We start from the raw sequence: 57671 nt of genomic DNA, 5'->3' as shown, positions 1-57671 counted from the left end.
GGTGCAATGGTAAAATTGCAGGTAAAGGGCGGCGCTGCTAATCCATCTCCACCAATTGGCCCTGCATTGGGTGCAAAAGGTGTTAACATTATGGAGTTTTGCAAGCAGTTCAATGCACGTACTCAGGATAAACCTGGTAAAGTGCTTCCGGTGCTTATTACTGTTTATGTAGACAAATCATTTGATTTCATCATCAAAACCCCTCCGGTGGCTATCCAATTATTGGAAGCAACAGGTTTAAAAGGTGGTTCGGCTGAGTCAAACCGTAAAAAGGTAGGCAAAGTTACTTGGGAACAAGTAGAAACTATTGCTAAAGACAAAATGCCTGATCTGAATGCCTTTACAGTAGAGTCGGCCATGAAAATGGTTGCGGGTACTGCGCGCAGCATGGGAATTACCGTTAGCGGTACAGCTCCCTGGAACTAATTGAAGGCGAAACGCGAAAGTTCAAATGCGAAGTGATATCATTTCGAATTTGGCATCCCGCACTTCGAATTCAAAAATTAATTAATTAACAAACACAGATCAGTTTAAGACAGTGGCAAGATTAACAAAAAATCAAAAAGTGGCACTCTCCAAAATTGAGGCTAATAAGTCTTATTCTTTACAGGATGCAACAAGCCTTGTAAAGGATATCACTAACACCAAATTCGACTCATCGGTTGATATCGATGTTCGTTTAGGTGTAGATCCACGTAAAGCCAATCAAATGGTTCGTGGTATCGCAACATTACCTCACGGTACCGGCAAGACCGTACGTGTATTGGTGCTTTGTACTCCGGACAAGGAGCAAGAAGCTAAAGATGCAGGTGCAGATCATGTTGGTTTGGACGAATACATTGCCAAAATTGAAGGCGGATGGACTGATGTTGATATTATCATCACTATGCCAAGTGTGATGGCTAAAGTTGGACGGTTGGGCCGTATTTTGGGTCCGCGTAACTTAATGCCTAACCCTAAATCGGGTACAGTAACTACTGAGGTAGGTAAAGCTGTAACTGAGGTAAAAGCTGGTAAGATCGATTTCAAGGTTGACAAGACCGGTATCATCCACGCTTCGATCGGAAAAGTATCTTTCCCTGCTGATAAGATTTATGAGAACGCATTAGAAATTTTGCAGGTTATCTCTAAGTTAAAACCATCAGCGGCAAAAGGTACATATTTCAAAAGTATCCATATTTCATCAACTATGTCTCCGGGCATCACAGTTGAAACTAAAACAGTAGCGGGGATCTAAGTCATGAATAAAGAACAAAAACACGACCTGGTAATTGCCCTTGCTGAACAAATGAAGGAATATGGTAATTTTTATATTACCGACACTTCAAACCTTACGGTTGCAAAGATCAACAGTATCCGCCGTAAATGTTTCGAGAGTGATATCGTTATTCAGGTAGCAAAAAATAGCTTGATACAAAAAGCTATGGAAGCATCTGAAGGCGATTACACAGCGATCTATGACGTATTGAAAGGTTCTTCATCTATCCTTTTCTCTAAATCAGCAACAGCTCCGGCTAAGCTGATCAAACAACTGAGAAAAGCAGGTAGCGAGAAGCCGATCATCAAAGCAGCATATATCGACTCGGCCATTTTCATTGGTGACAACCAATTGGATACATTGATCAACCTGAAATCGAAAGAGCAGCTGATCGGCGAGGTTATCGGATTATTACAATCTCCTGCTAAAAATGTTGTTTCTGCCCTGCAATCAGGCGGTACCATTTTGGCCGGTGTTGTTAAAACATTACAAGAAAGAGGTTAATTTGTGCACCTCAGTTAAAGCACAACATTAAAATAAAAGCAATTAAAGTAAAAAAATAAAATGGCGGATTTAAAAGCGTTTGCTGATCAGTTAGTAAACTTAACAGTAAAAGAAGTTAACGAGTTAGCTCAGATCTTGAAAGACGAGTATGGTATTGAGCCTGCTGCTGCAGCTGTTGCTGTTGCTGCTGCTCCAGCTGGTGGCGATGACGCTCCTGCTGCTGCTGCTGAGCAAACTGCATTTGACGTTATCCTGAAAGAAGCAGGTGGCTCAAAATTAGCAGTAGTTAAATTGGTTAAAGACTTAACCGGTTTAGGTTTGAAAGAAGCTAAAGACTTAGTTGATGGCGCTCCTAAAGAATTGAAAACTGGCGTTTCTAAAGAAGAAGCTGCTAGCTTGAAACAACAATTAGAAGAAGCTGGCGCTGTTGTTGAGGTTAAGTAATTTAACCCCGCGCAAGCACCTAAAGCATAAAGACCCCGGCCTTAATTGGCTGGGGTCTATTGCCGTTTATAATGTTTTATAGATCTTTAGACATGAGACGTGAGATATGAGATGTGAGATATCACCTGCGAAAGGTGGATCCAATTGTCTCAAATCTCATATCTCAGATCTCATATCTCACAGCATCTACAATAATAGACTTAAAATTATAATCCCTTGGCAAACAAAATCGAACAAAGAGTAAACTTCGCGACCAGCAGGCATGTCATAGACTATCCTGACTTTTTGGACGTGCAGTTGCAATCTTTCAGAGAATTTTTTCAATTAGAGACCACTTCAGACAATCGCCACAAAGAGGGCTTGTTTAAAGTATTCGCTGAGAACTTTCCTATTTCTGACTCAAGGAATATCTTCGTTCTGGAGTTCCTTGATTACTTTATAGATCCGCCACGTTACGATATACAAGAGTGTATCGAGCGCGGATTAACTTACAGCGTTCCATTAAAAGCTAAGTTAAAGCTTTCTTGTAACGACGAGGAGCACGAAGATTTCGAAACTATCGTTCAGGACGTGTACCTGGGTACTATCCCGTACATGACCCCTAAAGGTACTTTTGTGATCAACGGCGCCGAGCGTGTAATTGTATCGCAATTGCACCGTTCGCCGGGTGTGTTCTTTGGTCAAAGCCGTCACACTAACGGTACCAAGTTGTATTCTGCCCGTGTTATCCCGTTCAAAGGATCATGGATAGAGTTCGCGACGGACGTTAACAACGTGATGTATGCTTACATAGACCGTAAAAAGAAATTCCCTGTTACCACGTTATTACGTGCCATTGGTTACGACTCGGACAAAGACATCCTTGAGTTGTTCGAACTGGCCGACGAAGTAAAAGTGAGCAAATCGGGCCTGAAGAAATTCATTGGCCGTAAGCTTGCTGCAAGGGTACTTAAAAAATGGGTAGAGGACTTTGTGGATGAGGATACCGGTGAGGTAGTTTCTATCGACCGTAACGAGATCATCCTGGAGCGCGAGACCGTTTTAGAAGACGACCATATTGACATGATCATTGATGCCGGTGTGAAAACAGTTATCCTGAATAAGGAGGACTCATCTACCAGCGGTGATTATACCATTATATATAATACTTTACAGAAGGATACTTCTAACTCTGAGAAAGAAGCGGTGGAGCACATCTACCGTCAATTACGTAACGCTGAACCACCTGATGAGGAAACCGCTCGTGGTATCATCGATCGTTTGTTCTTCTCGGATAAAAGATATGACCTGGGTGATGTGGGCCGCTACCGCATCAACCGTAAGTTGAAGATGGAAACATCTAACGAGACCAAGGTATTGACCAAGCAAGACATCATTGCAATCGTTAAGTACCTGATCAAGTTGATCAACTCTAAGGCCGAGGTGGATGATATCGATCACTTGTCTAACCGTCGTGTACGTACGGTTGGCGAGCAGTTGTATGCACAGTTCGGTGTTGGTTTGGCCCGTATGGCCCGTACCATCCGCGAGCGTATGAACATCCGTGACAACGAGGTGTTCACACCTACCGATCTGATCAACGCGCGTACGCTGTCATCGGTTATCAACTCGTTCTTCGGTACCAACCAGTTGTCTCAATTTATGGACCAGACCAATCCACTGGCAGAGATCACGCACAAGCGTCGTCTGTCAGCCTTAGGTCCCGGTGGTCTGTCAAGAGAGCGTGCAGGTTTCGAGGTTCGTGACGTTCACTACACCCACTACGGTAGGTTGTGTACTATCGAAACACCGGAAGGCCCGAACATTGGTTTGATATCATCACTTTGCGTTCACGCTAAGATCAACAACTTAGGCTTTATCGAAACTCCGTACAAACGCGTAGTTGATGGTAAGGTTAAGGTTGAAGAAAATGTTATCTACCTGTCGGCAGAGGACGAGGACGGTAAAACTATCGGCCAGGCCAATGCTTACTATGATGATAAAGGTGTATTTGAGAACCCACGTGTAAAAGCACGTTTTGAGGGTGACTTCCCGGTTATCGAGCCAGAAAAGCTGGATTACATGGACGTTGCGCCGAACCAGATCACGTCTATCGCTGCATCACTGATCCCATTCCTGGAGCATGATGACGCTAACCGTGCCTTGATGGGTTCGAACATGCAACGCCAGGCCGTTCCGCTTTTGCGCCCTGAAGCGCCAATTGTAGGTACCGGTCTGGAAGGTCGCGTAGCGAAAGACTCTCGTACCCTGATCAATGCCGAAGGCAATGGTGTGGTTGAGTATGTTGACGCTAACGAGATCAAGATCAGATATGATCGTAACGACCTTGACAGGTTGGTATCATTTGACGGCGACGTTAAATCTTACCGCTTGATCAAGTTCAAAAAGACCAACCAAAGCACTACCATGAACTTGAAACCCATCGTTAAGAAAGGTCAGCGAGTTGAAAAAGGTCAGGTGCTTTGCGAGGGCTACGCGACACAAGATGGCGAGTTAGCCTTGGGTCGTAACTTGAAAGTGGCTTTCATGCCTTGGCAAGGTTACAACTTTGAGGATGCGATCGTTATCTCTGAGCGTGTAGTATCTCAGGATATATTTACATCACTGCACATCGAGGAGTTTGAACTTGAAGTGCGTGATACAAAACGTGGTGAAGAGGAATTGACACCGGATATCCCTAACGTATCGGAAGAAGCCACTAAAGACCTTGACGAGGACGGTATCATCCGTGTTGGTGCAGAGGTTAAAGAAGGCGACATCCTGATCGGTAAGATCACTCCGAAAGGCGAATCTGACCCTTCACCGGAAGAGAAATTGTTACGTGCCATCTTTGGTGACAAAGCGGGTGATGTTAAGGATGCGTCGTTAAAAACCCCTCCTTCTATCGCCGGTGTGGTTATCGATACTAAATTGTTCTCTCGTGCTAAGAAAACTTCTAAAGCCGAAGAGAAAGCAATGATCGAGAAACTGGATGTTAAGCATGATCGTGCTACAAAAGAACTGAAGACCGGATTGGTTGAAAAACTGTTCGAGATCGTTAACGGTAAAACGTCACAAGGTGTATTTAACGTTTATAAAGAACTGCTGGTAGCTAAGGGTGTTAAGTTTACGCAAAAGATCCTTGCTGAGACCCCTTATGAAAACATCAACCCAACAAAATGGACCACTGATGATGATAAGAACGATCAGATCAAGTTGTTGCTGCATAACTACAACATCAAGCTGAACGAAGAGTTAGGCGCTTACCGTCGTGATAAATTTGCGATCAGCGTAGGTGACGAGCTTCCATCAGGTATCGTACAGATGGCTAAGGTTTACATCGCTAAAAAGCGTAAGCTTAAAGTGGGTGATAAAATGGCCGGCCGTCACGGTAACAAAGGTATCGTTGCCCGCATCGTTCGCGATGAGGACATGCCGTTCCTTGAAGATGGTACCCCTGTAGATATCGTGTTGAACCCGCTGGGTGTACCTTCACGTATGAACTTGGGCCAGATCTACGAGACCGTATTAGGTTGGGCAGGTAAAGAGCTGGGTATGAAATTCGCTACTCCTATCTTCGACGGTGCTACGCACGAAGAGGTAGAAGAATGGGTTGCTAAAGCAGGTGTCCCTGAATCGGGCCGTACGTACTTGTACAACGGTTTAACGGGCGATCGCTTTGATCAGCAAACTACTGTAGGTATTATCTACATGCTTAAACTGGGCCACATGGTTGATGATAAGATGCACGCCCGTTCTATCGGACCGTACTCTTTAATTACACAACAACCATTGGGTGGTAAGGCACAATTTGGTGGTCAGCGTTTTGGTGAGATGGAGGTTTGGGCGTTAGAGGCATTTGGTGCTGCTAACATCCTGCAAGAGATCTTGACCGTTAAGTCTGACGACGTTATTGGCCGTGCCAAAACATACGAAGCTATTGTTAAAGGCGAGAACCTGCCTACGCCATCGGTTCCTGAATCATTCAACGTATTGGTTCATGAGTTACGCGGCTTAGGTTTGGATATCACTTTAGAATAAGGTTAAAGGATAAAGGTAAAAGGCGAAAGGGTTTTCTTTCGTCTTTTGCCGATAACCAAACGGCAGGGTGAAAAGCAGGGTAAAACCTTTCACCTTTAGCCTTTCACCTTTTACCCAAAAAGCACCTTTTAGAAAAAAAGAAACATGTCTTACAAAAAGGATAACAAAATAAAGAGCAATTTCACCACCATTACGGTTAGTTTGGCCTCTCCGGAGTCTATCCTGGAGCGTTCGAGCGGTGAGGTTTTGAAACCAGAGACCATCAACTACCGGACCTACAAGCCCGAGCGTGATGGTTTGTTCTGCGAGCGTATCTTCGGTCCGGTTAAAGATTACGAGTGCCATTGCGGTAAGTACAAACGTATCCGTTACAAGGGTATCGTGTGCGATCGTTGCGGTGTAGAAGTGACCGAAAAGAAAGTACGTCGTGAGCGTATGGGCCACATCAATTTGGTGGTGCCTGTTGCGCACATCTGGTATTTCCGCTCGTTGCCTAATAAAATAGGTTACCTGTTAGGTTTGCCTACAAAAAAACTGGATCTGATCATTTATTACGAGCGTTATGTAGTGATACAGCCTGGTATTAAAGAAGCAGATGGTATCAGCAAAATGGACTTCCTTACCGAGGAGGAATACCTGGATGTATTAGATACTTTACCAAAAGAGAACCAATACCTGGACGATAAAGATCCGCAAAAATTTGTGGCCAAAATGGGTGCCGAAGCATTAGAAGAATTGCTTAAACGCCTTGACCTTGACCAACAATCATACGATCTGCGTCATCAGGCAGCTAACGAAACTTCTCAGCAACGTAAAAACGAGGCGTTAAAACGTCTTCAGGTTGTTGAAGCTTTCCGTGATGCACGTACCCGTATCGAGAATAACCCTGAGTGGATGATCGTGAAGATCGTTCCGGTTATACCTCCTGAGTTACGTCCGTTAGTACCACTGGAAGGTGGCCGTTTCGCTACTTCTGATTTAAATGACCTTTACCGTCGTGTGATCATCCGTAACAATCGTTTAAAACGTTTGATCGAGATCAAAGCGCCGGAGGTGATCTTACGTAACGAGAAACGTATGCTTCAAGAAGCTGTCGACTCGTTATTTGACAACTCACGTAAAGTTAACGCGGTTAAAACTGAAGGTAACCGTGCTTTGAAATCACTTTCGGACATCCTGAAAGGTAAACAAGGCCGTTTCCGTCAAAACTTGTTAGGTAAACGTGTGGATTACTCTGCCCGTTCGGTAATCGTTGTAGGTCCTAACTTGAAACTGCACGAGTGCGGTCTGCCAAAAGATATGGCGGCAGAGTTGTTCAAACCGTTTATCATCCGTAAGATGATCGAGCGTGGTGTTGTTAAAACAGTAAAATCAGCCAAAAAGATAGTTGATCGTAAGGACCCGTTGGTTTGGGATATTTTGGAGAACGTACTTAAAGGTCACCCTATCCTCCTTAACCGTGCACCTACGCTACACAGATTGGGTATTCAATCTTTCCAACCAAAATTGGTGGAAGGTAAAGCGATCCAACTGCACCCATTAACTTGTACCGCATTCAACGCCGACTTTGACGGTGACCAGATGGCCGTGCACGTACCACTTGGTAACGCGGCAATTTTGGAAGCCCAGGTATTGATGCTTGCATCGCACAACATCCTTAACCCTGCAAACGGTACCCCAATTACGGTACCATCTCAGGACATGGTTTTGGGTCTTTACTACATTACTAAAGGCCGTAAAACTGATGCTACCCGCGTAGTAAAAGGTGAAAACCTTACTTTCTACTCGGCAGAAGAGGTGATCATCGCATACAACGAGAAGAAACTTGACCTGCATGCCTTTATTAAAGTAAAAGCAACAGTAAAAGAAAAAGATGGCTCCTTAGTAAATAAACTGATCGACACTACTGTAGGTCGCGTACTGTTCAACCAGCACGTGCCTGAAGAGGTTGGTTACATTAACGAACTGTTGACCAAGAAATCACTGCGTGATATCATTGGCGAGGTTGTTAAGAACACCGGTATGGCCCGTGCAGCACAATTCCTTGATGATATTAAGGAGTTAGGTTTCAAGATGGCGTTCCAGGGTGGTCTGTCGTTCAACTTGAAAGACGTTAACATCCCGGCAGAAAAAGTAACGCTGATCGCACAAGCTTCGAAAGAAGTGGAAGAGGTAATGAACAACTATAACATGGGTTTCATTACCAACAACGAGCGTTACAATCAGATCATCGATATCTGGACCCGTATCAACAATAAGTTGACCGCTAACGTAATGGAGATCTTAAGTACAGATAACCAGGGCTTCAACTCTGTTTACATGATGCTTGACTCTGGTGCACGTGGTAGTAAAGAGCAGATCCGTCAGCTTGCAGGTATGCGTGGTTTGATGGCGAAACCTCAAAAATCAGGTTCGGGCGGTGAAATTATCGAGAACCCGATCTTGTCTAACTTTAAAGAAGGTCTGTCGGTATTAGAATACTTTATCTCTACCCACGGTGCCCGTAAAGGTTTGGCGGATACGGCTTTGAAAACGGCCGATGCCGGTTACCTGACCCGTCGTTTACATGACGTTGCGCAGGACATGATCGTTGGCGAAACTGATTGTGGTACATTACGTGGTATATACACAACTGCCCTTAAAGATAACGAGGACATTGTTGAGCCATTATACGATCGTATCTTAGGTCGTACTTCGTTACACGATGTGCATGATCCTTTGACCAATGAATTGTTATTGACCGCAGGTCACGACATTACTGAAGAGATCGCTAAGAGCATCGAGAATTCTCCGCTGGAGGGCATCGAGATACGTTCGGTATTAACTTGCGAGAGCAAACGTGGTGTTTGTGCGCTTTGCTACGGCCGTAACCTGGCCAGCGGTAAACGCGTTCAGGCTGGTGAGGCTGTAGGTGTTATCGCTGCACAGTCTATCGGTGAGCCGGGTACACAGTTAACACTTCGTACCTTCCACGTGGGTGGTACCGCGTCTAACATCGCGGCAGAATCTCAGATCAATGCTAAATACGAAGGTATTATCGAATTTGAGAACGTTCGTACGGTAGAGTTCGAAACTGCTGAAGATGGTAAAGTTGAAGTTGTATTAGGCCGTTCAGGCGAGTTCCGCATTGTGGAGCCTGGTACTAACAAAACTATTGTTACTAATAACATCCCCTACGGTGCATACTTGTACGTTAAGGATGGTGCTAAGATAGAGCGTGGCGACAAGATCTGTTCATGGGATCCGTACAACGCGGTGATCATATCAGAGTTTGCCGGTAAAGTTCAGTTCGACGCCGTATTAGAAGGTGTTACCTTCCGCGAAGAAAGCGACGAACAGACTGGTCACCGCGAGAAAGTGATCATCGATACTCGTGATAAAACTAAGAATCCGTCTATCCAGATCGCCGACAACAAAGGTAATCTGATCAAGGCTTATAATATCCCGGTAGGCGCCCACATTTCGGTTGACGAAGGTGAGAAACTACAAACAGGACAGGTTATTGCTAAGATCCCGCGTTCGACAGGTAAAACCCGAGATATTACAGGTGGTCTGCCACGTGTAACCGAATTGTTCGAGGCACGTAACCCAAGCAACCCTGCTGTAGTTACCGAGATCGACGGTGTGGTAACCTTAGGTGGTGTGAAACGTGGTAACCGCGAGATCACTATCGAATCGCGCGATGGTCAAGTTAAAAAATACCTGGTACCCCTTTCTAAGCACATCCTTGTACAGGATAACGACTTTGTGAAGGCTGGTATGCCATTGTCTGATGGTTCTATCTCTCCTGCCGACATCCTGGCTATTAAAGGCCCTGCTGCCGTGCAAGAGTACCTGCTGAATGGTATCCAAGAGGTTTACCGTTTACAGGGTGTGAAGATCAATGACAAGCACTTTGAGGTGATCGTACACCAGATGATGCAGAAAGTAGCTATCGAGGATCCGGGTGATACCCGTTTCTTAGAGCGCGAAGCTGTAGATAGCTGGGATTTTATGATGGAGAACGACGAGATCTACGACAAGAAAGTTGTTGTAGAGCCGGGCGACTCTAATAACCTGAAACAAGGCCAGATCGTATCGTTACGTAAACTGCGTGATGAGAACTCTATCCTTAAACGTAAGGACCTTAAATTGGTGGAAGTAAGGGATGCTATCCCGGCTACATCAAGCCCGATGTTGCAAGGTATTACCCGTGCATCGTTAGGTACCAAGTCGTTCATCTCGGCAGCATCGTTCCAGGAAACTACCAAGGTACTGAACGAGGCAGCTATAGCCGGTAAGAAAGATAAGATGCTTGGCCTGAAAGAGAACGTGATCGTAGGTCACTTGATCCCATCAGGTACCGGTCTACGTGCTTATGATAACATCCGTGTAGGTTCTCAGGAAGAATTTGACCGCTTGATGGCCTCTAAGAACGAAGAGGTAGAAGCATAATAATTAAAAATTATTGTCTATATTTACAAAACCCTCTATTTATAGAGGGTTTTGTTGTTTAAATGGTATTTGTTTCGTGCTTTAATTGAAAATGTACTAATAGTTAAACAATTCGGTGATTTTTGTGTTTAGGAGTAGCTATAAGCGCGCAGGCTTTGTGTGTTAACTGCAAAAGCTTCCTTTATATCCTGTTTGCCATAGTCCTTAACAATAAAATTATATAAGGCAGAAAACGGTAATCGAAATAAACACGTAAATTAGTCAGGACATTTTTGTTAATACATGGAAGAACAGAATAACGATCAATTGAATATCGAACTATCAGAAGAGGTTGCAGAGGGTGTATACTCAAATCTGGCGATCATAACACACTCAAGTTCAGAGTTCGTAGTAGATTTTATAAGGATGATGCCGGGTGTTCCAAAAGCTAAAGTAAAGTCGCGCATTATATTAACCCCCGAGCATGCAAAGCGCTTGCTAACAGCGCTTGAAGATAATATAGATAAGTTTGAGGCCGCTAACGGCAGGATCACAATGCAAAAAGAACCCTCTAATTTTCTAATGAATTTTGGTGGGGCAGTAGGTGAGGCTTGATCTGTTTAAACTTTTAATTAAAAACCAGCATCCGCAAAGCGGATATTTTTACAATTTATAATCTCGTTATGGATATTCAGAAGAAGAAAGTTAGGCATAGGGGACGGCGGAACAGTTCAAAAAAGAGCATTGATTTTTCTATTATTACTGGTATCGGTTTAGTTATTTTTGGTATAGTGATGAGCCTTTACACACTGGATATGTTCGAGAGTGTAAAGACGATATTTCAAGTTCCTGACTTTAACAGTATGTTGGCATTGTGGCCGATCTTTATTGTAATAATAGGGTTGATTTTTTTGTTGAGGAACTATTTAAAAAAATCCTCGGTACAACAGTGGAATTCAAAAAGATGAATTTTATTTTATTTTTCTTTGTTAAAATGTTAAAAAAAATACCTATTTTTAGCCATATTTTAAAAGGTTTGTCTTAGATAAATGATATGCATAAGATACTATCAAGGTGGTTATTTTTTTTAACGTTCGTTGTTTTACTCAATGTATCCTGTTCTTCTATAAAAAACTATAAGTATTTCGGGGACCTTTCTGATACTGCCAAAATCACTAAAATAGTTAATGGTTTGTATCAGGAGCCTAAGATCCAAATAGACGATATTCTTTATATTTCGATACAGACTCTGGATAGAGCATCCTCTGCTGCTATCAACGAGGCGAACGGCCAGGTTGCAGGGGGGGTGTCTTCATCATTTCAATCTGCTAACATCCTTTCTGGGAATACTGCTAATTCTTATGGTTACTTAGTGGATAAAAAAGGAAACGTGCATATTCCTGTTTTGGGCCAAGTTAGTTTGGTTGGGTTGACAACTACTGAAGCGAGAGAAAAGGTTGAACAGCAGGCGGTGTTGTTCTACAAATCACCATCGGTTGTTCTAAGGTTCGCGAATTTTAAGATAACCGTTTTGGGTGAAGTGCAGCGTCCCGGAAGTTATGTTATGCCTAATGAAAAGGTTACTCTGCTGGATGCTATTGGGTATGCAGGTGACTTGACTATATATGGTAAGCGAAACAATGTGTTGTTGATCCGTCGCGCTAGTGATGGTTCGGTAAATGCCATACGTTTCGACTTGAATAATTCCGAAGTATTTAGGTCTCCTTATTTTTATTTGCAGCAAAATGATGAGATCTATGTTGAACCGCTTAAGGCTAAGGTTGCAAGTAGCGACGCTTCGCAGACAAGAAATATCTCCATCTTTACTGCGGTATTATCATTGGTCATTATTTTAGTAACACGAATCAATTAATGTCGGATAAAAAAAATCAAGCTACGGATCCGCTGGATCCGGTCAGTGCACAGGACTCTATTGACCTGAAAATCTATATAGATAAAATCATTGCTAACTGGTATCTGTTCTTGTTGAGCGTGGTATTGTGTTCATTTCTTGCAGTCGTTTATCTTAAACTATCACCTATTAGTTATAAAGTAAACGGAAAAATACTGGTTTTAGACGAAAAAGGGAATAATGGCCCCAAGGGGCTATTGGGTGGGGATCTTTCTTCATTGTTGGGTACCTCTAATAGTGCAGAGAACGAGATCGAGATCTTAACCTCTCGCCCGTTAATGAAGAGTGTAGTATCTAAACTTGATCTTAATATTTCTGTGGGAGCTAATGGTGCATTTAGGTCCTTGGAGATACCTGAGCGGATCATACCTTTCACGGCGGCTATCGTTCATAAAACGGATACTATAGTACCGCGCGCTTATAAAATATTAGACGTTACCGAAACTGATTTTACTTTAGTTAATCCTGCAGATGATTTTAAGGTTAAAGCGAAGTTTGGCCAAGTAGTAAAGTTGCCTCAGTATGATCTTGTTTTAAATCGTAAAAAGGGGTACATCATATTACCTGACGGATATACGTTACTTATTGAATCTGTTGACGGGAAGACCGATGCGTTGCTTGGGCAGCTTTCGGTAGGGCTATCCAGTAAACAAAGTACAGTTATAAATCTTTCTCTTAATTATCCGGTGCCATCTACTGGAGAGGTTATTCTACAAACCTTTATGGATTTTTATCTTAAGGCCAACTTGAATGATAAAAATAAGATCGCGGATAGTACATTAAAGTTCATAGACTCTCAGTTGAAATTGGTCACTTCGGATCTGTTTGATATTGAAAAGCAGATCGAACAATACAAGAAAGAGAATCAATTGGCAGATATAACGGAGCAATCAAGGGTATTAATAGGCACAGCTAGTGATTATTTTAAGAAACTTGATGAGTTGGAGATGCAACTTACAGTTATAGAGGACGTAGCAAGGTACATTCGGTCCCCGGCTAACAAGCGTATCATTCCGAGTAATTTAACTATTCAGGATCCTGTATTTTCAGCCGCAATTGGTGCTTATAATACTATGCTAATAGAAAGAGACAGGCAAAGTTTAACTTATACCGCGGATAACCCTATCGTAAAGAATTTTGACGAGCAATTGGATAACGTTCGTATCGGGTTGTTAAAGAGTTTTGATGAGTATAAGCGAAATTTGGTCATTAGTAAAAATGAGCTGGTAAAACGGAATTCGACTTTAACCAGTGAATTAAAACAGGTTCCCAAAAAAGAGAGACAATTTTTGGACTATTCAAGACAGCAATCTGTTAGGCAGCAGTTGTATATATTTTTGCTTGAAAAGAAAGAGGAAACAGCGATAAGTAAAACTTCAACATTTTCAACATCACAGATTATCGATCCTGCAAAAAGTGCAGCTTCTCCTTTCGCGCCTAAGCGCAACCTGATTTATTTGGTTGGCATTGCAATGGGGCTTTTCCTTCCAGTAGTATATTTGAGTATTAAGGAAATGCTCAATGTAAGGGTAGTCACTAAGCTTGATCTTACAAATGCAACAAACTTAGCCGTGGTTGGCGAGATCAATCACAATGAGGACGAAAAGAGTTTGGTTATTGATAACAAAAGCAGGTCAATAATTTCAGAACAGTTTAGAAGCTTACGAACGAACTTACAATATTTATCAAACTCAGATCGCTCTAATGTTATCATGGTAACGTCGAGTATGAGCGGCGAGGGCAAATCATTTATATCAGTCAACCTAGGCCTGGTACTTGCCGCTGGTGGAAAGAAGGTAGTATTTATTGAGTTGGACTTAAGGAAACCCAAATTGTCTTTAAACATGGGTATGAGTAATGAGTCTGGTTTTACTAACTATGTAATTTCTGATAAAGTTTCTATCGAGTCTATATTGAAACCATTATATGTTAACGATGGCACATTTCTGATCTCGTCTGGACCTATTCCTCCTAACCCTGCCGAGTTACTTTTAAATGAGAAATTAGGCATCCTGATCAACGAACTGAAAAAGAAGTTCGATTATGTTATCATAGATAGCGCGCCGGTGGGTTTGGTTTCTGATGCATTGCTGATCGAGCAATATGTCGATGTCACTTTATATATCGTTCGTCAAAATTATACTTATAAGTCTCAGTTGGGTATTGTAAATGAACTTGCCCAAACAAAAAAATTGAAGAAGACCTATATCGTTGTTAACGATATCCAATCAAATGCCATGGGATATGGTTACGGCTATGGTTATGGCTACGGCTATGGTTATGGCTACGGAAGTTATGGCGGTTATTTGGATACCAAGTCTAATAAAAAGGGCTTTTTCTCTAAATTATTTAACAGACAAGATAAATAGAACGATGCCATTTATCTTGATTTGATATGATCACATACGGTTTAAAAGTTGTTGAAAAAGTAAAAGAGACCGATGATGCAGTTACTATATGTTTTAAACAACCGGGTTTAAAAAAAATTGCATATCAGGCCGGCCAATACCTTACTGTTATATTTAGAATAAATGGTAGACGGTATATCAGACCTTATTCGTTTTCTTCTGCTCCTGGCATAGATGCTACCTTGAATATAACTGTAAAGCGGGTTTTGCAGGGAGTGGTATCGAATCATATAGTTGATAAGGTAGAAGTTGGTGATACGATAGAGGTAATGCCCCCAATGGGCGACTTTGTAATTGACCGCGACAATTTTAATAATACTAACCATGTTGTGTTGTGGGGAGTAGGTAGCGGGGTAACTCCGTTGATGTCTATAGCCAAATTCGTTTTAGGGAATTATAGTAACCATGTTACTTTAGTTTATGGTAATCGTAGTCATGAAAGCACAATATTTGTGTCTCAAATAGAGCAGCTTAAACAGCAGTACAGCAATTTTACGCTTTGGAATTTTCATACAAAATTAAGGGTAAATGCAACTAATACATATTTGGTAGAAGGGCGGATACAGCCAGCCAAAGTGCTTGCTGTTTTAAATGAAGTTGATCAGCTTAAGCATTCAGTTCATTACGTATGTGGTCCGTTGGGTTTGAAAGAGTCTGTTAAAGACGAACTTATAAAGTTTGATGTAGATCCCTCGCATATTCACTCGGAAGATTTTGAGATCGTAAAAGATCCGAAGGATTTTGAAGACGTTATTACCTGTACTGTAGAGATCATTAGCGATAGAGTTTCAACGCAGGTGGAGGTAATTAAAGGAAAAAGCATTCTCGAAGCAGGTTTGGATGCCGGGATAGAGTTACCTTATTCTTGCCAGACCGGTAGTTGCCTTATTTGTAAAGGTAAAGTTGTTGCCGGAGATGTTAAAACCATAGGTATAACGCATCGGCCTGATAAACTTTTACCAGGCGAGCAATTATTGTGCTGTACCTATCCCTTATCAGAAGGTATTAAAGTTGAATCATAAATCTTAAAATAATTTAATATGAAAGTTGTGTTACTTGCCGGGGGCTTAGGTACCCGATTATCTGAAGAAACGGTTTTAAAGCCGAAGCCAATGGTAGAGATCGGTGGGATGCCTATCCTATGGCATATCATGAAAATTTATTCGTCATACGGATATAATGATTTCATCATTTGTTTAGGCTACAAGGGTTATGTTATAAAAGAATATTTCGCTAATTATTTTTTGCACAAATCTGATGTCACTATCGATCTTAAAGATAACTCTATAAAAGTTCATGATTCGCAAGCCGAGCCTTGGACGATCACATTAGTAGATACGGGTAATGAGTCAATGACTGGTGGTCGTATAAAAAGAATTAAGGAACATGTTGGCAATGAGGCATTTATGTTGACTTATGGCGATGGTGTTGGCAATGTTAACATTTCTAATTTAGTAGATGCTCATAAAGCTGCGGGCAAATATTGCACTGTTACGTCAGTGCAGCCGTCAGGCCGTTTTGGAGCGTTAAATATCGGCGAGGATGGCTCGGTGCATTCTTTTACCGAAAAGCCAAAGGGCGACGGCGCGTGGATAAACGGAGGCTTTTTTGTTTGCGAACCGCAGGTGTTCGATTACATAGAGGGAGATAAAACGATCTGGGAGCGTGAGCCTATGGAAAAAATTGCAGAAGAGGGCCAAATGATGTCATTTAAACACGAGGGCTTTTGGAAGCCAATGGATACATTACGCGATAAGCAAGAGTTGGAAGAAGATTGGGTGCAAGATAAGGCTAAGTGGAAAAATTGGTAATATTCAAATAATATATAAAAAAAATATTATGAGCTTTGGGAATTGCTATAAAGGAAAGAAAGTACTGCTTACAGGCCATACTGGTTTTAAAGGATCATGGATGGCGATCTGGTTAAAGCAGCTTGGCGCTGATGTATATGGATTTGCGCTCGCTCCGACATCTGATCTGGATAATTTTGTTACTTGTGGCCTTGAGAACGAGATACACCATCAGGAGGGCGACGTAAGAGATGCTAAAGCACTGGCAAGCTATTTTGCTAAAGTGCAACCCGATATAGCTTTTCATTTGGCGGCACAACCATTAGTTTTGTTATCTTATCAAGATCCAGTAGGTACTTTCGAGACGAACTTGATGGGCGTGATCAATTTTTTTGAAGCTGTCAGGCACACACCGTCGGTCAAGGTCGCGATCAATGTCACCAGTGATAAATGTTACGATAATAAAGAATGGGTATGGGGTTATCGGGAGAATGATCCCATGGGAGGTAAGGATCCTTATAGTGCATCTAAAGGTTGCGCTGAACTTATCACCAGTTCATATATTCATTCTTATTTCAGCAATTCCGGATGCCATGTTGCATCTGCACGTGCGGGTAACGTTATCGGCGGCGGAGATTGGGCCAAAGATCGTATCGTACCCGATTATTTCAGAGCGGCAAAAGCGGGCGAGAAATTAACTATCCGAAACCCTTATGCAACACGTCCTTGGCAACATGTATTGGAGCCCCTAAGCGGCTATCTTAATTTAGGAGCATCAATGTATAACGAGGGAATAGAATATAGCGGAGGATGGAATTTTGGCCCAGAAGATACGGCTAACTATTCGGTTAAACAATTGATCGATAAAATGCTGTTGATCGACCCGAACGGTGGTTATACGATCCCTGCGGATACCGTTAAACCCCATGAGGCTCATCTTTTGAAATTAGATATATCTAAGGCAGTAAATCAACTTGATTGGAGACCAGCTTTGAGTTTTGATGAAACAGTCGAGTTTACGGTTGGAGGCTACAATGATGATCTGAAAGGCCAAGACATATTAAATAAACGTGTTGAACAGATCGTATCTTATACCGCCAAAGCTTCGAAAAAAGGAATAGAATGGGCACAGTAAAAACCATATTATTAACAGGTGCTACTGGTTATTTAGGCAGCAAGTTGGCCGAAGCCTTAGTAAATAGCTCTTATAATTTGGTAATATTAAAAAGATCGACGTCAAATATCAAACGTTTGATGCCTATAGAAAGAAAGTTCAGGTCTTACGATCTTGATGCGAACGGTCTTGATAGGGCATTTGCCGAAAATCAAATAGATTGCGTGCTACATACAGCGGCCTCTTACGGTCGTAAGGGTGAAAGTTTATCTGATATATATCAAGCTAACTTGGTTTTTCCGGTAAGCTTGTTGGATAAATGTATAGCTTACGGCATTAAGTATTTTTTAAATACAGGCACATCCCTGCCACCATCATTAAATACCTATGCTTTATCAAAGGGCCAATTTGTAAATTTACTAGAACAGCAACCGGAAGTAAAAACCACTAATGTCGAGCTGCAATACTTTTATGGTCCGGGCGATGATAACACAAAATTTATTACATTTATATTAAATAAGATACTCTCTGGTGCAGCGGATATCGATCTGTCCGAGGGTACGCAGTACCGCGATTTTATTTATATCGAAGATGTTGTTAGCGCTTATTTACTGTTGCTGGAAAAACTACCAACTCAGGAAGATCAGTTCATAAATGTGCCGCTTGGTTCTGGCCAACCCAATACGTTAAGAAACGTAGTAGAAAAGATCAAGACCCATGCTAATAGTGATATTGATCTAAAATTTGGCGCTGTTGCAATGCGTAAGGGCGATGTGATGTATGCTAAAGCTGATACGCAGTTATTAACAGATTTTGGCTGGCAGCCAAAATTCGATATTGATTCGGGATTAATAAAAACGATTAACAAAGAAAAATCATTAATAATATGATAACCATCAACGATCAAGAGATCAAATTAAAAACCTTTAAAAGAAGCATTCCGGGGGTAGATTATATACCGGTTACAGGTAAAATTATCGAAGAAGATGATCTTCTGTTGGGTATAGAAGCTGTTGCCGATGGATGGTTGACCGCTGGTCGCTTTTCCAATGACTTTGAAAGAGAATTTGCTCAATATTTTGGCGCTTTCAGATCATTACTTGTAAACTCTGGTTCATCAGCTAACCTAGTGGCCTTTTACGCATTAACTTCGCCAAAGCTTGGGGATCGGGCTATCAAGCCGGGCGATGAGGTTATTACCGTAGCCGCCGGTTTCCCTACTACAGTTAACCCGATCGTGCAATTTGGCGCTATACCTGTATTTATTGATGTAGATGTAGCTACGCACAACGTAAAGGCTGATCTGATAGAGCAGGCGGTGTCGCCAAAAACAAAAGCTATTATGATAGCCCACTCGCTTGGTAACCCGTTTGATCTGGATGAGGTAATGCGAGTGGCAAAGAAATATAACCTTTGGGTAGTAGAGGATGATTGCGATTCTTTAGGTGCAACTTACAAAGGAAAGAAAACAGGTACGTTCGGCGATATTGCAACATTTTCGTTTTACCCGGCTCACCATATCACCATGGGCGAAGGTGGGGCTGTATTGATCAATAACCCTGTATTAAGTAAAATTGCCGAAAGTTTCCGTGATTGGGGTCGTGATTGTTATTGCGAACCTGGTAAAGATAACACCTGCGCATGTAGATTTTCGCAGCAATTAGGTACACTGCCTTATGGTTACGATCACAAATACACTTATTCGCACATTGGGTTTAACTTAAAAGTTACTGATATGCAAGCTGCCATTGGCCTTTCGCAATTGCGGAAAGTAGATCGGTTCGTAGAGAAGAGAAAGCAAAATTATGCTGCTTTATATGAGCGCATGAAGGAGTTTGAAGAGGTATTTATATTGCCTGAACCTACTCCAGATTCGGACCCGTCATGGTTTGGATTTTTGATGACCCTGCGTGATGGGGACGCAAGTGACAGGCATATGTTGGTGCAGCACTTGGAGGATAAGAAAATAGGTACACGTTTGTTGTTTGCCGGTAACTTGTTGCGTCAGCCCGCTTATACAGATGTCGAACATCGGATAGTAGGTGATCTGACCAATACTGACATTATTATGAATCAGTCATTTTGGTTAGGCGTTTGGCCTGGATTAGACGAGGAACATTACGATTACATAGCCAACGTAATTAGGGATTATATCAACTCTTAAAGATCATTAATATGCGTTATTTAATTACAGGTGGATGTGGTTTTTTAGGTTCGAACCTCGCTGCCGAGATTTTGAAAAAAGGTGATGAATTGTTTGTTTTTGACAATTTATATCGCACAGGTACGGAGCAAAATTTGAAATGGCTGCAGAGCTTAGGCACATTTAAGTTCTATCATTCAGATATCCGTTCATATAATGATGTAGAATATGCAGTACGCGACGCGAAACCCGATGTAGTTTTTCATTTGGCGGGTCAGGTAGCTATGACCACATCTTTGGATAATCCAAGGTTTGATTTTGAAGTGAACGTGTTAGGTGGAAATAACGTTTTAGAAGCGGTTAGAAAGTACGCCCCAGAAGCTATTGTAACTTATTCTTCAACAAATAAGGTGTACGGTGATCTGGAGTGGATAGAATATGAAGAAACACCTACTCGTTTTAAAGCTGTTGGGTATGACAATGGTTTTGACGAGAAAGTGCAATTGGATTTTCAATCTCCGTATGGCTGCTCTAAGGGTGCTACCGACCAATATATGCTAGACTACGCAAAGATGTTTGGATTGCGTACAGTGGTCTTCCGTCATTCTTCGATCTTTGGTGGTCGTCAGTATGCAACCGCAGATCAGGGATGGATAGGTTGGTTCGTAAAGCAAGCGATCGATATAAAGAGTGGCTTATTGAAAGAACCTTTTACAATTTCGGGTACAGGAAAACAAGTACGTGATGTTCTTTTTGGGAACGACTTGATAGCATGTTATTTTGCTGCGCTTGAAAATATAAATATTACTCAAGGTAAAGCATATAACATTGGCGGGGGTATGAGAAATAGCTTGTCGCTGTTAGAACTTTTTGATTTCTTAGAAAGAGAGTTGTCTATAGAAATGAAGTTTAACCGTTTGCCAGTAAGGCAAAGTGACCAACGCGTCTACGTAGCAGATATTTCAAAAGCTCAAGCTGATTTTGGCTGGCAACCTAAAATAACCAAAGATGAAGGTTTAAGAAAAATGGTTGGCTGGGTATCGTCTTTATGATATTTAGTGCATGTTCATACTGACAGCTTCTGCTATTGATACAAACGTACTTTATGATAAGTTTGTGGGGCTGTTTGTAAGCTTAACGTCTTTGCCATTTCAAAATTCATAATGTATCTGAAAGTTTTAAAGGCATTTTAGCGTTTTGGCTTATAATCTGTTTTGTCTGAAATAGTGACGTTTTAAAGTATTAATGTAATTGCAATTAACTTTGATGTTTTAATGCATGCATAATGCGATTGTTTGTGCTCAGAACGGTGTGCACGCGAGTTTCATAGATACAGCGCTTATGCAAACGATACTGATCATGATCGCCAAAGATGAGTTTAATTCAGATTGCGTAAGATATCGTTACATGCCAAGATCTTACTTTATCCAAACGAGTTTTGATATTCAAACACGTTTGTGAAAGGCGACGCTTTGGGTAGCAAGCCATTCTCGATCTTTTACAGATGCAGTTCTAAGCAATGGGTTGTTAGTACTGTCGGCAGCAGTATGAGAAGACAAAGGCAGCATAACATATCGGTGAATGTTATTCAATTGCGTGGAATACACTTGGCTATGGGGCTACATAAAAATTGATGGTTTAATATCTATCAGTTTACTTATAACATAAAAAATGTCTTTATTAAATATTGCAAAAGGAACGGTAACTAAATTTTTTACTTCAGGTCAAAATCGAAGTGTGAAATTGAAAAGCCAAATAATGTACATGTTTATACTTAAGGGTTTAACTATGGCATTGTCATTGGTTTCCGTTCCTTTAACATTAAGCTATTTAGATAACACACGGTACGGAATCTGGGTAACCATTAGTTCATTCATTTCTTGGTTCGCTTTTTTAAATATTGGTTTAGATAGTGGCTTGAGGAACAAATTTGCTGAATGCAAACTTAATAAGGAAGATGACGATGCACAGATGTACGTTAGTTCTACGTATGCAATTCTATCAGTGATCGTTTTAGTGTTATATTTGATATTTCTATTATCTTTTAAATTTGTTCCCTGGGACGAGGTCTTTAACAGTGGTTCTCAATACCATTCAGAATTGATATGGACGGTGTTTTGGGCATTCACCTTTTTCTCCTTAAATTTTATATTCAGAACAGTTTATACGATTTACACTGCAGATCAAAAACCGTCAGTAGACTCTGTCACCAACTTAGCTTCGAGCATATTATATCTGATCTTTATTTTTGTATTAAAGTACTTAAATAACCCTAAATTGTACCTTTTAGCGATCGCGATAACTCTGCCCTCGTTGCTGATATGTTTAGTAATAAATGTTTGGGCCTTTAAGGGCGAGTACAAGAGATACAGGCCGAGGTTTAAATTTGTTGATGTTAAACGGTCGCGGGGGCTTATTGGTTTAGGTTTAAGATTTTTTATCATCCAGATAGCAGGTTTGATCATTTTTCAAACAGATAATATGGTTATTACCCATATTTTAGGACCAGCATTCGTAACACCTTATTACATTGTTTACAGGTATTTTGGTGTAGTTTCTATGCTGTTCACAATGCTTGTCAATCCGTTTTGGTCATCTTTTACAGAAGCTTGGTTAAAACAGGATTTTAATTGGATATCAAATGCTATCAAAAAACTCTTGTATGTTTTTGCAGGCGTGGTGTTATTAGTAATTATTATGGTGACCATTGGGCAGGATGTTATCCGCTTATGGATAGGCAGAGATATCAAAGCTGAATTCAGTTTGTTTTTGTTTATGGGGCTATTTACTATTATATCGTGTTGGAATAACATATTCGCGATGTTTTTGAATGGGATATCTAAAACTAAAATGCAGACTATAACAGCTGTCATCGCCGCTATAATAAACATCCCATTGGCGATCTTTTTAGTTAAGAACATGCAGTTGGGTATCGCAGGAGTGATATTATCGTCCTGTGCCAGTTTAAGCATATTCGCTATCGTATCGGTGTTTTATACATTTTATATTATCAAGAAAAGTAAACAGAGTATTTTAACTGATGAGGTAAAACGCTCTGCAGTTTAAGCCTATAATTCGATCAAATGAAAAATCAAGATCCTTTAGTTAGCATTATTATCCCGGTATACAACAGAGAGAAACTAGTTGCACGTGCAATTGATTCAGCTATAGGTCAAACTTACAAAAATGTTGAGGTAGTGGTGGTTGACAATTGTAGCACCGATAACACTTGGGAAGTACTTCAGCGATATGCTCTTCAGGATAAAAGAGTAAAAGTTTTTAAAAATGAAGAGAATTTAGGCCCGGTCAAAAATTGGATAGAATGTGTTAAGCGATCGTCTGGTAAATATATTAAGGTAGTATTTTCTGACGATTGGATGGCACTCGATTTTGTTGAGAAAGCAGTGCCGAAATTAGAAGATAACGATGATATAGGTTTTGCATATTCAAAAATTAAGATTGTTTGGGAAGGCAAACCCGAGCAAGAGAATTACGGATATAATATCTTCAAAAAAAACACTAAATATTTATCGAAAGAGTTCATAAGAAGATGCTTATTTAATGGAAGGGTGCCGGTATCACCAAGTTGTGCGTTGTTTAGAAGGAAGGATTTCGAAGCAAATCTTCTGATCGAATTTCCGAATACTGATGGCTTAACCTTTAACAGATTCGGCGCCGGAAATGATATTTATATTTATTTAAAAACTGCCGGTGATTATAAGTATGTTTATTTTTTAGATGAAACGGAATGCTATTTTTATGCACACGACAGTGGCATCTCATTCCAATACTACGAGGGTTTATCTAAATACTATTTATGGGCTGAATGGTATTTTTTGCAACATTATGGCGATAGGCAATTGATTCGGATATTTAAAGCCTATTTTAAAGTACACCGAAAATTATATCATCATTTTTATAAAAATGTTGACGGTCCGGTTCATACAGGTTATTATCTTTCATATTGGTTCCAAAAAAAATTGACTTCTTTAAAAACCCGGACAGGTAAGGTACTAAGGCTGTTAAAAATTATTCCTAAGAAATGATCTTAAAAATCAATAGGCATAAGATAACCTGGTTTATAACTTTGTTATTTTGCCTATGCTCTATACAATTTTTTAGTATTAAGTACCTTACAGCAAATCATTGGCAGCTAATTTACGAGCTTATTATAGTGATGTTAGTGATACATTCATTCGCTACGCGATCACTTGTTTATGATAAACGTACGTTATTTAACAAAGAAATTTTGGCATTGATGCTGATTCCACTTTTCTCGGCGATCCCGGCAAATATTTTTCACCAGCAAAGTTATGTGCACTCCATCTTAGCCGCTAAACATTACTTACTATTTTTATTCTATTTTTATCTTAAAACAAAACGGATAGATTTTGAAAGTATAGAAAAGCTAATAGTGGGCTTGGGCGTTGTTGTGGCCATTATTTATATTGTCCAAACCGTCACGTTCCCCATAACCTTTTTTCAAGTTATAAAAGATACTAACGATGTTGCATTTGAAGTTAGGGCTAATGTTGTACGTATTTTGTTTTTTGAACCCACTTACATGGTGTTTGCTTTATTGTATTACGGTAATAAGCTGGTAAAAGAAAGGAATATAAAAAACATTGTTTTTTTGGGTATCTGTGTTACGGGAGTGATGTTGACTGCTACACGGCAGATCATCTTTTTTTCAATAGGTAGTTTGATGATGTTGTATTTGCTAACGTTGAATTTTAGGTCGGTACGTACGTACAGTTTTTTAATATTATTTGTTGTTATAGCTGCGGTTTTTGTTGGAGTAGGTGGTGGAAAGTATTTAGACTCGTTGATCAATTTAACTCAGCGCCAAGATGTGACAGGCGCAGACTATGTTCGGTTAAGGGCATTTAATTTTTATTTATATGACTATATGCCGTCGATCGTAAATTATATTATAGGGAATGGTGTTAATTATGGCGATAGCGCATATGGGAAAGAAATGCTGGATCTTGAGCAAGGGCAGGGGCTTTACAGATCAGATATTGGGCTGGTCGGCGCTTTGAACTTGTTCGGTATTATTTACATATTGCCTATCTTTTTTATTTTTTTAAAAGTATTTAGAGCTAAACTTCACAATAGAACGTATTACAAATTCTTTTTCTTTTACATCCTTACCACGGCATTTACCGGCGGCAATTTGTTTAGCTTACCATGGACATTTACGTTGATATTTATGTTACTATATAATGTAGAGAAGATAGTGGGACTTAAAAACGACAGTAGGGTATTTGGAAAAAAAGCGCTTTCGCCAGTTATAAATCATCAAGGAGCATGAAGTCGGTAGCTATAGTTATTCCGGTTTATAATAGAATAAAGATCACAAAGCGCGGGATAGACGCCTTAGAACGTTCGTTGGCGCTATATGACCTAAATGGTAGCGGCACTTGCAAATTCACTATTGTTGTGATAGACGATGGTTCTAAAGACGGTACATCTGAAGAGTTAGCGAATAATTATTCTAAAGTTGTTGTTTTAAATGGCGATGGTAATTTATGGTGGAGTGGTGCGATCAATCTGGGGGTTTCATACGCATTAGATAATGCTTTTGATAGTATACTACTTTGGAATGATGATACCATCAGCGCCGAAGGATATTTTGTGGAATTGGAAAAAGCCATTTTAGATGTCACATATAAAAATAGTATCATAGTTTCTAAGATATTCTGGCAGGATGCCCCGGACACCTTATTTAACTTTGGATGTCGTTTTGACCCGAAAACCGGTAAGACGATCATCATCGGTTTAAATGATAAAGACGGCCCGGATTATCAAAAACCAACCGAAATTGATTGGTCTGGCGGGATGGGCACATTGATACCCCTTGATGTGATCAGGGATATTGGTAAGTTTGACAATATCAATTTTCCTCAATATTTTGGCGACGCTGATTTTTTTTTAAGAGCCAAACAGTTTGGCTATAAAATTTATGCTATGCCCGGGCTTCACGTTTGGAACGACAGGGAGGCTACCGGCAGTTCTTTAAAAAGCCCTTATTTAAAATCTTACATAGATTGCTTAGTAAGCATAAGATCGCAATTTAACGTAAAACAGAATTTGCTTTTTATAAAAAGACACGCTAAGGGTAGTAGACCTTACTTTAATATTGGGCTCTTTTATATAAACTTTACCAAGCAACTTGTAAAAAAGATACTAAGGTTATCTTATTTGAAGGATCTTATGTTGTCGCTTAGATTAGTCTTCTTTAATCATTTTATTAACCGTATCCCATTTAATTTTATCCGTATCCCCCTAATGCGGATGTACATTAAGATCGGGAAAAATAGTAACGTGATGAATGGAGTTATAATTTATAATAAGTTGATAGACAAAGGTCAGATAGAAATAGGGGACAATTGTGTGATCAATCGTGATTGTCTGCTTGATGGACGTATAGGTAAATTGGTGATCGGAAACAACGTAGACATAGCGCGTGGTACCTGGATATTTACATTAGAACATGATGTACATGCCAATAACCATCACTATAATTCCGGAGATGTTATAATAGAAGATCACGTATGGATCGCGTCAAGAGTAACTATTTTGCCTGGCGTGAAGCTGTCAAAAGGATGCGTGGTAGCAGCGGGGGCGGTAGTTACGAAAAATGTTCCGGAGCTTAAAATAGCTGGTGGTGTCCCGGCCAAAATTATTGGCGACCGAAGGTCTGACCTGAGTTACACATTAAAGCATTTCCCTTTTTTTAGTTATTAAGATCATTACTTGTTGTGTTTGGCGCCGATGCGAAATACGTAAATAAATGTCGAAAAACAACTTAAGTACCGTACAATAAAAATTTGATCAGCCTTATGATAATCGTTAAATTGACAGGTGGGTTAGGAAATCAAATGTTCCAGTATGCATTTTATAAAGCTATAAAACGACGTGTTGCTGATGTTTATATTGACTGCACAACATTTGAAAAAGTACTGGCCCACGAACATGTTAATCTAAAGAAGATATTTAAGAATATACAATTTGATGAGGCCCGTTTGACGGATATTTTTACGCTTGCAGATACTAGCCGTTCATATTTCAGCCGGATCAGGAGGCGGTGTTTTGGTAAACGTAAAACCCATATATATGAGGACAGACTTACATTTAAGCCGGAGCTGATAGGTTTAACTGTTGATCGTTATTTAGACGGTTACTGGCAATCTGAACTTTATTTTAAAGATATAAAAGAAGAGATCATTCAAACCTTTTCTTTTCCGCCCTTGCAAAACGAAAAAAATATTCAACTACAGGATAGCATGATCGATCAAAATTCTGTAGCGATACATGTGCGGAAAGGAAAAGATTATGATTCGGCAATGCGACGAAATATTTGCGATGTTGAATACTATAAGAATGCTGTGGCGATGATCAAACAAAAAGTTGATTCGCCGGTTTTTTACGTTTTCTCTGACAATATTGATTGGTGTAAGAAAAATCTGGATTTTATAGATCTGAATTTTGTGGATTGGAACCCTAAAACCGGAGATGATAATTATATAGACATGCAACTAATGTCATATTGCAAGCATAATATAATTGCAAATAGCTCATTTAGTTGGTGGGGAGCATGGCTCAATGCAAATAAAGATAAAACGGTCGTCGCTCCCAAGACATGGCTTAACCAAGATAACGTTAAACATAGTATAAGTGATATAGTTCCTCATTCATGGATATTGGTCTAAAGGCTCGATCACAACTTTGATACTGCGTAGAGTTTTTACGCCGAATTCGGTCAGGCATTGTCTTATATCAGGAAGCAAATAAATTTACTGAAAATGGCGAGAAGCGAATGGCATTTAGATAAAGAGAAAATTAATGCGAATTTGCTTGTTGGCCATTATTGATATCATATGAAAGTATTATTGGTTTCTGCGTTCCCTCCCTCTAAACATAACATTAATGGCCCCTCGGCTTTGCCTTATTATTTGGCAGCTCAGCGTCATCCAGAGATTGATATCGACCTGATAAATTTTGTGCAGCCTAACGCAAATGAATTAGTAACGGCCGATCTAAAAAAAGTATTTGCTAATATAATTAACGTCCCTAAAACCCCTAAACATATCTATTATCCGGTAAGAGCTTTACAAAAGACCGGTATTGTAAAAGCCACATCGGGTATATACTTTGATTATTTACCGAATAGAAAGGTCTTAAAACAAATAAATGAATCAAACTATGATCTGATATGGATATATCCACATACGTTGTACCCGTGGTATAAAAGACTGTCTCACTTAAATGTAGTAATGACCGGGCCCGATTGCTCATTGCTACATCTGAAGTTGGTGAAGAAAATATTTAGTAAAAGCAAGTCGAATAAATTTTCGATAAATATTGACAAGCGTATATCCGAAGCTAACTTTTACGAAAAACGATGGAGTTTGTCAAAGGCGTTGATACATACTGTTGGTAAAGATGATCTTGATCAATATATCGAGCTGGGGGCGGCAAACCATTCGTTCTTCAGTAATCATCCTTATAGTAGCTATAAACCATCGCTTGAGCCGATCGTTAATGCAAGCGGTAAACTTAAGATCGTTGTTTCAGGCGTCAATAACTCTGTTTATATAGGCGACCTTTGGAATAGGATAGTTGATAAACTTGTTGAGAATAGAGAGCTAAATCACCATTACGAATTTATCTTTATAGGTAAAGATTTTGAAGACGGGGAGCAAAAACTAATTGCTGCAGGCTACAACACCAGTTTATCAACATGGGTCGAAAGCTATGAAGACAGGATAGCTCAAGCTCATATCCAGTTGTTCCCTATCATTTTAGGGACCGGTACAAAAGGAAAAGTATTATCGGCATTAGCTACCGGATTACTCTGCATAGGTACTGCATTTGCATTGGAGAATATTTTGATAGATCCCAATGATGATGCTATTTTATTTGGAAGCGAACAAGAGGCTATCAACGCATTGTATGATATAGCCGGGCATAAAAGCAAGTATAATGCTATGGCCCATGCAGCGAGTGTGAAAGTTAGGGACATGCATAGTTCCCAAAATACCGCTAAGGAGTTTTGGGACTACATTACAAAATTTTTCAATATCGGTTAGTGTAATTTATACAAAGATTGTCAGCTACATCTACAAGCCTGTTGTTTGGTGCAGTTTTATATCTCGGTATTGAATTTTACAATCGCAGCTCAGCGCGCTGTCCTCAATAAGGATCTACAAAGGATCAGAAGATCGTGTTAAGGAAGTGTTTGTAACACCCCCAAATTATCAACTATATTTAACATATTACTATGATTTCAGTTGTTTTTATAACGTCGCTCCGGTTGCCTGAGCTGCGAAAGGCGATTCTATCGTGCATTAACAGATCGAGTGAAGATTATGAGGTCATCGTCATAAACAATTGTATAGGTGATGATATTGAGCCCGAAATGCTAACGTTAGCAGCTGATCACCAATTAAAATTGCGATATATCGTGAACGCGAAGAATCTTGGCGTTGCGGCATCGAGAAACCAAGGGTTTAGAATGGCCTTAGGCGACATCGTTTACTTTTTAGATGATGACGCGGTCATTTGCACCGAGGGCAACTGCATATCTGAAATCGCTGATTTTATGAGGAGTAATACAAAATATGCGGTAGTTGCCACCGAGATATACAATACAACGGGAGAGTTTTATCAACATGGAAAATTTCCCCGAAATTCCACCGTTCGAACGACTGGAGAGGTCTCTTATTTTATCGGTGCCAGTCATTTTATAAACAAGCAAGCTCTAAAGGGGGCTGATCTTTATCCGAGCGAGTTTTTTTATGGCGGTGAAGAGTACTACTTGTCATTTATGTTAAACAAATTGGGATACGTGGTGTTTTACTATAAACAATTTTTGGTGTATCACCAGCCAAGTTTATCGACACGTTTGTCTAACGAAGACATCATGATAAATAGCTATTGTAATGCCTTTAATGTTAAAAGATATTTTACTCCGGTGCTTTTTATTCCTTTAATATGGATAGTGATGTTGATCAGGATCTTTTTTAAAGCAATAAAACACCCGGCTGTTGTAAAAAAATTTAGCGAGAAGATATCTCAAACTTATAATCGTAACTACGTAGATAGGATGGGGCATTTCTCTTTTATAGGGCTAATATATAAGTACGGCACCCGGACAATTTTGTAAGATCATTGAAACATTATAGATCTATTACTACTAAGAAAAATTATTTTGTGCTATTTATTTAGAGTTATATGTCGTAATATTGAGCAGATACCCTAGTCTATTTAAACTAATTCGTGATGGAATACGATATTCCTATTTTATTGTTGGCGTTCAATCGTCCCGACACTACTCAACTTGTATTCGATCAGATCAGAGCAGTTAAACCTCGTTATTTATATATTTCTACAGATGGAGCACGTGAAGGAATAAACGGAGAAGCTGATAAGTGCGAAACTGTACGAAACATTATTACTCAAATTGATTGGGATTGCGAGATTAGAACCTATTATCGAGATAAAAACTATGGTTGCGGAACCGCTGTAAGTAGCGGAATCAGTTGGTTTTTTGAACACGTGGACATGGGCATTATATTGGAAGATGATTGCTTGCCCGACCCAACTTTTTTTGAATACTGTAAATCACTATTAGAAAGATACAAGGACAACGAGGAAGTTAAACTCATAAGCGGCACTAGCTTTATAACCGATCTTTCTAAAAACAATAGCTATTACTTTACCAAGTACGCAAATATATGGGGCTGGGCTACCTGGCGGCGAGTATGGCAGCAGTATCGTCTTGAGATAGAGGATTTGGAAGAAACGTTTATTTCAACTGATTTTTCTAGTGTTTTCTATAACGAGGTTGAAAGGCGTTATTGGTATAAGGAGTTTAAAAAAGTGGAACTCAAGCAGATTAACACCTGGGATTATCAGTTGCTTTATTCCATTTGGAAAAGTAAAGGCGTTTGCATTAGTCCTAATATCAATCTAATAAAAAATATAGGTTTTTCTAATAATTCTACGCGGACATTTTTATTTGATCCTATAAAAATGCCCAATTCGGCAGCGATGTCGTTCCCACTACAGCATCCTTCTATTGAGGTTGATGATAATACAGATAAATATATTTTTTTGAATGCTTATAGTCATTCTCCAAAACGGTTATTGCGTCTTTTAAAAAAAAATGGTTTGATGAAAGTTTTCCGCTATATAACTGCTAGTTTTTCCATTTTTTATAACTAAAATTGAGGATAATTTAGCTTTAAAAGCTATATCATCTCCCTTAATTATTTGAACAATAAGTTTATGCGTTAAAATTAATTTTATTAATATATTCTCAAAAGGGGTTAAGCCTATGAGATAAAAACAAGTATTCATCGTGTTCGCCCCTATCGTTTTTTTTACTTATAAACGTTTAACTTCTGTACAGAAAGTTATTGCGTCTTTGCAAAAATGCCAGTATGTAGACCAAACCGAGATCTATATTTTTTCTGATGGCCCTAAAACTCGGGCTGAGGTTGACAAGGTTAATGCAGTTAGAGAATACTTAAGAACCATAAAAGGTTTTAAAAAAGTAGTGTTGAAGTTTTCTGACGTGAATAAAGGGTTAGCAACTTCGATCATAGAAGGTATAACCAATATTTTCCAAGATAACGAAGCGGTTATCGTATTGGAAGACGATTTGGTTGTGTCTAAAAATTTTTTAGCCTATATGAATCAAGGTATCGATTATTATAAATACAATAAAAAGATCTTCTCTATCTCGGGTTATAATATACCAATGAAAGTGAGTAGTAGCTACCCTTACGACATCTATTTAACCTACAGATCATCATCATGGGGTTGGGCCAGTTGGAGAGATAGATGGGAAACTATCGATTGGGAGGTTAAAGATTACGATGAATTTAGACGGAGCAAAGATCTAAAAAAGGCTTTTAATAAGGGTGGAAGTGACTTGACGCGCATGTTGCGTCGTCAACGAATGGGTCAGGTAAATTCTTGGGCTATACGGTGGTGTTATCACCAATTTAAAACAAATACCTATTGTGTTTACCCTATCGTATCTAAAGTTAAAAATATCGGATTTGATATTACTGCTTCAAATTCAAATTCATACGATCGTTATAATTCGCCGATCGATGTAAGTGATAAAACTCAATTTAAATTTTTGCCAGAAGTAAAGCAGGATGCAACGCTGCAAAAAAAATTCAGTAATTTTTACAGCATTCGGTCACGGATTATCGGGCGATTAAAAACATATTTATTTAGGGGTGGTTTTCTCTCTAATCGCTAATACATTTGATCTATTTATGATCACCGTTAAGTGTCTGGTCAAAAGTCTATCGTAAAAATATTTTTAATGTCCCTCAATAATTTACCACTTGTCTCAATTGTAATACCTGTTTATAATAGGGAAATATTAGTAAAAAAAGCGCTTGACGCCGCAATTGCTCAAACATATCCCAATATTGAGGTTGTAGTTAACGACAATAACTCTACCGATAATACATATGAAGTTGTTAGGGGCTATCTAAAAGATAATCCGCAAATAAAATTATTCAGGAACGAACAGAATGTCGGTCCGGTAAATAATTGGCTGCAAGGTATAAAAAACGCATCAGGAGATTATGTGAAGATCTTATTCTCTGACGATTGGATATCTGATGATTATATAGAGAAAACGATGTTGCAATTTACATCGCAAGTGGGCTTGGTATTTACACCAGCCATTATTCGCAAAAAGATCAATATCACTAACTATAAATTATTTAAAAGCACAAAGATCATTAATTCGGCTTTGTTTTTGAAATTTATGCTTTTGGCTTATCGCACTCCTGTCTCTCCTGGTTGTGCGATATTCCGAAAGGTCGATATATTACCGATATTGAGCACTGTGATAGATACTGAACGTCACGCTGAATATCTTAGGTTTGGTGCCGGCATCGATTTGCTTACCTATTTGATGGTAGCGGAAAAATATGACAAAATAGCCTATGTTTCAGATACTTATGCACATTTTTTAGAGCATGATGATTCTTTTACTTATGCAAATGCATTGGATCAATATTATATAAAGGCATTTGATCACTTTTTAGAGCGTACAAAAAAAGTAAAATTTAAAAGTCTCTACTCTTTGATACATCACTCCCGGGGCTATAAGTTTATAAGACATTTCTCTAATAAGTAATATTAACGATCTATATACTACTATTTGATAATGCCATTGAATCTGAAAAATTGTATAACGTATTTTGATTACAAAGTTTATTCTGGTGGTCTGCAGGACATCGATCTATCAGACAAACTAATGATAAATACTATCAACCAATATTCATGTTACATGGCCAGCTTAGACGAGGGTTTTAAGCGGGCGCTTCAGCATTCTGATATATTACTGCCGGATGGGGTAGGCGTAACGCTTTCGGCTCAACTGATATACGGCAAAAAAATAAAAAAAATAGCAGGTGCCGATATACATCAAAAGCTTTTGGAGTTGTTACAACAACATGGTGGGCGCTGTTTTTATCTGGGAGCATCTAACGAGACGCTTTCTAAAATTAAAAATAAGATAAACAGTAACTATTCAGCCATTCAATTTTCCAGTTATTCGCCGCCATTTAAGCCTCATTTTAGCGATAATGACAACAATACAATATTAGAACAAGTCAACTCATTCAAACCTCATGTACTATTCGTTGGAATGACGGCTCCTAAACAGGAGAAATGGGCGGCTGAACACAGGTTAATGCTCGATGCTAATATTATTTGCTCAATTGGGGCTGTTTTTGATTTTTATGCCGGAACTGTAGATCGCCCTAAAGATGTTTGGATCAAATTAGGTTTAGAGTGGTTTGTGCGTTTTTTGAAAGAGCCTAAACGGATGTGGAAGCGATATTTTTACTATGGACCATTATTCGGAGGTATGGTATTAAGAAAATGGTACCAGATCAAATTTGGAAGAAAATAATAATTGATCTGGTAATTGGCATTGCGAAGTCAGTATAACTACATCTATTTAGTTTTGATGTTCGCTGAGGTTATGATCATGATCTTTTTAATTTAAATTCCATATACAAGCGCCTGGTCGAAATGCTAAAGTAGGCCAGTAACGGTTCAAAGTGACCGGTTTTGGGTTGCTAAACTTGGTTGTACTTTATCCCGTTTGTGAAAGATGTGTTTGAATAATTACAATGCATTATTTTCAATAATATCGGCCAGATTTTATTTAATTTTTATTATTTTAGCGATTAATATATAAAAGCTTCATTTACTGTAAAAAACATAAAAAATACCATGAAAAAAGTAGCTTTAGTTACTGGCGTCACTGGCCAGGACGGTTCTTATTTAGCGGAACTTTTACTGGAAAAAGGGTATGAGGTGCATGGCATTAAAAGGCGAGCATCTTCATTTAACACCAAACGTATCGACCATTTATACCAAGACCTGCACGAAGGAAATGTAAACTTTAAACTACATTATGGCGATCTGACCGATTCTACCAATATTATCAGGATCATACAGGAGGTTCAGCCCGACGAAATATACAACCTGGGTGCAATGAGCCACGTAAAAGTATCTTTCGATTCGCCTGAGTACGTGGCAAATGTGGACGGCATTGGTACTTTGCGGATCTTAGAGGCCATAAGGATATTAGGGCTTGAAAAGAAAACAAGGATCTACCAGGCATCCACCTCAGAATTATACGGAGGTCTGCCGGAAAATAAGAACGAAAAAGGATTTTACGACGAAAATTCGCCTTTTTACCCACGTTCACCTTACGGTGTGGCCAAAATCTATGGTTTTTGGATAACAAAGAACTATCGCGAGGCTTACGGCATGTATGCTTGCAATGGAGTTTTATTTAACCATGAGTCGCCGCGTAGGGGCGAGACCTTTGTAACGCGTAAAATAACCATGGCTACCGCTGCTATCGCCCTTGGAAAGCAAGAATGCCTATATTTAGGTAACCTGAACGCCCAACGCGACTGGGGACACGCAAAAGATTACGTGGAGGCAATGTGGCGCATACTGCAGCAAGATCAGCCCGAAGATTATGTGCTGGCCATGGGTGTAACAACTTACGTAAGGGATTTTGTGCGCCTGGCTTTTGCCGAGGTAGGTATCGAACTTACTTTTGAAGGGACCGAAGAGAACGAGATAGCCAAGGTTGCTAAGTGTAACGACCCTTCTTTTCAGCTTGAAATAGGTAAAGTGGTTGTACGTGTAGACCCACAATACTATCGCCCTACCGAGGTTGATCTTTTAATTGGCGATCCTACCAAATCCAAAACCAAATTAGGTTGGGTGCCAAAGTACGATCTGCAGGGATTGGTGCAAGAAATGGTTGCGTCAGACGTAGAGTTGGTTAGAAGAGAGAAATTGCTGATGGATTCGGGTTACGTTGTTTCGAACCAATTCGATTGATCTTTGCTATGGAAAAAAGTGCTAAGATCTACATAGCAGGCCACCGTGGTATGGTGGGATCTGCTATCTACCGCAAATTGCAGACCGAAGGTTATACCAATGTTATTACACGTACATCGGCAGAGCTTGACCTGCGCGACCAGCAAAAAGTAGCTGAATTTTTCGCGACGGAAAAACCTGAGTACGTTTTTTTAGCCGCAGCTAAAGTGGGTGGCATTGTTGCCAATAACACCTATCGTGCCGACTTTTTGTACGAGAACCTGCAAATACAGAACAACATCATCCATCAGTCTTACCTTAACGGTGTGACTAAGCTGATGTTCTTAGGTTCAAGCTGTATCTATCCTAAACTGGCGCCGCAGCCGTTGAAGGAAGACTATCTGCTTACCGGTCTGTTAGAGCCAACTAACGAGCCCTACGCTATCGCCAAGATAGCAGGCATAAAAATGTGTGATGCTTACCGCGCACAGTATGGCTGCAACTATATTTCGGTAATGCCTACCAACTTGTACGGTTATAACGATAACTATCATCCAGAAAATTCGCACGTGTTGCCGGCTATGATCCGCCGTTTTCACGAGGCTAAAGCTAATGGCACACCTACTGTGACTATTTGGGGTACCGGCACGCCCAAACGTGAATTCTTATTTGCAGATGATCTGGCCGAAGCTTGCTACTATTTGATGCAGAACTACGATCAGGAGGGCTTAGTGAATATTGGTACAGGCGAAGATATCTCTATTAAAGATCTGGCGTTTTTGGTAAGCAAAATTGTCGGCTATACCGGTAGTATCGATTTTGATACTAACCGTCCTGACGGTACGCCACGCAAGCTAATGGATGTTTCTAAACTGCATAGCCAGGGCTGGAAACACAAGATCGAACTGGAGGAAGGTATCGCTTTAGCTTACCAGGATTTTTTAAGTAAGCAAACCGCTTAAAACACAACCTCGACAACGTTTTTGTTGATATATTTGATAACGATAAGTAAATTCAGACCGATGTTTTGAATTTGCTTATCGTTATTTTTTTTAACACTAACCTGATGAATAACACATTAGTATTTGGCGGTTCGGGCCAGTTAGGGCAATGTCTTAAAGCAGTATCCACCCGCGACAATTTTGAGGGCTTGATCTTTACCGAAGAGCAGGGTGCAAATATATTAGATGTACCATCACTCGAGTTGCTGTTTCAACAACACCAGCCGCAGTATATCATTAATTGCGCGGCCTACACCGCTGTAGATAAGGCCGAGACCGATGTGGACATTGCCCGCAATGTAAATGCCGAAGGCCCCGCTAATTTGGCCCTGCTTTGCAAAAAATATAATACTACTTTCATCCACATCTCTACCGATTTTGTGTTTGCCGGTAATACCACGTCGCTGTTATCCGAAGATGATATTGCCGAACCGATCAGCGTGTATGGACAAACCAAGCTGGAGGGTGAGCAGGCGATAGCAGAAAATACCGATCAGTTCTTTATCCTGCGTACGGCCTGGTTGTACTCTGAGTTTGCCAACAACTTTGTTAAGACCATGCTGCGCCTTGGGGCCGAAAAGCCGGAATTAAAGATCATTGCCGATCAGGTCGGTACGCCTACTTATGGTGTAGACCTGGCCGGAGCTATACTACGCATTATCGCGTCGGGCAGTGATGCTTATGGTGTATATCATTACAGTAATGAAGGGGTGGCATCATGGTACGACTTTACCAAAGCTATATTTGATATTGCCGGTGTAAAAACCCCGGTGTTGCCTATCCGTACCGAAGAGTATCCTACCCCGGCGGCAAGGCCAAAGTTTTCGGTGATGGATAAAGCCAAAATAAAACAAACTTTTAATATCAATATACCCTACTGGCGCGACAGTTTATTATCTTGCATTAATATATTAGCAAAATGAAAGGAATTATCTTAGCAGGTGGCTCAGGCACACGCTTATACCCTATAACCAAAGCCATAAGTAAGCAGTTAATGCCTATTTATGATAAACCAATGATCTATTATCCCTTAACGGTTTTAATGCAGGCCGGGATAAGCGAGATACTGATCATTACCACGCCCGAAGATCAGGCCGGGTTTAAACGTTTGCTTGGCGATGGTTCTGAACTGGGTTGCCGCTTTGAGTATGCCGTGCAGGAAGTGCCTAACGGTTTGGCGCAAGCCTTTGTTATTGGCGAACAATTTGTTGGCGATGACAAAGTTGCGCTGATACTTGGCGATAACATTTTTTACGGTACGGGTTTTGGTGATCTGATCACCAGCTTTAACGATGTGGACGGTGCGGCGATATTTGCCTACAAGGTTGCCGATCCTGAGCGTTACGGCGTGGTCGAGTTTGACGATAATTTCACTGCTTTGTCTATCGAGGAGAAACCTTCACAGCCTAAATCCAACTATGCTGTTCCCGGTTTGTATTTTTACGATAACTCGGTTGTAAAGATCGCTAAAAATATCCTGCCATCCGCTCGCGGAGAGTACGAGATAACCGACGTTAACAGGGCTTACCTTGAACAAGGTAACCTGCACGTAGGCGTAATGGACCGTGGTACGGCCTGGTTAGATACCGGTACATTCGACTCTTTGAGTGATGCTACCGAGTTTGTAAGGGTGATAGAGAAACGCCAGGATACCAAAATTGGCTGTATAGAAGAGGTTGCTTATCAGCAAGGGTTCATCAATAAAGAGCAGCTTGCAGCTATCGCGCAGAAATATATTAAGAGTGGTTATGGCCAATATTTACTGAAGTTGGTTTAACTTTGCGTAAATTTTAATCTATATAATGCCATTTAATTTCCCGGCCGACGCTCATCAAAAACATATCTGTGTAATTGGCGACATTATGCTCGACCATTACATTTTTGGTACCGCCGACAGGATATCGCCCGAAGCTCCGGTGCCTGTGGTCGACATCAAAAGCGAACGATATACCTTGGGCGGCGCCGGCAACGTGCTCGAAAATCTAAATGCTTTCGGCGGTAGTGCGTCATTAATAAGCGTTTGCGGTATTGATGATGCAAGCACCATCGCCGAACAAGCCTTAGGTGATCTGCCTTTAGCATTCTTTAAGTTGGTGAAAGATGGTAAACGCCGTACTACCGTTAAAACCCGCGTGATGGCCAGTAAGCACCAGTTAATACGACTGGACAGTGAGGATAAGCACGATATTAATGAACAAGTACAGCAACAGATACTTGATCAATTAGCTGCTAACATAAGTAATATCGACGCTGTAATTTTATCAGATTATCGTAAAGGTGTACTCACCGCCGGGTTGGTAAAAGAGGTAATAAAGCTTTGCCGGCAACATGGCGTGTTAAGCATTGTCGATTCGAAAGTTCAAGATCTTTCTATGTACGCCGGGGCCGACCTGGTCAAGCCTAATAAAAAGGAAGCATCATTAGCATCCGGTATCAACATCGTAGACGATGATACCCTACTTAGGGCTTGCAAGCATATCAACAACGTAACTCAAAGCAAATATATCGTCGTAACATTGTCAGAAGATGGTTTGGCGATATTTTACGAAGGTAAGCTATCTAAAATGCCAACGCGTTCGTTAGCCGTGTCTGACGTTACCGGAGCAGGCGATACCGTAGTATCCGCACTTACCTTCGGTTTGGTCAATGGGTTGACCATTGAACAGGCGAGCGACTTTGCAAACCATGCGGCAGCAATAGTTGTTGCAAAGGTGGGTAGTGCTACGGCTACTATTGCAGAGATAAATGAAAGTTTTTCGTAATTAGAAAAGGATAATGAAGGATCAGACAGAACAACTTTTTGAACAGCATATTGCAGTAGCTAAATTAACTTTAGATGCGCTAAAGGATAAAATTGACCAGGCATCGCAACAAGTTATAGCAGCTATAAAAAATGGCAACAAGGTTTTGCTTTTTGGTAACGGTGGTAGTGCCAGCGACGCGCAACACATAGCGGCCGAATTAGTAGGACGTTTTGTAAAACAACGCCGGTCGCTACCATCTATCGCGTTAACTACCGATACATCTGCATTGACCGCTATTGGTAACGACTATGGCTTTGAACATATTTTTGAACGCCAGGTTGAAGGGCTTGCCGTAAGTGGCGATGTGCTTATCGGTATATCAACAAGCGGTAACAGCCCCAATGTATTAAAGGCGATAGAGCTGGGTAAAGCCATGGGCTGCAAAACTATCGGCTTATTAGGTAACGACGGCGGCAAAATTGCCGGGCAATGTGATATTGATATCACTATCCCTTCAAAAGCTACCGCACGTATTCAGGAAATGCATATCTTAATAGGCCACATCATCTGCACTTATTTAGACGATGAATATTAAAAGATAACAGAAAGATCAAACCATATCAAACAAATGAAAAGCATTTTAATTACGGGCGGTGCCGGCTTTATCGGCTCTGAAGTTGTTAGACAATTTGTAGTTAACCACCCCGACTATAAAATAGTTAACCTGGACGCGTTAACATACGCCGGAAATTTGGAGAATCTGAAACCGGTAGAGAACGCTGCTAACTATAATTTTGAAAAAGCTGATATTACTGATGCGGCTGCGATCAACGCCGTGTTCGAGAAACATGGTATTACCGATGTGATCCATTTGGCGGCCGAATCGCACGTGGACCGTTCTATTACTGATCCGCTGGCTTTTGTGCATACCAATGTTATTGGTACGGTTACCTTGCTTGAAGCCGCTAAGAAATACTGGAAAGAAGACTACAATAAACACTTGTTCTACCATATCTCTACCGATGAGGTGTATGGTACTTTAGGTGCCGAAGGTTTCTTTACCGAAGAGACCTCTTACGATCCGCACTCACCATACAGCGCAAGTAAAGCTTCTTCAGATCACTTTGTACGTGCTTACTACGATACTTATGGCATACAGGTTGTGGTTTCTAACTGCTCAAACAATTATGGTCCGTACCACTTCCCTGAGAAGCTGATCCCGTTATCGATCAATAACATTATCAATCACAAACCGCTACCGGTTTATGGCGATGGTAAATACACCCGCGATTGGTTATACGTGATCGATCACGCAAGTGCTATCGATCTGATCTTCCACAAAGGGAAGGTTGGTGATACTTATAACATCGGTGGCTTTAACGAGTGGCAGAACATCGATCTGGTTAAATTGCTTTGCAAACAAATGGACGAGAAATTAGGTCGCGAAGCAGGTGACAGCGAAAAACTGATCACTTTTGTTAAAGATCGCCCCGGCCATGATAAACGTTATGCCATCGACGCTACTAAGTTGAACAAAGAACTGGGTTGGTATCCTTCAGTAACCTTCGAAGAAGGTCTTTCTGCTACTATCGACTGGTATTTGAGCAACACCGAATGGCTGAATAACGTAACCAGCGGTAACTACGCTAAATATTACGAACAACAGTATAACCATTAATAATGACGGTCACTACCACACCGATACAAGGTCTATTAATTATCCAGCCACGTATCTGGCCCGACGACAGGGGCTATTTTTACGAGAGCTATAAAAAGAATGTATTAGCCGAAGCAGGCATTGTTGCCGATTTTGTACAAGACAATCAATCATTTTCTGAGAAAGGCGCTTTACGCGGTTTGCACGCCCAGGCCCAGCCATTTGCGCAAGGTAAACTGGTACGCGTGATCAAAGGTAAAGTTTGGGATGTGGCTGTAGATGTGCGTAAGAACTCACCTACTTATGGTCAGCATTTCGGTATCGAATTATCGGGAGAGAACCATACCCAGTTTTGGATTCCACCGGGTTTTGTACATGGCTTTGTAACTTTAGAGGATGATACCATCTTTAGCTACAAATGTACCAACTACTACGATAAGTCATCAGAATTAGGTGTGTTATGGAATGATCCCGCACTGGATCTGCCTTGGCCGATAGAAGGCTTGGATATCAAAGTATCGCCAAAAGATCAGGTACACCCTACGTTGGCCGATTTTAATTCGCCATTCTAAAAAGATCAATATAAATGGGTCAGTTCATCAGGGCTGACCCATTTTATTTCTTTGTCCTTATTGAACCAGGTCATTTGCCGTTTGGCAAAACGACGTGTATTCTGTTTGATCGCCTCGATAGCCGTTGGCAGATCTGTTCTACCATCCAGATAGTCAAAGATCTCTGAATAGCCGACCGTATTTAACGCGTTAAGATGGCGATAGGGCAGGACTGACTTCACCTCGTCTATAAGGCCTGCTTCTATCATCAGGTCAACTCTTCTGTTGATCCTGTTATAAAGCTCCTCCCGTGGCCACAAAATGCCGTATTTAATGATGTTGAATGGGCGTGGGTTGGACGCTGCTTTACGGAATGATGAGAACGGTTTGCCTGTCCCTTCAAAAACTTCTAACGCGCGGATGATGCGTTGTGGGTTATTGATATCTACCTGGGCGTAATAATCGGGGTCAACTTCTTTTAATCTTTCTTGCAGATGAGCGATACCCATCTGAGCAAGTTCCGAATTCATGCGCTCACGGATATCAGGATCGATATCAGGGAACTGATCAAAACCTTCGCAAATGGCTTTAACATATAAGCCCGATCCGCCGACCATGATCAAGGTATCGTGTTTTTTAAAAAGTTCGTCTAACAATGCTAAGCCATGCTGTTCAAAGTCGCCGACATTAAAACTATCATGGATGCTGTGCGAACCGATAAAATGATGTTTGGCTTGCGCTAATTCTTCGGGAGTGGGTTTAGCCGTGCCGATACTCATCTCGCGGTAGAATTGCCTTGAATCGGCTGATATGATCTCGGTACCTAACTTTTGGGCCAAAGCAATGCCGGCGGCTGTTTTGCCGCCGGCTGTAGGTCCTGCTATTACAATAAGTGTTTTTGTTTTATCCATGGCGAGGTATCAGCTATGAACTACGATCCATCATCCATGAACTAAAGGCGATCAATAATCATCACCGCGTCCGCCACGGCCGTAGCTTTCGCCTTCATCTTCCATATGTTCGTTATCAGCAAATTCGTCCATTTCATCGTCGGCATGGTCATCCTCATCGCTGCTCTCTGTGTTTTCGCCGTGTTCGTCAACTTCGGCAAAATCTTCGGCATCCTCAGGGTTAAATTCCACTTCGTTCAGGAAGTCGAAATCGTCATCAGTTGCCGCCGCAGCAGTAGGTACATCAACGTTAACCACCATTCTTGGTGCCTCGCCTACACTTTTAACAACGTACGGGTAAGTGATCTTTGGATCCTCGTCCAGGATGATCTTCATCAACTCAACATGGAAATCATACGGGCGATCAAAGTTGTACGTGTAATAAAATTTTTGGTGCGGATCATCAATAAAACTGCTCAGCTTCACTTTCTCCATTAACGCAATGCCGCGGTCCTGACGTTTTTGATTTGGTAAAAAAGTAAACTCTTCGCCTTTTACCCATTGATCGGTGCTTACATAAAAAGATGACGGACGCTCTGCATCGTAACCTGTAGACTTTTGGATACCACGGTGCAGATCTTCAAAAGTTTGGTTCGACTTGATGTCTATCTCTCTCGTTACGTCGTCGTAATCCTCAAAGGTTACCTTAAACCTGTATAATGCCATTGTGTTATAAGTAGATCTTGGTCAAAAATAATGTTTTAATTCAATTTGTCTTCTGCCACAACTTTTAAGCCAATTTCTTGGCCTTTTTTAATTGTGAATGCAATTGCCGCTTCTCTGCTGTTCTCTATGTCGCCTTCAAGTATGGCTTCGCGTATCTGGTTTTTGATAATGCCAACTTCACGCCCTTCTTTTAAGCCGAAAAGCTGCATAATGTCCGATCCGGTGACCGGCGGTTGCCAATTACGCACTTTATCGCGCTCTTCAACATCTTTTAGCTTTTGTTGCACCAGTTCAAAATTGTTACGGTACTTTTTAATTTTGTACTCGTTTTTGGTGGTGATGTCGGCTTTACACAACAACATGAGCGATTCAGTGTCCTCCCCAGCCTCAAAAAGCAAACGACGTACGGCCGAATCGGTCACTATCTCTTGCGCCAATACGATAGGGCGCATGTGCAACTGCACCAATTTCTGAGCAAATTTCATATGCTCATTTAGTGGCAACTTCAGTTGAGCGAATATCTTAGGTACCATGCGCGCGCCTTTATCCTCGTGCCCGTGGAAGGTCCACCCGTGGCCCGGTTCGTAACGTTTGGTGGCGGGTTTAGCAATGTCATGCAAAATGGCCGACCAGCGTAGCCAAAGGTCATCGGTAGTCGCACAGATATTATCCAGCACCTGCAGGGTATGGTAAAAGTTATCCTTATGCCCGCGGCCATCCACATAGTCCACCCCGTACAGATCGGTCATCTGCGGGAAGATCAAATGCAGCAGACCTGTATCGAACAAGTAATTAAACCCAACAGATGGTTTGGGTGATAGGATGATCTTATTTAACTCATCGGTGATACGCTCTTGCGATACGATCTTGATGCGTTCTTTATTATTCCTGATCGCTTCAACGGCATTCTCCGCTATCTTGAAATTCAGCTGCGACGCGAAGCGGACAGCCCGCATCATACGGAGTGGGTCATCAGAGAAAGTCTCGATAGGATCCAAGGGTGTTTTGATCAGCTTTTCTTCCAGATGCTGCATCCCGCCGAAAGGGTCTATCAACTCACCGAATTGATCTGCATGCAAAGCTATTGCCAAAGCATTGATCGTAAAGTCGCGTCGTTTTTGATCATCGTCCAATGTGCCGTTCTCTACAATAGGTTTGCGGGAATCAGAGCGGTATGACTCTTTACGTGCGCCCACGAACTCCACTTCCATGTCCTTATACTTTAACATCGCCGTGCCGAAGTTCTTGAATACGGCAACCTTTACATTCAGTTCTGCAGCCACGGCCTCGGCAAATTGGATGCCGTTGCCAAGTACTACGATGTCGATATCCTTTGACGGTCGCTCCAAAAATATGTCGCGCACAAAGCCTCCGATGGCATAAGCCTGCATACCCATTTCATCAGCCTTGCGGGCAATGACCTTAAATACGGGATGTTGGAGGTGTTTTTTCATTTGGCTGTCGTGTGATCTAACCACAAAGAGGCACTAAGGTTTGCGCAAAGGGCACAAAGGTTTTCTTGTTGCAAGGCATTTGTGTTCTTTGTGGTTTCTCTCTTTGTGTCCTTTGTGGTTGAACGGACCGCAAAGGTAAAAAAATAAGAGACGCTATCGTCTTAAAAACTCAAAACGGCCATCGGGCTGCAGGCGCATAATGGTGGACGGGCGTTTCTCGCCCATGTCATGCTGTTCCAGGTCAACTACGTAGTCTACGCCGTCGATGATCTCAGGGGATATCTGTCCAAAGTTTTTAGGCGATGGCTCGCCGCTGATATTGGCAGATGTGGATACTAATGGCTTGCGTAAACGCTGGATCAATTGCTTGCAAAACTCGTGGTTGGTAACGCGTACGCCAATGCTGCCGTCCTCAGCAATTAAAGCAGGGGAGATGTTCTTGGCGCCCGGCATTACAAGCGTAAGCGGATGCTCGGCGTACTCCATCAGATCGTAAGCTATCTCGGGTACGTCGTTAACGTAGCTTTGCAGCTTGTTATCTACGTCCAGCAAAATGATCATGCTTTTAGATTCTTCGCGCTGTTTCAAAGCGTAGATCTTTTTAACGGCTTCGGTATTTGATGCATCGCAACCGATGCCCCAAATAGTATCGGTAGGGTAAAGGATGATACCGCCGTTTTGCAGTACTTTTAGCGCTTTGGCAATTTCGTCTCTAAGCATTGTTCATTGTATTTTGGTAGACCGCCATTAATTGGGCGGCCAATTTATCGTCGTCAAAATTGCGGGCATATTCATGGCCGGTTGCTATCATTTTTTGTCTTAGCTCTGTATCGGTAAGCACACGGTTGATCTGGTAGGCCAGATTAATATCGTCATCAGGAATGGTGTACAAACTGCCTGGTCCGCCGGCTTCTTCCAGGCAAGATCCTGTAGCGGCGATCACCGGTATGCCCGATTCTAACGCTTCTAATATTGGTATCCCGAAACCTTCATACCGCGAGGGGTAAACAAATACGGATGCCGCTTGATACAGGGCGGGTAGATCGGCAAAATCGATATTGCTTAAAAAGATCATCCTGTCGGTCAATTGATATTGATGGATGACCCTTTTTATCAGTTCGGCGTATTCTTTCTGTTTGCCAACCACCACCAGTTTTAAGTTAGGCTCGGTCCGCGCCATGGCTTTGATGAGCACCAGCAGGTTTTTGCGCTCCTCGATGGTCCCGACGCTTAGGATATATTGGCCTTGGATGTTATACTTTTTAAGCACGGCCGCCTTTTGCTTATCTGTGCATACCGTTTTAAAACTCGCATCACATCCTTGATAAACTACGTCTATCTTTTGCGAAGGGACATCAAGCAGTTCTATCAAGTCATCCTTAGTGCGCTGACTAATGGCGATGATTCTATCGGCCACACGGCAGGCGTATCTTAATTTAGCCAAATAGATAGCCCTGCTCACCATCCCAAAATATTGAGGGAAACGTATAAAGATCAGATCGTGCACGGTAAGCACCGACTTAATGCCGCTTTTGCGGATGCCGTAGGGCAACTCATGACTTAAGCCATGGTAGATGTCCACGCCATCGCGCAGCAAATATTTGATGATGCCTTTAGTGCGCCACCATGATGTTAGCACTTGACGTTTGGGCAGGATGGTTTGTGTATTGCTTAACGCCGTGATAGGTTTGGTACGGGCGTTATCCTCGGACTTAGGGGTGTATAGGAAGTAGGAGTTGTTTGGATAGAACGACGCAAGTGTGCTTATTAACCAGCGACCGTAGTTGCCTAAGCCGGTGTTGTTGAGGAATAAACGTTTTGCATCGTAACCAATTCTCATGTTCTCAAATAAAATTTGTCATGCTGAGGAACGAAGCATCTTGAAGCTTAGATCATCGTTCTGCTAAACGTAAAATCCTTCGCGATGCTCAGGATGACAAAAAAGTATGTCATTGCGAGGAATGAAACAATCTCAGAGAACAAGCAACGAGGACCTGCCTATGAGATCGCCGCGTCGCTGCGCTCCTCGCAATGACAAATTGGGCTTTATACCGCCACGTTATTTTCTCTCAGAGCGTCATTTAACGACGTCTTCTTATCAGTAGATTCTTTCCTTTTGCCGATGATCAAAGCGCAAGGTACTTGATAATCGCCGGCAGGGAATGTTTTGGTGTATGAACCAGGGATCACTACCGAACGGGCAGGGACACGGCCCTTGTATTCGATAGGCTCGGGACCGCTAACATCGATGATCTTGGTAGATGCCGTCAGAACTACGTTAGCACCTAACACCACTTCTTCCTCAACGTGAACACCTTCTACAACGATTGCGCGTGAACCCAAAAAGCAGTTATCCTCAATGATAACCGGGGCTGCTTGTACTGGTTCTAACACACCACCGATACCCACACCACCGCTCAGGTGAACGTGTTTACCTATCTGCGCACATGAACCAACGGTAGCCCAGGTATCAACCATGGTACCTTCGTCAACGTAAGCGCCAATGTTTACGTAGCTTGGCATCATGATCACGCCTTTAGCCAGATAAGCACCGTAACGGGCACTTGCGCCAGGCACAACACGTACGCCGGTCTCTTTATAGTCGGTCTTAAGTTTCATTTTATCGTGGAACATGAAAGGACCGGCCTTGATCTCGTCCATCTTGCGGATAGGGAAATAAAGGATAACGGCTTTCTTGATCCAGTCGTTCACGTGCCAGCGGGTGCCTATGCGCTCAGCGACGCGAAATTCGCCTTTATCCAAACGTGCAACAACGGTTTCGATGGCGGTCATGTATTCATTCTCGGTAAGCAGGGCGCGGTCTTCCCACGCGTCTTCTATCAGTTTCTTTAATTCGGCAGGCATATTTAAATTTTTAGCAAAGTAAGGGATTTTTAGGGAAAATGTTTGATGGGTTTCAATTCCATCTGTTCGATATTATTTCTGTTTCAACGCTTTCATTACTTCGGCAGGTAATAAGCCCGAGTAATACAACGCAAAGAAGATACCGAACTGAATGGCGATAACGATGGCCAGCGCACTCCATATTGGTCTTGGATAATAATCATCGTCGGGGAAATGCTTTTTAAAGAATACCTCGGTCAAGAACACCCCACCTAAATAATTGATCAGCAAAGGCAAAAATCCTACATTCAAACGAAATAAACTGGCCACGATAGCTGATAGAAAAAAGTAACCGATGGATGCCAACAGGGCGTTGTAGGCCGCTTTTTTATATCCAACGTTCTTTAAGTTGATGAATAGCAACGCCCCGCCAAATATTGGCGATAGGATAGAAAATCCTCTTATCGCCCATTTAGAATAGATCTCGACAGCTCCTTCGCCATTATCTTCTTCTTCGGGTTGTATATCGGGTTCGTTGTAATGCTCTTCGGTCATATGGGTCAAATATAGGGTAATTGCGTAAATTTGTGGTTTGGAGAATAGATCATGCCCGAAAAAGAAAAACTAAGAATTGATAAATACCTGTGGGCCATCCGCCAGTTCAAAACACGTACCCTTGCGTCTGATGCCTGCAGGGCCGGGCGGGTTAAGCTGAATGGCAACAATATAAAGCCATCGCACGAGGTAAAGGTAGACGAGGTTTATCAGGTCTCTAAAGGCCCCGAACGTAAAGTAGTAAAGGTGACCGGTTTGTTAGAGAACAGGGTAGACGCTAAAACGGCTGTGCTATATTATGAAGATATTACCCCGGTAGAGCAGACCTCAGCTTTCCAAAGTATGTTCCACGCCCCGGTTTTAAAACGCGACCGAGGGACAGGCCGGCCGACTAAAAGGGATAGGAGAGAGATCGATGATCTGTTGGATGGGGATAAGCCAAGTGTGGCGGAGGAAGAAGAATAAACTATACCGTCATCGCTCGCTATGACTTGGTGGTTCCTAATAATCCGTCCTCAACTCCGATGTTCCCCACATCTTAAAGGCGTTCAAGGCTTCGTCGCGCATTAGTTGTACCACGGGCAGCTTGCGCTGATCCATGGGCAGGTCTAATTCATCGTAAATAAACTTATCGTCAAAGCCTATCTCGGCAGCGTCGGCTTTGGTGTTGGCGTAGTAGATATGGTCAATACGCGCCCAATAGATGGCACCTAAGCACATCGGGCAAGGTTCGCAACTGGTGTAGATCACGCAGCCTTCTAAATTAAAGGTCTCCAGTTCTTTGCATGCTAAACGAATGGCCGATACTTCGGCATGTGCGGTCGGGTCGTTGGTTGGTACTACCTTGTTGGCACTGCGGGCTACCACCATGCCATCCTTAACGATCACCGCGCCAAAGGGGCCGCCCTGGCCCTGCACTACATTGTTCTCGGCCAGCTCGATGGCCATGCGCATAAATTTTTCGTGACTCATAATTTATCAGATGCAAGATACAAGAGTCAAGATGCAAGAAATGTTTCAGAAAAGGTCTTGTTTCCTGACTCTATAAAAAAAGAAAACCCCGGCCAGGCGGCCGGGGCATCTTCACTTTGGGTTTATAATTGGTGGTTTATTTTTTGTAAGCGTCGTTCAGTTTTTTAATGAAGTCGGCTGTTACGTCTAAGCTTGGGTCGCCATACAGTACGGTGGTATTACCATTCTGATAGGTCAGGATCAGTTTATAGCCTTTGTCTTTAGCGTAAGTTTTAGTGAAATCAACTATCTTATCGTAAAGTGCCTTGGTCTCGTCTGCAGAAGTATTCTGGAAATCAGCATTAGCTCTTTGTTGGAATTCCTGGAACGAGCCTTGGTCGCGTTGCAGTTTTTGGCCTAAGGCTTGTTGTTGCTCCTGGGTCATGCTGGCTGCATTTTTTTGAGCATCCACATAAGCGCGTTGCAAAGATTGCTGACGAGAGTCTACCTGACCTTTTAACGTTTTGCCTTTTTCCTCTAAACGTTTGCGCATATCAATTGCGGCCTGGTATTTTTCTGATATCGAATCCTGGTTAATGTACACGATGGTCGCTTTGGCATCTACAGGAACTGCTGCAGCAGGAGTTGCAGTTTTAGTTTCGGCAGGTTTTTGGTTGCAGGCAAAAATAGTTGCCGATATCACCAATCCTAAGGTGATCTTTGCTACGTTAGCGGCGCTTTTCTTCATTACTTCTCTAAAATTTTTTTGACAAAGATAAACTTTCAGGTCAAGTTTCCTAATTTTTGGTCAGGAGCCTACAACGACGTTAATTTACCCCTTGTGCAGGGTGCTGCAAATTGCACTGCCGTTGCTTTCCCCTAAATTAAGGGAAAGGCGCTGTTCCTGCCGGAGCGTTAACTTGGATAAGGGGTGACTCTTGTCGATACTGACTTTTACTTAACGGTTTTACACACCCGCCTAATTATCCACAATTAGGTTAATTGCGGTAATTTTCGTATTTTTGAAAGTTATACTTTTATATACTTATGAGCGAAGAGAACGTAGACAGATCCAATTATTCGGCGGATAATATTCAGGTTTTAGAGGGTCTTGAGGCGGTACGTAAAAGGCCGTCGATGTATATCGGCGATACCGGTGTTAAAGGCTTACACCACCTTGTTTATGAGGTGGTTGATAACTCGATAGATGAGGCCCTTGCAGGCTATTGCGATACCATTAATGTAACTATTCACAAAGGCAACTCGGTCACCGTTAAAGATAACGGCCGTGGTATTCCTACCGGTATCAATACAAAAGAAGGCCGCTCGGCGCTGGAGATCGTTATGACGGTATTGCACGCGGGTGGTAAGTTTGATAAGGATACCTACAAAGTATCGGGCGGTTTGCACGGTGTGGGTGTATCCTGCGTTAACGCGTTGTCTATCCACGTGAAAACGGTGGTACATCGCGAGGGTAAGATCTTTACCCAGGAGTACGAGCGTGGTAAGCCGATGTTCCCGGTGAAAGAGATCGGCGTCTCTGATCTGACCGGTACGATCCAAACTTTCCAGCCGGACGACGAGATCTTTACCCAAACTACCGAGTACAAATTTGACACCCTGGCTACCCGTTTACGCGAGTTAGCTTTCTTGAATAAAGGCATCCGCTTGACGTTGACAGACGAGCGTGAATCTAATGAGGATGGTTCTTTTGTGACCGAAGAGTATTTCTCTGAAGGTGGATTAAGGGAGTTTGTTAAATATCTTGATGGTACCCGTACCGCCATCATTCCTGAGCCTATTTACTTAGAAGGTATAAAAAATGGCATCCCGGTAGAACTTGCCCTGCAATACAATGATACTTATAGCGAGAACGTATTCTCGTACGTGAATAACATCAACACCATCGAAGGTGGCACTCACGTAGCAGGTTTCCGTATGGGTTTGACCCGTACGTTGAAAGCTTATGCTGATAAAGAAGGCTTGCTGAAGAACGTGAAGGTTGAAATTACCGGTGATGACTTCCGCGAGGGCTTGACCGCAGTTATCTCGGTTAAAGTTCAGGAGCCTCAGTTCGAAGGTCAGACCAAAACCAAGTTGGGTAACAGCGAGGTGAGCGGCGCGGTTAACGTGGCCGTTGGCGAGATCTTAGGTAATTATCTGGAGGAAAATCCGAAGGAAGCCAAAATGATAGTTCAGAAGGTGATCCTGGCCGCTACTGCACGTGCCGCTGCCCGTAAAGCGCGCGAGATGGTGCAACGTAAATCGGTCATGAGCGGATCTGGCTTGCCGGGTAAGCTGGCCGATTGTGCCAACAGCGATCCTGCAGTTTGCGAGTTATACCTTGTCGAAGGTGACTCGGCGGGTGGTACCGCCAAGCAAGGCCGCAACCGCGATAACCAGGCTATCCTGCCATTACGTGGTAAGATCCTGAACGTGGAGAAAGCCATGGAGCACAAGATCTATGAGAATGAGGAGATCAAGAATATGTTCACCGGCCTTGGTGTAAGCATCGGCACGCCCGAAGATCCTAAGGCTTTGAATATGGCTAAACTGCGTTACCACAAGATCATCATCATGACGGATGCTGACGTGGATGGATCGCACATTACAACGTTGATCCTGACCTTCTTCTTCCGTTATATGAAAGCTCTGGTAGAGGCCGGTTATGTGTACATCGCTACTCCACCATTATATCAGGTTAAAAAAGGTAAAGAGTTTGAATACTGCTGGACGGACCCACAACGTGATGCCGCTATACAACGCCTTAAAGGTGCCGGTAAAGAAGACAGTGTACACGTACAACGTTACAAAGGTTTGGGTGAGATGAACGCCGAGCAATTATGGGATACCACCATGAACCCGGCTACCCGTACCCTGCGCCGCGCAACTATCGATAACGCCGCCGAGTGTGACCACACTTTCAGCATGTTGATGGGTGATGAGGTTGCCCCGCGCCGTGCCTTTATCGAAAAGAACGCTAAATACGCGCGTATCGACTCTTAATTAAGGAATGCGAAAGGCGACCCCGATAGCTATCGGGAGCGAATGATAGAAGTTTTGAACACCCTTGTTGCATAGGCTACAAGGGTGTTATGTTTTAATGGTATTGCCAAGCCGTCTTAAAAAGTCGTTTGATCTGTAACTCTTAGTTTGGTTTTTAAAGATCATCACCAAGCGTCCATTAATTCCTGTATCTTCGGGCATCAAGACCGACGACCGTTGACGATGAAAAATTCACCGCTAATTATAAAGCATCGTATTAATACCACCGAAGCGTTACTGGATACGCCTGTGAAGTACGGTGTAGAATTGGACCTGCGGTCTGACACAAAAGATGTCATTATTCATCATGATGCATTTGATAAGGGCGAACTGTTGGAAGAGTATATCAAGCGTTATCAGCATCAGTTGATCATCCTGAATACCAAGTGCGAAGGGTTAGAGCAAAAGCTGATCGGGATAATGGCCGAGAATAATATCAGCAATTATTTTTTTCTGGATCTGTCGTTGCCATTTTTGGTTAAGACCATTAATGCAGGTTGCTCTAAGGTGGCGGTCAGGTTCTCTGAATACGAGCCATTGGCTTTTGTGAAAAAGTTTGAAGGTAAGGCCGAGTGGGTATGGGTAGATTGTTTTACCAAAAATGTTTTGACCACGGATGTTTACGAATATCTGTCGGCACATTTTAAGATATGTATCGTGTCGCCCGAGTTGCAGGGGCATCCATTGGCATGGATACAGGAATTTAAGAGAGACTTTGCTAACTTTAATATCGATGCTATCTGCACTAAACAGCCGGACCTATGGATGTAAAAACACTGACCGATATTGACCTTACCCATACCGATCTGGTTCTGCTGGATCTGGATAACACGCTATACCACTACCACAGTTGTCATTCTGTTGCTTTAAATATGCTGTGCCGGCAGTTTGCCGATGAACAGGGTGTTGGATACGAGCAGGCTATTGATCTATACAACGCATCCCGACGGACCGTGCATCATACTAACTTGGGTACCGCGGCGTCGCATTCCCGTTTTTTTTACGTGCAATATATGGTCGAGTCGGTTTTGGGACGTACTGATACCGAATTGATTTTAAAATACTATAATTCATATTGGTCCACTTTTATTGCCGAAATGGAATTGCTTGACGGAGCCTTACTGTTTTTACAAGGTTGTCGCGAAAAGAACATCCCGGTAGTACTTGTGACAGATATGACGGCTGAGGTGCAATTCCTCAAGATCCGCCATCTGGGGATCGGGGAGTATTTAACTTATATGGTGACCAGCGAAGAAGCCGGGGTAGAAAAGCCGCACCCTTTTATTTTTGAACTGGCTATCTCTAAAGTTTTAAAAGCTAACATGCAAATAGTCAATATAGCCGTTATCGGCGATGACACTAAAAAGGATAATCACATTTCATCCGTCTATAATATTACTAATTACCATTTAACCGGGCATGCCTAAACCATAGCTGTAATGAGCAATAGCGTCCTACATCAACGTTCATCAAAAGATGTGCTGTTTGCACTGCTAAAGCAAAACCGTAGCTTTCAGATAGGGTTGGGCTTAAAGCTTGTTATCGGCTCGTTGTTCGCGTCAGCTTATCTTACAGAACTGTTCAGCCCATTCATACGCTCGGCAATAAATGGCGATCTGTGGCAGGTTTATAGAAATTTTTATGCGGTAAAGCCTAACGCGTTCCCGTATCCGCCGGTCATGTTATATATATTGTCGGCTTCGCGGTTCATTGGGTCTATTTTCGGGGTTACATCTGGGCCGGCATCTTTTACTGATCTTTTTTTTATCAGGCTGCCGCTGTTGTTTGGCGATATAGTTGTTTTATTAGTGCTAATTAAATGGTTACGTAACGTTAAGGCCGTTGTAAAATGGTACTGGTTCAACCCTATTGTAATTTATATTACATACATCCATGGGCAGTTGGATATATTGCCGACCGCTTTTTTATGCCTGTCGTTATACTATCTGTTCACCAATAGGTTCTATCATTTTGTGGTTTTTTTGGCCATAGCCTGTGCCACTAAATTCCACATTGTACTGGCTATCCCGTTGCTTGCCATTTACATTTATCGGATTAAGCAATTGGATAATAAGGTACTGTTGCGTGGCTCATTATTTTTCTTCGGACTAGTACTCGCGCTTAATTGTCCTTTTATGTTTCAGGATGGGTATATTAAAATGGTGTACCAAAACGCCGAGCAGAATAAAGTGTTCGAGTCGTTCTTTAACCTGTTCGATAATTACCGGTTCATATTTGTCCCTGCTGCCTACATGGTGATCCTGTATCTCATGTTCCAGCTAAAGTTTATCAATAAAGACATCCTGTTGATATTTTTGGCCCTGAGTTTTGGCATCATTACCTTTTTTATCGTTCCGTCACAAGGCTGGTATTTGTGGAACATGCCGTTCTTTATTTACTTCGTCATCCGGTTCTCGGCGCAAGAGAAGTATTTGTTCCTCTTGCTGAACATCACCTATTTTCTGTTCTTTATCATATCGCCCAAGTCCGATCTTCCCCAGGTAGCCCAGCTGATCGTTGCCCGGGCGGCAAGTGCCGGTAATTTGTACAGCGCTCTATTAGCCTACGGCTTTAATGTGGATGTGGTTTTGCAGGTAATGTTTACCCTGTTGCAAACTACGCTTTTGTTGTTCTGTATATCGTTGTTCAGGTTGGGGATATTGCAGATCCGGAAATACAAGATCTATAGCCAGCCATATCTGATAGGTATTTGCGGGGACTCGGCGAGCGGGAAGACCACCTTGTCTAACAGCATCATGGATCTGCTCGGTACACGTAACACGCTGGTGCTAAAAGGCGATGATATGCACCGGTGGGAGCGAGGGCACGAAAAATGGGAGCAGATCACTCATCTAAATCCAAAAGCCAATTGGCTGCACCGGGACCTGGCCGATCTTACGGACCTTAAAGCCGGTAAAAAGATCCAACGCCGCTCATACAATCATACCAGCGGCAAATTTACCGAGGAGGTGAAAGTTAAAGCCCGTCGCGTGATCATTTATGAAGGCCTGCACGCCTTCTACCTGCGCGAAGTGAGTAATATATACGATCTGAAGATATTCATGAGCCCGTCTGAAGAGTTGCGCCGTTACTGGAAGATCCAACGCGATGTGAACGAACGCGGCCATCAGTATCAGGATGTTGTCGACGCGATAGATAAGCGCGTGCCTGATGCCATCGGCCATATCATAGATCAACAGACCGAAGCTGATATCGTATTCTCCATCATTCGTTCGGATAGCATAGGAGTCAATCCCAGTAACGATGAAAAATTCGCTCTAAGAGCCACTTGTGCCAACGACATTTATTTTGAAGGACTTTTAGATGGCCTGATCAACATAGCCGGGTTAAAGATCGGCCACACCATAGACAGGTATAAACAAGTGATGACCTTGGAAGGCGACATCGGCAGCACGCAAGTAAATGAGGTAGCCGAGTCACTGCAATTGAATGTTGAAGAGCTGATAGGTAACGCGCCTTTATGGCAAGATAATTTTTATGGCGTAATGCAATTGTTCGTGCTATATTACATTTTTAACAATCTTAAAAAGACCGGTGTTCTGCTCGGACAAGATGAATTGTAAATAAATTATTATGGTGCAAAATTTAGAGCAGCTGCAATTAATAACAGCCCCATTTAGCCAAAACGGGGAACACGTGCAGGGGCCGGGTGGCAATACCTCTGTCAAGTTGGGCGATGCGATCATGATAAAGGCGTCGGGCTTTACATTTGCCGATGTGGCTGAGGGCACCGGCGCGGTATGGCTTGATAACGGAACTATCGTACAGAACCTGCTATCGAAAGTCAACTCTGGAGATGTGATCTACGAGAACGCAGCCCCGCCGGTGTTAGGCTCCGTCCCCGAAGGTTTAAAGCCATCGATGGAGTTCGAGTTCCACTCCTTGCTTAATAAATTTGTGTTGCACACCCATTCGGTATATGTTAACGTAGTGGCCTGTGCTGTTGAGTGCGGGGAAATATTGGCTGATCTTTTTGATCAGGATGAATATCTGTTGGTGCCCTACGTAACCCCGGGCTTCCCTATTGCTGAATATCTGGTTAAAAACAAGCGGGGCGATCGCTATCCGGCTATTATCGTTCTTAAAAACCACGGCATCATTGTACATGGCGATAATCACCAAACTGTGATCGAAAAATATGATCACTTTATTAATAAGATCAAAGAGCATTATAAACTGCCGGAAATGCCCGGGATCGTTTTAAATAAAATTGATGACGACCGTTTTTCGGTAGATCCGAGTAGTATAGCCGCAAATAATATAAACGTGAATACTTTAGTTGAAACGTTAACCCGAAAGATCCTGATCCCGGATCAGTCTATCTTTTTTAAAGGTAAGGTGTCGTCGTCGACTCAGTTAAGTCCGGGTGTTTACACCGACCTTGCAACAGGCGAAGTGATCTTGCAGGGGAACGAAAAATTTATTTCAGCCTGCAAGACGATGTTGCAAGCCGTGCATTACATTAGCGGCCAAATAGCTGCGAACGGCCTTACCCCTGATCATATCCCCGATGAGCTGATCAGTATTATGCATGGTCTTTCTACAGAACGATATAGGGCCTCGATATTAGAGAAATAGCGTTATGCAAGTTGTTATCCCCATGACGGGCGAAGGCGCCCGCTTTAAAGCCGCCGGTTACCAAACGTTAAAGCCTATGATAACCGTGGGCGGTAAGCCGATTATTGAGTATGTGATAGACATGTTCCCAGGCGCGGACTCGTATATTTTTATTTGTCGCGAAGACCATGATCAGGAATATAATTTCAGCACTTATTTCCCTTCGATCAGCCCCAAAGCAAAGGTAGTAACGGTTAGCGAGCCTTATTTAAAATTGGGGCCTGTCTATGCCGCTTTACAAGCCAAACATTTAATAAATGATAACGAACCCGTGATGCTATCTTATTGCGACTATTTTATGGATTGGGACTTTAATGATTTTACACAGGAGGTTGAACGCTCGGGCGTTGACGGCAGCATAGTTTGCTATCAAGGCTTCCATCCGCATTTACTGCACGAGGGGAACGTATATGCCGGTTGTCGCGTAAATGATCAACTGGAACTGTTAGAGATAAAAGAGAAATTTTCTTTCGAGCAGGATAAAACATTGGGGCAGCATTCCGTTGGCGCTTATTATTTTAGATTAGGGTCTTTAATGAAGCAATATTTTAAAGCCACCATGGACTATGGCGAGGCTTTAAATGGCGAATATTACATCAGTCTGGTTTACCCTTTACTACTGGCAGACGGGTTGAAGGTGGGCGTTTACAACAAAGTGCCGCATTTTTGCCAATGGGGTACGCCGCAAGATCTGGAAGAATTTTTATACTGGCAGTCTATCTTTAAAGAGCACAATTACGCATGATTGTTTTAATACCCATGGCCGGAAAAGGTGAACGGTTTGCCAAAGAAGGTTATACCTTACCCAAGCCAATTTTACCTGTTGACGGCGTGCCGATGGTTGTAAAAGCAGCTCTGGATCTGCCCAAAGCCGACCGATATCTATATGTGATGCTGCGAGAACACACAGAGGTGTACAAGATCCACGAAGTGATCGGCCAGTATATTCCCGATTCTGATTTTGTAATTTTAGATCAGGTTACCGAAGGGCAGGCCTCCACGTGCTTGCTGGCGATGGAACATATAGATGAGCAGACCGATATCATGATCGGCGCTTGCGATAATGGGCTTATTTATGATAGGGACAAATTTGCAGGGCTAAAAAGCAAAGCGGATGTTATCGTGTGCTCCTTTAGGCACAATGCCACCGTGGTTACAAAGCCCAAGCAGTACGGTTGGGTGGCTGTTGATGGAGATGATGTAAACCATGTTTCGG

Annotated in this window: 51 protein-coding genes (2 of these 51 cut by a window edge); 42 read left to right on the top strand and 9 right to left on the bottom strand. The window is 41.9% G+C overall.

Going from position 1 to position 57671, the window contains the following annotated elements; all coding sequences use genetic code 11:
* The 34 genes from rplK to rfbC form a co-directional block, all read left to right on the top strand.
* Positions 1–426: the 3' portion of a 50S ribosomal protein L11 gene (rplK, locus tag IRJ16_RS11085; RefSeq protein ID WP_194111600.1), read on the top strand. 15 nt of this gene lie to the left of the window's left edge; only the last 426 of its 441 coding nucleotides appear in the window; its start codon lies off the left edge, out of view; it ends in the stop codon at positions 424–426.
* Between the two features lie 112 nt (positions 427–538).
* Positions 539–1237: a 50S ribosomal protein L1 gene (gene rplA / locus IRJ16_RS11080; protein ID WP_194111599.1), complete on the top strand. Its 699-nt coding sequence runs from the start codon at positions 539–541 to the stop codon at positions 1235–1237.
* 3 nt (positions 1238–1240) lie between these two features.
* Complete coding sequence (gene rplJ / locus IRJ16_RS11075; protein WP_194111598.1) at positions 1241–1762, top strand: 50S ribosomal protein L10; 522 nt, start codon at positions 1241–1243, stop codon at positions 1760–1762.
* Between the two features lie 60 nt (positions 1763–1822).
* Entirely contained in the window at positions 1823–2206 is a 384-nt protein-coding gene (gene rplL / locus IRJ16_RS11070; RefSeq protein WP_194111597.1) for a 50S ribosomal protein L7/L12, read from the top strand.
* A gap of 216 nt (positions 2207–2422) precedes the next feature.
* The gene (gene rpoB, locus IRJ16_RS11065) at positions 2423–6226 is read left to right on the top strand and encodes a DNA-directed RNA polymerase subunit beta (protein WP_194111596.1); all 3804 of its coding nucleotides are present in this window, start codon (positions 2423–2425) and stop codon (positions 6224–6226) included.
* A gap of 144 nt (positions 6227–6370) precedes the next feature.
* Positions 6371–10660 (top strand): DNA-directed RNA polymerase subunit beta', encoded by a 4290-nt coding sequence (gene rpoC, locus IRJ16_RS11060; RefSeq protein ID WP_194111595.1) that lies wholly within the window; start codon positions 6371–6373, stop codon positions 10658–10660.
* A 282-nt stretch (positions 10661–10942) separates the two neighbouring features.
* Positions 10943–11254, top strand: coding sequence for a DUF3467 domain-containing protein (locus tag IRJ16_RS11055; protein WP_194111594.1), 312 nt, complete (start codon positions 10943–10945; stop codon positions 11252–11254).
* A gap of 439 nt (positions 11255–11693) precedes the next feature.
* A complete protein-coding gene (locus tag IRJ16_RS11050; RefSeq protein ID WP_194111593.1) occupies positions 11694–12512 on the top strand; it encodes a polysaccharide biosynthesis/export family protein in 819 nt (272 codons plus the stop codon).
* Positions 12512–14920 carry a GumC family protein gene (locus IRJ16_RS11045; RefSeq protein ID WP_194111592.1) on the top strand — a complete coding sequence of 803 codons (2409 nt, stop codon included), beginning with the start codon at positions 12512–12514 and terminating at the stop codon, positions 14918–14920. The genes IRJ16_RS11050 and IRJ16_RS11045 overlap by 1 nt, the downstream gene beginning before the upstream one ends.
* A 26-nt stretch (positions 14921–14946) precedes the next feature.
* Complete coding sequence (locus IRJ16_RS11040; protein WP_194111591.1) at positions 14947–15981, top strand: ferredoxin--NADP reductase; 1035 nt, start codon at positions 14947–14949, stop codon at positions 15979–15981.
* A gap of 18 nt (positions 15982–15999) precedes the next feature.
* A complete protein-coding gene (rfbF, locus tag IRJ16_RS11035) occupies positions 16000–16770 on the top strand; it encodes a glucose-1-phosphate cytidylyltransferase (protein WP_194111590.1) in 771 nt (256 codons plus the stop codon).
* A gap of 28 nt (positions 16771–16798) precedes the next feature.
* Positions 16799–17884: a CDP-glucose 4,6-dehydratase gene (rfbG, locus tag IRJ16_RS11030; RefSeq protein ID WP_194111589.1), complete on the top strand. Its 1086-nt coding sequence runs from the start codon at positions 16799–16801 to the stop codon at positions 17882–17884.
* The gene (locus IRJ16_RS11025; protein WP_194111588.1) at positions 17872–18753 is read left to right on the top strand and encodes an NAD-dependent epimerase/dehydratase family protein; all 882 of its coding nucleotides are present in this window, start codon (positions 17872–17874) and stop codon (positions 18751–18753) included. The genes rfbG and IRJ16_RS11025 overlap by 13 nt, the downstream gene beginning before the upstream one ends.
* Entirely contained in the window at positions 18750–20027 is a 1278-nt protein-coding gene (gene rfbH, locus IRJ16_RS11020; RefSeq protein WP_194111587.1) for a lipopolysaccharide biosynthesis protein RfbH, read from the top strand. Before IRJ16_RS11025 ends, rfbH begins: the two co-directional genes overlap by 4 nt.
* Before the next feature lie 11 nt (positions 20028–20038).
* Positions 20039–21058, top strand: coding sequence for a GDP-mannose 4,6-dehydratase (locus IRJ16_RS11015; protein WP_194111586.1), 1020 nt, complete (start codon positions 20039–20041; stop codon positions 21056–21058).
* Between the two features lie 619 nt (positions 21059–21677).
* Complete coding sequence (locus IRJ16_RS11010; protein ID WP_194111585.1) at positions 21678–23072, top strand: lipopolysaccharide biosynthesis protein; 1395 nt, start codon at positions 21678–21680, stop codon at positions 23070–23072.
* Between the two features lie 17 nt (positions 23073–23089).
* A complete protein-coding gene (locus IRJ16_RS11005) occupies positions 23090–24052 on the top strand; it encodes a glycosyltransferase family 2 protein (protein ID WP_194111584.1) in 963 nt (320 codons plus the stop codon).
* Between the two features lie 128 nt (positions 24053–24180).
* Positions 24181–25320: a hypothetical protein gene (locus IRJ16_RS11000; protein WP_194111583.1), complete on the top strand. Its 1140-nt coding sequence runs from the start codon at positions 24181–24183 to the stop codon at positions 25318–25320.
* Positions 25317–26756 carry a glycosyltransferase gene (locus tag IRJ16_RS10995; RefSeq protein WP_194111582.1) on the top strand — a complete coding sequence of 480 codons (1440 nt, stop codon included), beginning with the start codon at positions 25317–25319 and terminating at the stop codon, positions 26754–26756. The genes IRJ16_RS11000 and IRJ16_RS10995 overlap by 4 nt, the downstream gene beginning before the upstream one ends.
* 95 nt (positions 26757–26851) lie before the next feature.
* Complete coding sequence (locus IRJ16_RS10990) at positions 26852–27721, top strand: alpha-1,2-fucosyltransferase (RefSeq protein ID WP_194111581.1); 870 nt, start codon at positions 26852–26854, stop codon at positions 27719–27721.
* A gap of 168 nt (positions 27722–27889) precedes the next feature.
* Complete coding sequence (locus IRJ16_RS10985) at positions 27890–29101, top strand: glycosyltransferase (protein WP_194111580.1); 1212 nt, start codon at positions 27890–27892, stop codon at positions 29099–29101.
* Between the two features lie 191 nt (positions 29102–29292).
* Entirely contained in the window at positions 29293–30177 is an 885-nt protein-coding gene (locus IRJ16_RS10980) for a glycosyltransferase family 2 protein (RefSeq protein ID WP_194111579.1), read from the top strand.
* Between the two features lie 116 nt (positions 30178–30293).
* Positions 30294–31238 (top strand): hypothetical protein, encoded by a 945-nt coding sequence (locus IRJ16_RS10975; protein WP_194111578.1) that lies wholly within the window; start codon positions 30294–30296, stop codon positions 31236–31238.
* A 136-nt stretch (positions 31239–31374) separates the two neighbouring features.
* A complete protein-coding gene (locus tag IRJ16_RS10970) occupies positions 31375–32289 on the top strand; it encodes a glycosyltransferase family protein (RefSeq protein WP_194111577.1) in 915 nt (304 codons plus the stop codon).
* Positions 32290–32355: 66 nt separating this feature from the next.
* Entirely contained in the window at positions 32356–33183 is an 828-nt protein-coding gene (locus IRJ16_RS10965; protein WP_194111576.1) for a glycosyltransferase family 2 protein, read from the top strand.
* A gap of 153 nt (positions 33184–33336) precedes the next feature.
* Complete coding sequence (locus IRJ16_RS10960; protein ID WP_228080019.1) at positions 33337–33963, top strand: WecB/TagA/CpsF family glycosyltransferase; 627 nt, start codon at positions 33337–33339, stop codon at positions 33961–33963.
* 326 nt (positions 33964–34289) lie between these two features.
* Positions 34290–35420, top strand: coding sequence for a GDP-mannose 4,6-dehydratase (gene gmd / locus IRJ16_RS10955; RefSeq protein WP_194111574.1), 1131 nt, complete (start codon positions 34290–34292; stop codon positions 35418–35420).
* Between the two features lie 8 nt (positions 35421–35428).
* A complete protein-coding gene (gene fcl / locus IRJ16_RS10950) occupies positions 35429–36361 on the top strand; it encodes a GDP-L-fucose synthase (RefSeq protein WP_194111573.1) in 933 nt (310 codons plus the stop codon).
* Between the two features lie 104 nt (positions 36362–36465).
* The gene (gene rfbD / locus IRJ16_RS10945) at positions 36466–37323 is read left to right on the top strand and encodes a dTDP-4-dehydrorhamnose reductase (RefSeq protein ID WP_194111572.1); all 858 of its coding nucleotides are present in this window, start codon (positions 36466–36468) and stop codon (positions 37321–37323) included.
* Positions 37320–38177 carry a glucose-1-phosphate thymidylyltransferase RfbA gene (gene rfbA, locus IRJ16_RS10940; protein ID WP_194111571.1) on the top strand — a complete coding sequence of 286 codons (858 nt, stop codon included), beginning with the start codon at positions 37320–37322 and terminating at the stop codon, positions 38175–38177. Before rfbD ends, rfbA begins: the two co-directional genes overlap by 4 nt.
* A gap of 25 nt (positions 38178–38202) precedes the next feature.
* Positions 38203–39162, top strand: coding sequence for a D-glycero-beta-D-manno-heptose-7-phosphate kinase (gene rfaE1, locus IRJ16_RS10935; protein ID WP_194111570.1), 960 nt, complete (start codon positions 38203–38205; stop codon positions 39160–39162).
* A 13-nt stretch (positions 39163–39175) separates the two neighbouring features.
* Positions 39176–39739, top strand: coding sequence for a D-sedoheptulose 7-phosphate isomerase (locus IRJ16_RS10930; protein WP_194111569.1), 564 nt, complete (start codon positions 39176–39178; stop codon positions 39737–39739).
* 33 nt (positions 39740–39772) lie between these two features.
* A complete protein-coding gene (rfbB, locus tag IRJ16_RS10925; RefSeq protein WP_194111568.1) occupies positions 39773–40822 on the top strand; it encodes a dTDP-glucose 4,6-dehydratase in 1050 nt (349 codons plus the stop codon).
* 2 nt (positions 40823–40824) lie between these two features.
* Complete coding sequence (gene rfbC, locus IRJ16_RS10920; protein WP_194111567.1) at positions 40825–41373, top strand: dTDP-4-dehydrorhamnose 3,5-epimerase; 549 nt, start codon at positions 40825–40827, stop codon at positions 41371–41373.
* Positions 41374–41378: 5 nt separating this feature from the next.
* Here the strand turns inward: rfbC and miaA are convergent, their stop codons facing one another.
* The 7 genes from miaA to IRJ16_RS10885 form a co-directional block, all read right to left on the bottom strand.
* Positions 41379–42263: a tRNA (adenosine(37)-N6)-dimethylallyltransferase MiaA gene (gene miaA / locus IRJ16_RS10915; protein WP_194111566.1), complete on the bottom strand. Its 885-nt coding sequence runs from the start codon at positions 42261–42263 to the stop codon at positions 41379–41381.
* Between the two features lie 51 nt (positions 42264–42314).
* A complete protein-coding gene (locus tag IRJ16_RS10910; RefSeq protein WP_194111565.1) occupies positions 42315–42968 on the bottom strand; it encodes an IS1096 element passenger TnpR family protein in 654 nt (217 codons plus the stop codon).
* A gap of 35 nt (positions 42969–43003) precedes the next feature.
* Positions 43004–44422, bottom strand: a complete 1419-nt coding sequence (locus IRJ16_RS10905; RefSeq protein ID WP_194111564.1) for a CCA tRNA nucleotidyltransferase — start codon at positions 44420–44422, stop codon at positions 43004–43006.
* Positions 44423–44575: 153 nt separating this feature from the next.
* Complete coding sequence (locus IRJ16_RS10900) at positions 44576–45142, bottom strand: L-threonylcarbamoyladenylate synthase (protein ID WP_194111563.1); 567 nt, start codon at positions 45140–45142, stop codon at positions 44576–44578.
* Positions 45135–46262: a glycosyltransferase family 4 protein gene (locus IRJ16_RS10895; RefSeq protein WP_194111562.1), complete on the bottom strand. Its 1128-nt coding sequence runs from the start codon at positions 46260–46262 to the stop codon at positions 45135–45137. Before IRJ16_RS10895 ends, IRJ16_RS10900 begins: the two co-directional genes overlap by 8 nt.
* A gap of 206 nt (positions 46263–46468) precedes the next feature.
* Positions 46469–47287 (bottom strand): 2,3,4,5-tetrahydropyridine-2,6-dicarboxylate N-succinyltransferase, encoded by an 819-nt coding sequence (locus IRJ16_RS10890; protein ID WP_194111561.1) that lies wholly within the window; start codon positions 47285–47287, stop codon positions 46469–46471.
* A gap of 72 nt (positions 47288–47359) precedes the next feature.
* Entirely contained in the window at positions 47360–47821 is a 462-nt protein-coding gene (locus IRJ16_RS10885) for a hypothetical protein (RefSeq protein WP_194111560.1), read from the bottom strand.
* A gap of 51 nt (positions 47822–47872) precedes the next feature.
* Between IRJ16_RS10885 and IRJ16_RS10880 the strand changes: the two genes are divergently transcribed.
* The gene (locus IRJ16_RS10880) at positions 47873–48286 is read left to right on the top strand and encodes an RNA-binding S4 domain-containing protein (protein ID WP_194111559.1); all 414 of its coding nucleotides are present in this window, start codon (positions 47873–47875) and stop codon (positions 48284–48286) included.
* Between the two features lie 36 nt (positions 48287–48322).
* On the opposite strand, the gene IRJ16_RS10875 is transcribed toward IRJ16_RS10880, so the two are convergent.
* Complete coding sequence (locus IRJ16_RS10875) at positions 48323–48793, bottom strand: nucleoside deaminase (RefSeq protein WP_194111558.1); 471 nt, start codon at positions 48791–48793, stop codon at positions 48323–48325.
* Positions 48794–48929: 136 nt separating this feature from the next.
* A complete protein-coding gene (locus IRJ16_RS10870; protein ID WP_194111557.1) occupies positions 48930–49520 on the bottom strand; it encodes an OmpH family outer membrane protein in 591 nt (196 codons plus the stop codon).
* A gap of 299 nt (positions 49521–49819) precedes the next feature.
* Here IRJ16_RS10870 and gyrB point away from each other — a divergent pair, with 299 nt between their 5' ends.
* The 7 genes from gyrB to IRJ16_RS10835 all read left to right on the top strand — a co-directional run.
* A complete protein-coding gene (gene gyrB / locus IRJ16_RS10865; RefSeq protein ID WP_194111556.1) occupies positions 49820–51778 on the top strand; it encodes a DNA topoisomerase (ATP-hydrolyzing) subunit B in 1959 nt (652 codons plus the stop codon).
* A gap of 222 nt (positions 51779–52000) precedes the next feature.
* Entirely contained in the window at positions 52001–52588 is a 588-nt protein-coding gene (locus tag IRJ16_RS10860) for a PI-PLC domain-containing protein (protein WP_194111555.1), read from the top strand.
* On the top strand, positions 52579–53244 hold the full coding sequence (locus tag IRJ16_RS10855) for an HAD family hydrolase (protein WP_194111554.1): 666 nt from the start codon (positions 52579–52581) through the stop codon (positions 53242–53244). The genes IRJ16_RS10860 and IRJ16_RS10855 overlap by 10 nt, the downstream gene beginning before the upstream one ends.
* Positions 53245–53256: 12 nt before the next feature.
* Entirely contained in the window at positions 53257–55401 is a 2145-nt protein-coding gene (locus tag IRJ16_RS10850; protein ID WP_194111553.1) for a hypothetical protein, read from the top strand.
* A gap of 10 nt (positions 55402–55411) precedes the next feature.
* Positions 55412–56416 (top strand): class II aldolase/adducin family protein, encoded by a 1005-nt coding sequence (locus IRJ16_RS10845; RefSeq protein WP_194111552.1) that lies wholly within the window; start codon positions 55412–55414, stop codon positions 56414–56416.
* Between the two features lie 4 nt (positions 56417–56420).
* Complete coding sequence (locus IRJ16_RS10840; protein WP_194111551.1) at positions 56421–57200, top strand: NTP transferase domain-containing protein; 780 nt, start codon at positions 56421–56423, stop codon at positions 57198–57200.
* Between the two features lie 14 nt (positions 57201–57214).
* A protein-coding gene (locus IRJ16_RS10835) for a glycosyltransferase family protein (RefSeq protein WP_194111550.1) crosses the window boundary here: on the top strand, positions 57215–57671 show its 5' portion. Its footprint extends 275 nt past the window's final position; the window shows 457 of its 732 coding nt (coding positions 1–457); it begins with the start codon at positions 57215–57217; its stop codon lies beyond the right edge, outside the window.

The organism is Mucilaginibacter myungsuensis, from assembly GCF_015222005.1.
GTDB lineage: Bacteria > Bacteroidota > Bacteroidia > Sphingobacteriales > Sphingobacteriaceae > Mucilaginibacter > Mucilaginibacter myungsuensis.
The sequence above is the reverse complement of the archived record's forward strand: the minus strand, read 5'-3'. Positions and strand labels throughout refer to the sequence as shown.

What these genes read in the sequence shown, in the direction of transcription:
- rplJ (WP_194111598.1), top strand. Translation starts at nt 1,241, where the DNA reads ATGAATAAAGAACAAAAACACGACCTGGTAATTGCCCTTGCTGAACAA.
- rplL (WP_194111597.1), top strand. Translation starts at nt 1,823, where the DNA reads ATGGCGGATTTAAAAGCGTTTGCTGATCAGTTAGTAAACTTAACAGTA.
- rpoC (WP_194111595.1), top strand. Translation starts at nt 6,371, where the DNA reads ATGTCTTACAAAAAGGATAACAAAATAAAGAGCAATTTCACCACCATT.
- IRJ16_RS11055 (WP_194111594.1), top strand. Translation starts at nt 10,943, where the DNA reads ATGGAAGAACAGAATAACGATCAATTGAATATCGAACTATCAGAAGAG.
- IRJ16_RS11050 (WP_194111593.1), top strand. Translation starts at nt 11,694, where the DNA reads ATGCATAAGATACTATCAAGGTGGTTATTTTTTTTAACGTTCGTTGTT.
- IRJ16_RS11045 (WP_194111592.1), top strand. Translation starts at nt 12,512, where the DNA reads ATGTCGGATAAAAAAAATCAAGCTACGGATCCGCTGGATCCGGTCAGT.
- IRJ16_RS11040 (WP_194111591.1), top strand. Translation starts at nt 14,947, where the DNA reads ATGATCACATACGGTTTAAAAGTTGTTGAAAAAGTAAAAGAGACCGAT.
- rfbF (WP_194111590.1), top strand. Translation starts at nt 16,000, where the DNA reads ATGAAAGTTGTGTTACTTGCCGGGGGCTTAGGTACCCGATTATCTGAA.
- rfbG (WP_194111589.1), top strand. Translation starts at nt 16,799, where the DNA reads ATGAGCTTTGGGAATTGCTATAAAGGAAAGAAAGTACTGCTTACAGGC.
- IRJ16_RS11025 (WP_194111588.1), top strand. Translation starts at nt 17,872, where the DNA reads ATGGGCACAGTAAAAACCATATTATTAACAGGTGCTACTGGTTATTTA.
- rfbH (WP_194111587.1), top strand. Translation starts at nt 18,750, where the DNA reads ATGATAACCATCAACGATCAAGAGATCAAATTAAAAACCTTTAAAAGA.
- IRJ16_RS11015 (WP_194111586.1), top strand. Translation starts at nt 20,039, where the DNA reads ATGCGTTATTTAATTACAGGTGGATGTGGTTTTTTAGGTTCGAACCTC.
- IRJ16_RS11010 (WP_194111585.1), top strand. Translation starts at nt 21,678, where the DNA reads ATGTCTTTATTAAATATTGCAAAAGGAACGGTAACTAAATTTTTTACT.
- IRJ16_RS11005 (WP_194111584.1), top strand. Translation starts at nt 23,090, where the DNA reads ATGAAAAATCAAGATCCTTTAGTTAGCATTATTATCCCGGTATACAAC.
- IRJ16_RS10995 (WP_194111582.1), top strand. Translation starts at nt 25,317, where the DNA reads ATGAAGTCGGTAGCTATAGTTATTCCGGTTTATAATAGAATAAAGATC.
- IRJ16_RS10990 (WP_194111581.1), top strand. Translation starts at nt 26,852, where the DNA reads ATGATAATCGTTAAATTGACAGGTGGGTTAGGAAATCAAATGTTCCAG.
- IRJ16_RS10985 (WP_194111580.1), top strand. Translation starts at nt 27,890, where the DNA reads ATGAAAGTATTATTGGTTTCTGCGTTCCCTCCCTCTAAACATAACATT.
- IRJ16_RS10980 (WP_194111579.1), top strand. Translation starts at nt 29,293, where the DNA reads ATGATTTCAGTTGTTTTTATAACGTCGCTCCGGTTGCCTGAGCTGCGA.
- IRJ16_RS10975 (WP_194111578.1), top strand. Translation starts at nt 30,294, where the DNA reads ATGGAATACGATATTCCTATTTTATTGTTGGCGTTCAATCGTCCCGAC.
- IRJ16_RS10965 (WP_194111576.1), top strand. Translation starts at nt 32,356, where the DNA reads ATGTCCCTCAATAATTTACCACTTGTCTCAATTGTAATACCTGTTTAT.
- IRJ16_RS10960 (WP_228080019.1), top strand. Translation starts at nt 33,337, where the DNA reads ATGGCCAGCTTAGACGAGGGTTTTAAGCGGGCGCTTCAGCATTCTGAT.
- gmd (WP_194111574.1), top strand. Translation starts at nt 34,290, where the DNA reads ATGAAAAAAGTAGCTTTAGTTACTGGCGTCACTGGCCAGGACGGTTCT.
- fcl (WP_194111573.1), top strand. Translation starts at nt 35,429, where the DNA reads ATGGAAAAAAGTGCTAAGATCTACATAGCAGGCCACCGTGGTATGGTG.
- rfbD (WP_194111572.1), top strand. Translation starts at nt 36,466, where the DNA reads ATGAATAACACATTAGTATTTGGCGGTTCGGGCCAGTTAGGGCAATGT.
- rfbA (WP_194111571.1), top strand. Translation starts at nt 37,320, where the DNA reads ATGAAAGGAATTATCTTAGCAGGTGGCTCAGGCACACGCTTATACCCT.
- rfaE1 (WP_194111570.1), top strand. Translation starts at nt 38,203, where the DNA reads ATGCCATTTAATTTCCCGGCCGACGCTCATCAAAAACATATCTGTGTA.
- IRJ16_RS10930 (WP_194111569.1), top strand. Translation starts at nt 39,176, where the DNA reads ATGAAGGATCAGACAGAACAACTTTTTGAACAGCATATTGCAGTAGCT.
- rfbB (WP_194111568.1), top strand. Translation starts at nt 39,773, where the DNA reads ATGAAAAGCATTTTAATTACGGGCGGTGCCGGCTTTATCGGCTCTGAA.
- rfbC (WP_194111567.1), top strand. Translation starts at nt 40,825, where the DNA reads ATGACGGTCACTACCACACCGATACAAGGTCTATTAATTATCCAGCCA.
- miaA (WP_194111566.1), bottom strand. Translation starts at nt 42,263, where the DNA reads ATGGATAAAACAAAAACACTTATTGTAATAGCAGGACCTACAGCCGGC.
- IRJ16_RS10910 (WP_194111565.1), bottom strand. Translation starts at nt 42,968, where the DNA reads ATGGCATTATACAGGTTTAAGGTAACCTTTGAGGATTACGACGACGTA.
- IRJ16_RS10905 (WP_194111564.1), bottom strand. Translation starts at nt 44,422, where the DNA reads ATGAAAAAACACCTCCAACATCCCGTATTTAAGGTCATTGCCCGCAAG.
- IRJ16_RS10900 (WP_194111563.1), bottom strand. Translation starts at nt 45,142, where the DNA reads ATGCTTAGAGACGAAATTGCCAAAGCGCTAAAAGTACTGCAAAACGGC.
- IRJ16_RS10895 (WP_194111562.1), bottom strand. Translation starts at nt 46,262, where the DNA reads ATGAGAATTGGTTACGATGCAAAACGTTTATTCCTCAACAACACCGGC.
- IRJ16_RS10890 (WP_194111561.1), bottom strand. Translation starts at nt 47,287, where the DNA reads ATGCCTGCCGAATTAAAGAAACTGATAGAAGACGCGTGGGAAGACCGC.
- IRJ16_RS10885 (WP_194111560.1), bottom strand. Translation starts at nt 47,821, where the DNA reads ATGACCGAAGAGCATTACAACGAACCCGATATACAACCCGAAGAAGAA.
- IRJ16_RS10880 (WP_194111559.1), top strand. Translation starts at nt 47,873, where the DNA reads ATGCCCGAAAAAGAAAAACTAAGAATTGATAAATACCTGTGGGCCATC.
- IRJ16_RS10875 (WP_194111558.1), bottom strand. Translation starts at nt 48,793, where the DNA reads ATGAGTCACGAAAAATTTATGCGCATGGCCATCGAGCTGGCCGAGAAC.
- IRJ16_RS10870 (WP_194111557.1), bottom strand. Translation starts at nt 49,520, where the DNA reads ATGAAGAAAAGCGCCGCTAACGTAGCAAAGATCACCTTAGGATTGGTG.
- gyrB (WP_194111556.1), top strand. Translation starts at nt 49,820, where the DNA reads ATGAGCGAAGAGAACGTAGACAGATCCAATTATTCGGCGGATAATATT.
- IRJ16_RS10860 (WP_194111555.1), top strand. Translation starts at nt 52,001, where the DNA reads ATGAAAAATTCACCGCTAATTATAAAGCATCGTATTAATACCACCGAA.
- IRJ16_RS10855 (WP_194111554.1), top strand. Translation starts at nt 52,579, where the DNA reads ATGGATGTAAAAACACTGACCGATATTGACCTTACCCATACCGATCTG.
- IRJ16_RS10850 (WP_194111553.1), top strand. Translation starts at nt 53,257, where the DNA reads ATGAGCAATAGCGTCCTACATCAACGTTCATCAAAAGATGTGCTGTTT.
- IRJ16_RS10845 (WP_194111552.1), top strand. Translation starts at nt 55,412, where the DNA reads ATGGTGCAAAATTTAGAGCAGCTGCAATTAATAACAGCCCCATTTAGC.
- IRJ16_RS10840 (WP_194111551.1), top strand. Translation starts at nt 56,421, where the DNA reads ATGCAAGTTGTTATCCCCATGACGGGCGAAGGCGCCCGCTTTAAAGCC.